Raw genomic sequence first — 56,252 nt, 5'->3', positions numbered from 1 at the left:
TTCCGCAAGCTCGCGATGCAGCCGGGCAAGCCGCAGGGCTTCGGCATGATCGGCCCGGACCGCACGCCGCTGCTCGCGCTGCCGGGGAACCCGGTGTCGTCGTACGTGTCGTTCGAGCTGTTCGTGCGGCCGGCGATCCGGGCGCTGATGGGCGTGGACGATCTGCACCGGCCCCGGGTGCGGGCGGTGCTGAAGGCGGACCGTGCGCTGACCTCGCCGGAGGGCCGCCGCCAGTTCCTGCGCGGCCGGTACGACGCGGAGTCCGGCACGGTCGCGCCGGTGGGCGGGGCCGGCTCGCACCTGATCGCGGCGCTGGCGCACGCGGACGCGCTGCTCGTGGTGCCGGAGGACACGACGTCGCTGGAGCCCGGCGAGGAGCTGGACGTGGTCCTGCTCGGCTGAGGAGTGGTCCGGTCCGGCCTCGTGGGGCATGGTGGCGGTACCGTGTCGTCCCACACAGCGACCGGGAGTGTCACGGCCATGAGCACGCAGCAAGGACTCACCCACATCGACGAGGCGGGCGCGGCCCGCATGGTCGACGTCTCCGCGAAGGAGGTCACCGCGCGCACCGCCCGCGCGAGCGGACGGGTCCTCGTCTCGCCGCGCGTGATCGAGTTGCTGCGCGGCGAGGGCGTCCCGAAGGGCGACGCGCTCGCCACGGCCCGGATCGCCGGGATCATGGGCGCGAAGCGCACCCCGGACCTGATCCCGCTCTGCCACCCGCTGGCGGTCTCCGGCGTGAAGCTGGACCTGACGGTCGCGGACGACGCGGTGGAGATCCTGGCGACGGTGAAGACCACCGACCGCACGGGCGTCGAGATGGAGGCCCTGACGGCGGTGGCGGTGGCGGCGCTGACCGTCGTCGACATGATCAAGGCCGTCGACAAGGGCGCGGTGATCTCCGACGTACGGGTCGAGGAGAAGACCGGCGGCAAGTCGGGCCACTGGACCCGCGAGGAGCCGGCGTCATGACCGCCGGCGGCGCCGCGGCGTACCGCGCCCTCGTCGTCACCGCCTCCAACCGGGCGGCCTCCGGTGTGTACGAGGACAGGGGCGGGCCGCTCCTCGCCGCGGGCCTGGAGGCGTTCGGGTTCGCGGTCGACGGGCCGCAGGTGGTGCCGGACGGCGAGCCCGTCGGCGCGGCGCTGCGCGCGGCCGTCGCGGCCGGGTACGACGTCGTGCTGACCACCGGCGGTACGGGGATCTCGCCCACCGACGCGACCCCCGAGGTCACCCGGGCCGTGCTGGACCACGAGATCCCCGGCATCCCGGAGGCGATCCGGGCGTACGGCCGCGAGAAGGTGCCGACGGCCGCGCTGTCCCGCGGGCTCGCGGGCGTCGCGGGCGGCACGCTGATCGTGAACCTGCCCGGTTCGACGGGCGGGGTACGGGACGGCCTCGCCGTCCTGGAGCCGCTGCTCAAGCACGCCGTGGACCAGCTCCGCGGCGGCGACCACCCGGGGCCGGCGGCGGAAGCGGGCGCGGCGTCATGACGCCGACCTGGCCCGTGGTGCTGCGCGACGGCGACGTCGTCCTGCGTCCGATAAAGCTGCGCGACCACCGGGCCTGGCGCGAGGTGAACCAGCGCAACCGGGACTGGCTGCGCCCCTGGGAGGCGACCGTGCCGCCGCCCCCGCCCGGCGGCCCGGTGGCCCAGCGTCCGACGTACCGTCAGATGGTGCGGCATCTGCGTGCCGAGGCGAACGCGGGACGCATGCTGCCGTTCGTGATCGAGTACCGGGGCAGGCTGGTCGGCCAGCTCACGGTCGCCGGGATCACCTGGGGCTCGATGTGCTCGGGCCATGTCGGCTACTGGGTCGACCGGGACGTGGCGGGCCGCGGGGTCATGCCGACGGCGGTCGCGCTCGCGGTGGACCACTGCTTCCGCGCGGTCGGCCTGCACCGGATGGAAGTCTGCATTCGACCGGAGAACGGGCCCAGCCGCCGGGTCGTGGAGAAATTGGGATTCCGGGAGGAAGGGCTGCGCCCGCGCTATCTCCACATCGACGGTGCGTGGCGTGACCATCTGGTGTTCGCGCTCACCGCGGAGGAGGTGCCGGAGGGGCTGCTGCGACGCTGGCACCAGGCACGACCGACGCCCCCGCGACCCACGAAATAACAAAGGTGTTCGAATTTAATCGGCAGTCGGGCGCCAATCGATCTGAACAATCACAAAAAAGTTCAGTGATATCAGCCAGATCGTGCGACACACCGGCTCAATTGGCCGATGCCTCCAGGCGAACCCCTCTACGGTGTGAGGCGTGAGCAGCAGCGGCCTCATCTACGCAGTCATCGTCGGGGCCTGGGCCGCCTACTTGGTGCCGATGTGGCTCCGCAGGCAGGACGAGCTGAACGAAGCCCGTCCGACGGAACGCTTCAGCACCGCCATCCGGCTGCTGTCCGGACGGGCGGGAATGGAGCGCCGGTACGCCAGGGAGCTGCGTGAGCGCGATGTGGTCGACGGTCCCGAGGCCGACCCGGACGCCGCGACCGAGCATGTGAGCTCGGTCGACGTCCGGGCGTTCTCCGCGCCCGCGGCCAGAACCGAGGCGCGCCTGGAGCTTCCCGAGGAAGCGGTCCCCGCACCCCGCCGGCGCCCCCAGGACGGCCAGGCGGCCGAGCGCGCCCGCCGTTCCAAGGTGCTGGCCCGCCGCCGGCGCACCACGGTGATGCTCTTCCTCGCCTTCACCCTCGGCTCGGTCGTCGCCGCGGTCGGCGGTCTGGCGTTCCTGTGGGCCCCGGCCGTGCCGGCCGTGCTGCTCAGCGCGTACATCGTGCATCTGCGCAAGCAGGAGCGGCGCCGGTTCGTGTACGTCATGGACCGCCGGCGCGCCGAGGCCGCCGCGCAGCGGCTGCGCGAGAGCCGGCCGCGCCGGCAGCCCGCCGCGGAGCCGGCCGACGAGGAGCCCGCGGGCCCCGAACCGGAGCCGAAGGCCGCGGTCTCCCCGCAGGAGGCCGGCCGCCGGGCGCTGGTCGAGCAGACCGACCACGCCGAGTGGGTGGACCAGCAGCGCGAGCGCGGCCCGGCCCGCGGCGACAGCTGGGACCCGGTGCCGGTGCCGCTGCCCACGTACGTGACGGCCCCGGTCGCCCCGCGGGCCGGCGGCGGCGTCGACATCACGGACCCGGAGACCTGGAGCGCCGCCCGCTCCTCCACGGCCGCCGAGCCGACGCCCGCGCCCGCCCCCGCGCCGCGGCAGCGCAGCGCCCCGCAGCGCCGCGGCCGGGACCACGGACGGACCCCGCTGTTCGACCAGTACGCCGACGAGGACCGGCCGCGCGCGGCCAACGAATGACGCCGCGGCGCGGCCGTCGGGGATCGGATTTCCGAGCACCCCGATCGGGATGCTAATGTTTCACACGTCGCAAGGGCCTGTGGCGCAGTCTGGTAGCGCACCTCGTTCGCATCGAGGGGGTCTGGGGTTCAAATCCCCACAGGTCCACAGACACGAAGGATCCCGTCCGATCGGAAGATCGGGCGGGATCCTTCTTTTGTGCTCAGCCCCAACGGGCCAGCAGGGCACCGCAGTACGTGTCGACGCCCATCAGCGGGGCCGGCGGGAGCTCGGGCTGGACGCGGCGGACCTGACGGGGGATCGCGGGGGACCACTGGCGCAGCGGCAGCCAGGCGGCCACGTGGGCCTGCTCGCGGTCCGTGCCGGGGCGGCCCGCGCCGCCGACGTCGTGCCGCAGCCGGGAGCGCAGCCCGCGGCGGTCCAGGGCGTTGCGGGTGAACGTCGCGGCGACGGCGCGCATCTCGTCCGGGGTGAAGACCGGCGGGAGCCGGTCGGTCGCCTGGTACAGGCAGAGGAAGTCCAGGTCGATCAGGGCGTGCGTGACGTCCTCGGGGACGGTGACCGGGGCGTACGAGGGGCGGACCAGGGAGACGTCGGTCTCCGGGGAGCCGGTCGCCGTCCAGCCGCGGTACACCCGGCCGAAGCTCGGCCAGTACGGCCAGCTCGCCACCCCGTCGGTGATCGTCAGGTCGCCGCGCAGCGAGCGGGCCATGGCCTCGGCCCGCTCGGCGTACACCGGCTCCCCGGTGACCACGGCGAGCTGGACGAGCGCCCGGCCCATCGCCAGGAACTCGTTGGTCGGCAGCTCCGCGCCCGCGAAGGAGACCGGCTCGTCCGGCAGCCAGCGGTACGCCCCGCGGCCGTCGTCCGTGGTGACCCACTGCTCGTCGTGCGCGGCGATCGCGCGGACCGTCGCGTCCAGGTAGCCGTCGATCCGGGCGCGGACGGACGCGGGCACGGCGTCGGGGCGCTCCACGGCCAGCCGGGCCAGGCTCGCCAGCGGGTGGACGATCATGCCGGTCTGCGCGGCCAGCGGCACCAGCGCCGGCTTCGCCGCGTACACGCCGGGACGGACCCGGCGCGCGGGGTCCCCGGGCAGCAGACGGGCCGTCAGCCCGTCCCGCTGCGTGTACGCCGCGTACAGCGCCCGGTCCGCGCGCCGCTCGTCCGCCGGGTCCAGGCTCAGCGGCCCGCTCGCGTACGGCTTGCGGCGCGGCGCCTCGGGGATCGTGAAGCCGAAGCTCCCGTCGTCGTACGTCTCCACCGTCAGCCGCGCGAGGTGGGCGCTCGGCGGGCAGACCGTGATCTCCAGGGCCGGGCGGCCCTCCGTGTCGGGGATCACCGCGGTCGCCGCCGTGAACTTGCCCGCGGTGCTCCACACTCCGCGGCTGCGGCCCCGGTGGTCCCGGACCCCGCGCACGTCGTCGCGGGCGGCCAGGACGTCGTCCACGAGCTCGGCGAGACGCTCGGCGTAGGCGGGGTCGCCGGTGCGCTCGGCCATCATCAGATAGCCCTGCATCCGCCAGGACGTGCCCCAGCCGATGACCCCGGCCTCGTTGTCGGCCGGCACGCCGGGGCCGGAGACCCCGGTGAGCCGGCTCTCTATCTCGTGGAAGTAGCGGGTACCCGCCCGGTGCAGTGGTTCGATTCCCCATCTGAGCATCTGGGGCCCCTCCCGGTCGAAGACTGGGGGAGAGTATCGCTCAGATTCAGGACACCTGTGCCCTCTCGTACAGGGCCTTCGCGTCGTTGCCGAAGTACGGGCCGAACATGCGGTTGGGCAGGAAGGTGTAGCCGAAGCTGTTCACCGAGACCTGCAGGCCGGTGCCGGCGGACTCGCTGAAGCCGGTGAACCAGGGGCCGCCGCTGGAGCCGCCGGTCATGTTGCAGCCAAGGCTGTGGTCCTGCGAGAACAGGAAGTCCTTGGAGGAGTTCCCGGAGCAGTGGATCAGCTTGCTGCCGTCGTACGGGGACGCGGCCGGGAAGCCGAAGGCGTACATCGCCTTGTTGTAGCCGCCGTTGAACTGGATGCCCTGCGCGCCGGTGACGGCGGTGAGCTTCTGGCCGTTCAGCGGGGCGACGACGGCCGCGCCGACGTCGTAGTTGATGTCCTCGCTCGCCTCCCACTGCGGGGTGGTCAGCGTCTTCGACGCCGTCCACCGGCCGTACGGGGCACTGCCGTTGTCGTACGCGGGGACGAAGACCCAGTCGGTGTGCCAGCTGCCCTGGTACTTCACGCAGTGCCCGGCGGTGATGACCGTGCTGGCGTTCTGGCTGGTGACGGCGTTGCCGGAGCAGGAGGCGGTCCGGCCCTGGAAGGTGAAGAACACCCGGCCGGAGGTCTTCACGACCGCGCCGCCGCCGGTCCACGGGCCGCCCGCCTGCGGGAAGGCGAGGGTGCCGGCGGAGCCGCCGGGGGCCGTCGTCGGGGCGATCGTGGTGGCCCGGTCGGAGCGGGCGACCTTCTTCGGCGCGCCGGGGGAGGCGGTGAGGTCGAGCGGGGTGGCCGACCGCATCCGGTCGGCGGTCCAGAAGGCCGCCGCCTTCTGCCGGTCGGAGGCGCTGACGGTCCGCGCGGCGGCGTCGGACCCGGCGGCCTGGGCCGTGGCGGTCGTCAGCCCGCCGGTGAGCAGGGAGCCGGCGGCGAGCAGGGTGGCCGCGGCGACGCGATGGCTTCTCACGCATGTCTCCTTCTGCCGGAGCAGGTGGGGGATGGAGCGGTGCGGATCGGCGTTGCGTGAGGAAGCGTGCCAGAGCGGCCGGTGTTTGTCAGGAGCGTGTCAGGTCATTCGTCCGGGACGGCCGATTCCCGGCACCGGACGATTCCGGGATCCGCGCGACCCCGGCGTCGGGCTTTCCCGGTGCCGGAGGCGTCAGGCCAGCGGCTTGGCGTAGCAGCGGCTGAGCGGGGAGTTGCGGTAGTGGCCGAACTTGGCGCAGGGCTGGTAGCCGCTCGACTCGTACAGCGCCATCGCCTCGGGCTGCATGGTGCCCGTCTCCAGCACCATCCGGGTCCGCCCGGCCGCCCGCGCGTCGTCCTCCAGGGCGGCCAGGACACGCCGGGCCAGGCCCAGGCCGCGGGCCTCCTGGACGACGTACATCCGCTTGATCTCCGCGTCGCCGTCCGCGAACCCCTCCGGGTTCGTGTCCTGCCGCCGCCAGCCGCCGCTGGCCACCGGGCGGCCCTGCTCGTCGTACGCGACGAGGTACACGCCGTGCGGCGGGACGAAGTGCTCGGCGTCCATCGGCGTGGCGTCGCCCTCGTCGCCGTAGCGCTCGGCGTACTCGGCCTGCACGGCCTGGTCGAGCTTGACCGCGTCGGGGTGGTCGTACCGCGTCGGCTGTATATCCATGCTGAAGATCGTACATCTATGCGATCTGCCGCTTCGGCAGCGACAGGAGGTGTCGGTATTCTCCCCGGATGCTCACTGTCACGACCGCGAATGTCAACGGACTCAGGGCCGCCGCCAAGAAGGGCTTCACCGAGTGGCTGGCCGGGACCGCCGCCGACGTGATCTGCCTGCAGGAGGTACGGGCGGAGGAGGCGCAGCTGCCCGAGGAGGTACGGGCCCCCGAGGGCTGGTTCACCGCGCACGCCCCGGCCGCCGCCAAGGGACGGGCCGGGGTCTCCCTGTACACCCGGCGCGAGCCGGACGCGGTGCGGACCGGCTTCGGGGTCGCCGAGTTCGACGGCAGCGGCCGGTACATCGAGGCCGACCTGCCCGGCGTCACCGTCGCCAGCCTCTACCTGCCCTCCGGCGAGGTCGGCACCGAGCGGCAGGACGAGAAGTACCGCTTCATGGACGCCTTCCTGCCGTATCTGAAGGGCCTGAAGGAGCGGGCGGCCGCCGACGGCCGCGAGGTCGTGGTCTGCGGCGACTGGAACATCGCCCACCAGGAGGCCGACCTCAAGAACTGGAGGGCCAACCGGAAGAGCTCCGGCTTCCTGCCCGAGGAGCGCGCCTGGCTGAGCCGCGTCTTCGACGAGGCGGCGTACGTCGACGTGGTCCGCGCCCTGCACCCCGACCGGGAAGGCCCGTACTCCTGGTGGTCCTACCGCGGCCGGGCCTTCGACAACGACACCGGCTGGCGCATCGACTACCAGGTCGCCACCCCCGGTCTCGCCGAGCGCGCGGTCAAGGCGTGGGTGGAGCGGGCCGCGACGCACGGCGAGCGGTGGAGCGACCACGCGCCCGTCACGGCGGTCTACGAACTCTGACGGAAGGGCGTCGTTTTCGGCCGGGCGGCCGTATTCCGGCGGAATCCCGAGCGGAATTCCCGGCCGGCTCTGTCATACGCTGCTCGAATTACGCGGACGGAGGGGGAACCGGTGAGTGCGCGCATTCTGGTGGCCGAGGACGACGAGAAACAGTCGCGGCTCGTCCGGATCTATCTGGAACGCGAGGGCCATGCCGTGCAGGTCGTCGCCGACGGGCGGGCCGCGCTGGAAAGGGCGCGGGCCGTGCGCCCGGATCTCGTGGTGCTCGACGTGATGCTGCCGTACGTCGACGGGCTCGACGTCTGCCGGATCCTGCGGACCGAGCCCGGCACCGAGGACGTGCCGATCCTGCTGCTCACCGCGCGCACCACCGAGGAGGACATGCTCCTCGGCCTCGACCTCGGCGCGGACGACTACCTCACCAAGCCGTACAGCCCCCGCGAACTGACCGCGCGGGTACGGGCGCTGCTGCGCCGGGCCCGGAAGTCCACGCTGGCGGAGGCGACGCTGCTGCGGGCCGGGGACGTGGAGCTGGACACCGCGCGGTTCGAGGCGCGGGTCGCGGGGCGGCCGGTGGTGCTGACCTCGAAGGAGTTCGCCATCCTGGAGGCGCTGGCCCGGGAGCCGGGGCGGGTCTTCAGCCGGGCGCAGATCATCGAGCGGGTCTTCGGCTTCGACCGCGACGTCCTGGAACGCACCGTCGACGCGCACGTGATGAACCTGCGGCGGAAGCTGGAGGCGCATCCGGGCAGCCCGCGGCTGCTCGAGACGGTGTACGGGCGGGGGTACCGGCTCGCGGACGGCACGGGCACGCCCGGGGTGCCGGCGTGAGCTTCCGGGTACGGGTCTTCGCGCTGATCCTGCTCGCCGTGGTCGCCGCGACCGCCGCCACCGCCTGGCTGACCCTGCGCCAGGTCACCCGTCAGGTCCAGGAGTCGGCCGCCGCCGACCGGCAGGACGTCACCCGGATCACCGAGGACCTGCGCCGCTACGGGGAGACCCACGGCACCTGGGAGGGCGTCGCCGAGACCGTACGCACCCTGGCCCGCGACACCGGGCAGCGCATCCGGATCACCGACGGGGCCGGGCAGGGGCTGGTCGACTCCGACGCGTTGCTCGGTCGCGATCCGCGCCCCGGTGGGACCGCGCCGCCCCTGCTGGTGGACCCCCGGCCGGAGCCGGTCCTCCCCGACTGGGACTTCTTTCCCTCCCTGGCCAAGGTGACCGCCGGTGCCGTCGGCGAGTACCGCACCGGCGCCGCCTACGCCGCCTGTCTGACCCGGGCCGGCCGCGCCGTGACGATGCGCCCCGGCGACCTGGGCGTCCCGGTCTTCACCGAGGCGGGGAAGGCGGGGGCGGGCACGGGCGCGGGGGCGTCCGCCGGCTGCGCCAGGCGGGAGGCCACGGGCGCCGAGCTGGAGGGCTTCAGGGAGGCGGCCGGCACCTGCGCCCCGTCTCTGGGGCCCGAGCGGATCGCCTGCCTGCACCGCGTCTTCGCCGAACAGACCGCCGGGGTCGCCCCGCAGCCCGTCACCGTGCACCTCGGTGCGCTGGACGACACCGGGCCCACGCTCGCGGTGGGCCCCACGGTGGCCGTCTCGGTCGGCGTCGCCGCCGCGGCCGTCGCCAGTGCGCTGCTGCTCAGCCGGGCGGTGCTGCGGCCGGTACGGGCCCTCACCGGCGCCTCCCGCGACCTCGGCGAGGGCGAACTGGGGCGGCGGGTGCCGGCCCTGGGCAAGGACGAGATCGGCGAGCTCGGCCGCTCGTTCAACCGCATGGCCGACTCGCTCCAGGCCAGCGAGGAGCGGCAGCGCCGGCTCGTCGGGGACATCGCCCACGAACTGCGCACCCCGCTGGCGAATCTGCGGGGCTATCTGGAGGCGCTGCGCGACGGGGTGCTCGAGGCCGACGCCGAGCTGCTGGACTCCCTGCACGAGGAGGTGCTCCTGCAGCAGCGCATCGTCGACGACCTCCAGGATCTGGCGCTGGCCGAGGCGGGGGCGCTGACGTACCACCGCCGGGAGCTCGACGCGCGCGAGCTGATCGAGACGTGCCGGACGGCGCACAGCGCACTCGCCGCGGCGGCGGGGGTACGGATCGAGGTCCCCGCTCCCGGCCTGCGCCGGCCCGTGGGACTGCACGGGGATCCGGGGCGACTGCGTCAGGCGCTGAGCAACCTGGTCGGCAACGCCGTGCGCCACACGCCGGCGGGCGGCACGGTCCGGCTGGAGCTGGCCGAGCGGGACGAGCTGGCCCGGATCACGGTCCGGGACACCGGCAGCGGGATCCCGGCGTCGGATCTGCCGCATCTCTTCGACCGCTTCTGGCGGGCGGACGCGGCGCGCGGGCGGGCCACCGGGGGCAGCGGGCTGGGGCTCTCGATCGCCCGTCAGATCGTGGTCGACCATCAGGGGGCGATCGAGGTCGAGAGCGAGGTGGGGGTGGGCTCGGCCTTCACGATCGTGCTGCCGTGCCGTTGAGGCTGCCCCCTCCCGGACCGGGTGGCCGGGGAGGGGGCGGTCGTGCCGGCCGTCAGGGCCGTGAAGCTGCGGATCAGCAGGCGCGGTTGGCCCCGTAGCCGTCCAGCAGGCTGTCCTTGATCCACCCGGACCGGCCGGTGGTGACGTCCTTGACGTGGGACCAGGTGCCGCCCTCGCCGGAGCGGTAGCAGTCGAGGCGCAGGTTGTGGCTCATCTGGGCCTGCCCGACCGAGGTGCAGTCGGTGGTCGGGCCGGTGCGGATGTTCACGTAGTTCGTGTTCGTGTGGCCGGTGCGCCCGTCCTTCGTGGACCAGGAGGGGTTCGAGCAGGCCAGCGCGCCGCTCTCGGCGGCCACAGCGGCGGTCGTGGGCACGACCAGGCCGCCGGTGGCGGCCACGGCCCCCATGGCGACGGCGGCGAGCTTCGTCCGAAGACGCATCTTTCTCTCCTGTACGCGGTCTGGTCCCGCTCGGGAGCGGGACGGTCGTTTCGGGTACGGGAAGAAGAATTGCCCGGCGGAAACTGTGGATACAAGGTCAGAAAGAATGCTCGACTGCATTTCGATGGTCGGTCGCGGTGAATCATTCCGGACTGTTTCGCGGTGGCGTGGAACGCGTGCGCGGAATTCCGGTCAGGGCGTGATGCGCGCGCGTGCGATGCGCCCTTCAGCGGGCGAAGGCGCGCCGAACTCCCAGCGGATCACTCCGCTCCGTCGGAGGCCGGAATTCCATCGCTTTCCGACACGCAGAAAAGCGGCCAGAGGCACCCCTGGGGCCCTTGGGGCGGACTGACCGCTTTTCGCTCGGGCCGAATCCGGACAGGCCCCTTTCGGTCACGTGCCGGAGAGCGCCTCGGTGGGGGCGAGGCGGCTCGCCCGCACCGCCGGGTACAGGCCGGCGATCATGCCGATGACCACGGTCGATCCGACGCCCGCCGCGCTGGCCCACACGGGAACCACCGTCGGCCAGTCACGGCTGAGCGCGTATCCGGCCGTGATCAGCGTCCCGAGGACCGTTCCGCCGAGGCCGCCGATCAGCGACAGCAGCAGGGACTCCGCCACGAACTGGGTGCGGACCTGCCTCTTCGTCGCCCCCAGGGCCCGCCGCAGGCCGATCTCCGGGCGGCGTTCCAGGACCGAGATGACCATCGTGTTGCCGACGCCGACACCGCCGACCAGGAGCGCCACTCCGCCGAGGCCGAGCAGCAGGCCGGTGAGCGTCGACTCGGTGGCCTCGCGGGCCGCGAGCGCGTCGGAGGGGCGGGAGACCTGCACCTCGCCCGGCTTCTCCGGGTGCGCCGTGGCCGCGAGCACGCCGCGTACGGCGGTGACCTGGCTGTCCTCCGCGCGGACGTACACCGTGGACGGATGGCCGTCGAAGCGCAGGTACGTCCGGGCCGCCGGCCAGCCGACCAGCGCTGCGCCGTCGATCTCCGGCGCGAGCGGTACCGGATCGAGGACGCCGATCAGCGAGAACCAGCGGCCCTCGATCCAGACCCGGGTGCCCGGGGTGTACACGTCGAGCCGCTGCGCGGCGGTGGCGCCCAGGACCACGGCCGGGTACGTCTCCGTCGCGGAGTCCAGCCAGCGGCCCCGGCGGACCTGTCCGCCGACGGCCGGGAGGAGATCGGAGCCGGCCGCGAGGACGACGAGCGACCCGGTCCGGCCGACGGCGATGCGTTCGTTGCGGTAGATGTGCGCCTCGGTGGCGCCGGTGGCGGCGACCTGCTGCACGGGCGGCACGCGCCGGATCATCGCCACGGACTCCTCGGGCAGCTTCGCCCGGCCGCCCTCCATGCTCTTGCCCGGGGAGATCCGCAGCAGGTTCGTCCCGAGGGCTTCGAGCCGGCGGTCCACCTCGGCCTGTCCGGAGCCGGAGATGCCGACCACCGCGATCATGGCGGCGACGCCGATGGCGATGCCGAGGGCGGAGAGGAAGACCCGCAGCGGGCGGGTGCGCAGCCCGGTGCCGCCGAGCCGTACGACGTCCGCGGGGCGGAGCCGGGCGGCGCGCAGCCGGGTCCGCGGCGGTGACGGCTGCCGGGCCGTGTCCGGCGTCACCGGGGCGCCCCGACCGTCGTGCTCTGCGCCGTGTCGGCGACCAGGCGGCCGTCGCGCATCTCGATGCGGCGCGGCAGCTCGGCGGCGATCTCACGGTCGTGGGTGATGACGACGACGGTCGTGCCGGCCGCGTTCAGCTCCCGGAGGAGGGTGAGCACGGCCGCGCCGGACGCCGAGTCGAGGTTGCCGGTCGGCTCGTCGGCCAGCAGCACGGACGGTTCGCCGACCACCGCGCGGGCCACCGCGACGCGTTGCCGCTCGCCGCCGGAGAGCTGGTGCGGCAGGTGGTGGACGCGGTGGCTGAGCCCGACCCGGTCGAGCGCGGCCGCCGCCCTGGCCCGGCGGCGGCGCATCGGCACGCCCGCGTAGAGCAGGCCGTCCGCCACCGAGTCGAGGACGGGGACGCCGACCGCGAGGTGGAACTGCTGGAAGACGAAACCGATCCGGGTGGCCCGCAGGGCGGACACCTCGCTGTCGGACAGCGTCGCCACGTCGTAGCCGTCGACGACCACCCGCCCGGCGGACGGGTGGTCGAGACTGCCCATGAGGTTGAGCATGCTCGACTTGCCCGAGCCCGACGGGCCCACGATGGCGACCAGTTCGCCCCGTCCGATGCTCAGGCTCACCTCGCGGACCGCGGCCACCCCGCCCGGGTAGGTCTTGGAGACCGCGTCGAACTCCACGACCGGTGTCACTCCGGGATCCTCACCTTCATGCCCGCGCGGACCGCGGGACCGCTGACCTGCACGTTCCCGTCGGCGAACAGCCCGGTCCGCACCGCGACGAACCGGCCGTCCTCGGTCTCCAGGCCGTGCCCGCCCTCGGCGAGGGCGACCAGCGCGGAGACGGGCACGCTCAGGACGTCCTTGACCTCGCGTCCCACGTACTCGACCGTGACCGGTCCGCCCTCCAACTGCCCCACGGCCTTCTGGTCCTTGAGGGTGACGGTCACCGGCAGCGTCGCCGCGGCCCCCTGCCCCTGCCCGGTGTCGCCCTCGCCGCCGCCCCCCTCGGGTGCGGTCGCCTGCCTGCCCACCGACGCCACTTCGCCCTTCACCGGGGTGCCGTCGGGCAGCTTCACCGTGACGGCCGCGCCGCGTGTCGCCCAGGCGGCGTCCGAGGCCGAGGCGTTGACGACGACCTTCCGGGCGGTGCCGGTGTACGTGAGGGCGTTCTCGCCGACGGCCGAGCCGGGCCGGACGCCGGGCCGGCCGATGCGTACCGCGCCGGAGGAGTAGATGACGTCGCCCACGCCGACCGTCCCGGTCTGGGGGAGGCGGAGCGACTTCTGCCAGCGCTTGACGGCGGCGGCGGTGCCGGTGGTGAACCGCTCGTCCACCGTGAAGCCGGTGTAGCCCAGGGAGGCGAGGTTGGTCTCGAACTGCAGGACGTCCATGCCCCGCATCTCGCGCGGCGCCTCGGGCCCGCCGGTGTCCCCGCTGGTGTCCCCGCCGGTTCCGGCGCCCCCCGGCGCCGGTGATCCGGTGGGGTCCGGGGTCTTGCCGTTCCCCTCGCCGCGCTGCTCGTCCCGGTCCCGCCCGCCGTCCTGGGCGGTCAGTCCCAGAGGGCGGTACATCGGCAGCGTCCCGTACATGAGGATCACCGGCCGGTCGTCGACCCGGAGCAGCTGGTCGCCGCGGGCGGCCGTGGTGCCCTGTTCGGGCAGCCAGGTCACCGTGCCGGTCGCCTTGACCGGCAGCGGAAGCTCCGGGCCGTACCCCAACTGGCCGTCGACCGAGGTCCGTTCGGTCAGCGTCCGCTTGGTCACCGGCACGGTGGAGCCCGCCCGGGGCGGGGCCTCGGGGCCTTCGCCGCCCCCGCCGCCGAGCCCCAGCGCGCCGACCGCCGCCACCGCCGTGACCACGAGGACGGCGGCGGAGATCAGCAGGGTGCGCCGGTGGCGCCGTACCGGACCGGCGGGTGCGCCGGACCGCCCCGGGCCGGCCGCCGTCCCGGCGGCCCCGGCTTCCGGGTCCGGGTCCGTGGCCGGGTCCGTCACGCTGTGCGTTCCGCTCATGGCTCAGCCCTTGCCCGGGCCCTGCTCGACCGGGTCGCCGATGATCGGGGCGCAGGTGCGGGCCGCCCGCTTGGCGCTCGCGGAGTTCTGGTTCCAGTCGGGCTCACCGGAGTTGTTCGCGGGCTGGTAGCCGTCCGCGTCGGGGTCGGGGAAGTCGGGGGCGCCGTTCTTCTGCATGCAGTCGGCGTACTTCTGCTGGGTCTTGATCTGTTCGGGAGTGAGCTTGGGGCGCAGCTGCTTCTCGACGGCCTCGGGGACGGTGGTGGCGAACTGCGCGCACTTCTCCTGGGCGGGCTGGAACTTCGGGTCCGCCTTCAGCGCGCGGTTGTCGCCCATCTCGACCTGCCCGAGGTTGTTCGGGTCGGGGAGGTCGAACCCGTTCTCGCGCATGCACGCGACCCACTTGCGCTGGTTCTCGACGTACTGCGCGACCTCGTCCTTGCCGCCGCCGCCCGCAGGTGCCGAGGCCGACTTCTCGCCGCCGCCCGCCGTCGGCACCTTCGCGCCGGGGTCGTCGCTGCCGCAGCCGGTCAGCGCGACCGCCAGGACCGACGCCGCCGCGGCCAGCAGTACCCGGTTCGTCCTCATCGGTTCTCCCGCTCCTCCCGCCGGGCCGGCCGCGGGTGCGGCGGGCCAGGGCCTGTCCGGCGGATCAGGCCCTGGCCGACCGTAGGCCGGAGACGATGAAGAACTCTTGAAGAACCTGTCAGGCGGTCATGCGGTCCCGTCGCCCTCCCGGCGGGCCTCCCGCAGCCGCCGGTCGAGGGCCAGCGACAGTTCCGCGTCGACCACGCTCTTGGCGAGCGGGCGGAGGCGCTCGGCGTCCTTCTCGTCGGCGTGGGCGCGGAGCACGTCGGTGAACAGGGCGGCGAGCGCGTCGGCGTGGGAGCGGACGCGGCGGCCCGCCTCCAGGACCGCGGCGAGCGGGACGCCCTCCTTGACCAGGGCCGCCGAGACGTCGAGGAGGCGCCGGCTGATGTGGACGATGTCCTCGCCGTCGGTGGCGAGGTAGCCGAGGTCCATGGCGGCCATGAGGTTCTCGGGGGTGGCCTGACCGGCGAAGTGGTCGGCGAGCTCCTGCGGGGTGAGCCGGACGGGCTCCTCCTCGGTGGGCAGGCCGAGGCCGAGGACCTCGCTGACGTCCCGGCCGGACTCGAAGGCGGTGCTGAGGTCGGCGATGCCGTTGAGGGTGTGACCGCGCTCCAGGAGGCCGGCGATGGTGCGGAGCCGGGCCAGGTGACGGTCGTCGTACCAGGCGATCCGGCCCTCGCGGCGGGGCGGCGGGATCAGCCCGCGCTCGCGGTAGAAGCGCAGGGTGCGCACGGTGATGCCGGCCTCCGTGGCCAGTTCATCCATGCGGTACTCGCGTCCGGCCGCCGGCCCGGTCGCCTGCGGTCCCCGGCCGGTCGCCCGCTCGGTCGTGCGCACGTCCGTTCGATCTCCGTCCCTGTCCGTCACCCCGCCAGCCTATGTCGTACCGCAGGTAACTTTCCTCGGTCCGACCCCTACCCATCGGTAAGGAGGTGCTCTACTCTCCCGGACAGTGCCAGTGATTGCTGGCAGAGTCGAGGTCGGTGGCGCGGGAGGCGGCGGCATGACGAAGCACGAGCACGTACGAGTGGCGGTGATCGGATCCGGATTCGGCGGCCTGGGCGCCGCGGTCCGGCTGCGCCGCGAGGGGATCACCGACTTCGTCGTCCTGGAGCGGGCCGACTCCGTCGGCGGCACCTGGCGCGACAACAGCTACCCCGGCTGCGCCTGCGACGTCCCCTCGCACCTGTACTCCTTCTCCTTCGCGCCCAACCCGGACTGGCCGCGCACCTTCTCCGGCCAGCGCCACATCCGCGCCTACCTGGAGCACGTCGCCGACACCTTCGGCCTCCGCCCGCACCTGCGGCTGAACCGCGAGGTGCTCAGGATGAGCTGGGACGCGGACGAGCTGCGCTGGGACCTCGAGACCAGCGACGGCACCTTCACCGCCGATGTGGTCGTCTCCGCGGCCGGCCCGCTGTCCGACCCGAAGATCCCCGACATCCCGGGGCTCGCGGACTTCCCCGGCAAGGTCTTCCACTCCGCCCAGTGGGACCACGACTACGACCTGCGCGGCAAGCGCGTCGCCGTGGTCGGCACCGGCGCCTCCGCCATCCAGATCGTGCCCGCGATCCAGCCCGAGGTCGGCAGGCTCACCCTCTTCCAGCGCACGCCCCCCTGGGTCATGCCGCGCATGGACCGCGCCATCACCGGCGCCGAGCGCTGGCTGCACCGCGCCGTCCCGGTCACCGGCACCCTGCGCCGCGGCCTGCTCTGGGGCATCCGCGAGCTCCAGGTCAGCGCCTTCACCAAGCGCCCCGGCGAGCTGGGCCTGGTCGAGAACCTGGCCAAGGCCAACATCGGCCGCGCCATCAAGGACCCGGCGCTGCGGGCCAAGCTGACCCCCTCGTACCGCATCGGCTGCAAGCGGATCCTGCTCTCCAACACGTACTATCCGGCGCTCGCCCAGCCGAACGTCGACGTCGTCGCCGGCGGCCTCCGCGAGGTCCGCGGCTCGACCCTGGTCGCCTCCGACGGCACCGAGACCGAGGTCGACGCGATCGTCTTCGGCACCGGCTTCCACGTCACCGACATCCCGATCGCGCACCGGGTCGTCGGCGTCGACGGGGTCTCGCTCGCCGAGACCTGGAAGGACGGCGTGGAGTCGCTGCGCGGCGCGACCGCCGCCGGCTTCCCCAACTTCATGACGATCATCGGCCCCAACACCGGCCTCGGGAACTCCTCGATGATCCTGATGATCGAGTCCCAGCTGAACTACATGGCCGACTACCTGCGCCAGCTGAAGGTCCTCGGCGGACGCGCCGCGCTCGCCGCCCGGCCGTCCGCCGTCGGCACGTGGAACCGGATGCTCCAGAACCGGATGGAGCGGACCGTGTGGAAGTCCGGCGGCTGCGACAGCTGGTACCTCGACGCCAACGGCCGCAACACCACCCTGTGGCCGGGCACCACCTCCGAGTTCCGGCGCGAGACCCGGACCGTCGACCTCGCCGAGTACGAGGTGCTGCGCGCACCGGAGAAGAAGCCCCGGCCCGCCGAGACCGCAGGCGAACGCGCCGGCCGCAAGGCCAAGACGGCGGAGGCCGCCCGATGAGCCGCCTCGCCGGAGGGGGCCCGGTGCGCCCCCAGCCCGTCCGCGAACTGACCGCCGTCTCCGCCGACGGCTCGCGCGTCCACGTCGAGGTGTACGGCCCCGAGGGCGCCCCGGCCGTGGTCCTCGCCCACGGCTGGACCTGCTCCGTCTCCTTCTGGTCGGAGCAGATCCGTGCTCTGTCCGCCGACCACCGGGTCATCGCCTACGACCAGCGCGGCCACGGCCGCAGCCCCGTCCCGGCGGGCCCGTCCGGCTACTCGACGGAGGCGCTCGCCGACGACCTGGAGGCGGTGCTCACCACCGCCCTCGCGCCCGGCGAGAAGGGCGTCGTCGCCGGCCACTCCATGGGCGGCATGACGATCATGGCGGCCGCCTCGCGCCCGGCCTTCGCGGCCCACGCCGCCGCGGCGCTGCTCTGCTCCACCGGCCCGTCGCGGCTCCCCGCCGAGTCCCTCGTCGTCCCGATGCGACCGGGCGGCCTGCGGACCCGGCTGACCACCGCGATCCTCGGCGCCCGGGCGCCCCTCGGGCCGGTCACGCCGGTCTCGAAGAAGATCCTCAAGTACGCGACGATGGGCCCCGGTTCGGCCCCCGACCGGGTCGAGGCCTGCGCCCGCATCGTGCACGCCTGCCCGCGCAAGGCCCGGGTCGGCTGGTCGCACGTGCTGGCCGAGCTCGAACTCGGCGCCGGCGTACGGGCGCTGAGCCTGCCGACCGCGGTCCTCGTCGGCACCGCCGACCGGCTGACCCCGCCGGTCCACTCCCGTCGGCTGGCCGCCGAACTGCCGCAGTGCGTGGGCCTGACCGAACTGGCCGGCATGGGTCACATGACCCCGGTGGAGGCCCCCGAGGCCGTCACCGCCCGGATCCGAGAACTGACCGGCACGTACCTGGGCAGCGGCCTGGGTGTGAAGGAGGACGCATGAGCAGGGTGAGCCTGGAAGGACAGGTGGCGGTCGTCACCGGAGCGGCCCGCGGCGTCGGCGAACTCCTCGCCCGCAAGCTGTCCGCGCGCGGCGCGAAGATCGCGCTGGTCGGCCTGGAGCCGGAGCTCCTGAAGGAGGTCGCCGGCCGGCTGCACACCGAGGCCGACTGGTGGCACGCCGACGTCACGGACCACGTGGCGATGGCGCAGGTCGCGCAGGAGGTCAAGGAGCGCTTCGGCAAGGTCGACATCGTGGTCGCCAACGCCGGTGTGGCGGCGGGCGGTCCGTTCCTGGACTCCGACCCGGACGCCTGGCGGCGGGTCATCGAGGTCAACCTGATCGGCTCCGCGGTCACCGGCCGCGCCTTCCTGCCGGTCCTCATGGAGTCGCGCGGCTACTTCCTGCAGATCGCCTCGCTGGCCGCGATGACCCCGGCGCCGATGATGACCGCGTACTGCGCGTCCAAGTCGGGCGTCGAGGCCTTCGCGCACAGCCTGCGCGCCGAGGTCGCGTACAAGGGGGTGAAGGTCGGCGTCGGCTATCTGTCGTGGACCGACACCGACATGGTGCGCGGCGCGGACCAGGACGACGTGATGAAGGAGCTGCGGCAGCGGCTGCCCTGGCCGTCCAACCGCACCTACCCGCTGGGACCGGCCGTGGACCGGATCGTCGCCGGCATCGAACGGCGCTCGGCGCACGTGTACGCCCAGTGGTGGCTGCGCGGCATGCAGTCCAGCCGGGGCTACCTGCCGGGGATCATCGCGACCGTCGGGCAGCGCGAGATGAAGCGCTTCGAGCCGCGGCTCGGCACCGTCTCCCGCGGCCTGGTGGGCGCGGGCGGCGCGGCCGACGAGCAGGCCCGCACGGCCCCCCGGTGACGGTGCGTGGCTGATCGAAATGCGTGCTGTGTCCGGCCGTGTCAGGGTGGTGGAGGCCCAGGGGCGCCACAAAGCCCCGTATCCCTCACCCCCCACTAGGAGTGGACCACATGGGCATGCAGGACCAGTTCAAGGACAAGGCCGAAGAGCTGAAGCAGCGGGCGCGGCAGGCGAAGAACGAAGCCTCCGAGCGCGCGTCGCAGATGCAGGACCGCCAGCAGCGCGACGAGCAGCCCCGCCGCCAGGAGCACCAGCAGCAGCGGCAGCAGCAGCAGCGTCGCGAGGACGAGAGCGCCTGACGGCGCACGTCGTCCACTGACGAGCTGACGTCGGTCGGAAAGGCGCACCCGGGACGCCGGGTGCGCCTTTCGCATGTCCGCTGCCGTGTCCGGCTTCCGGCAGGGCCTGCCGCTCAGCTCCGCGGCGGGAGCTTCGGCCGGGAGCGGTCGGGGATGTCGGTGTGCCCGGGCGGGGCGGCCGCGGGAGCCTCGTCCAGCAGCTCCACCGCCAGCTCGACCGCGTCCGCCAACTGGGCGTGCCGCCCCTCCGCCCAGTCCAGCGGGGTGCGCAGCACGGACACGTCCGGCTCCACGCCGTAGTTCTCGATCGACCAGCCGTACTCGGGGAACCAGGCCGCGTTCATCGGCACCGTGATCTGCGTGCCGTCGCCCAGCCGGTGGCGTCCCGTCATGCCGACCACGCCGCCCCAGGTCCGCTGGCCGACCACCGGGCCGAGCCCGAGCAGCTTGAACGCGGCGGTGATCATGTCGCCGTCGGAGGAGGTGGCCTCGTCGGCGAGCGCCACCACGGGGCCGCGCGGGGCGTTGGAGGAGTACGAGACGGGCTGGGCGTTGCGGGTGAGGTCCCAGCCGAGGATCCGGCGGGTCAGCTTCTCCACCACCAGCTCGCTGATGTGGCCGCCGGCGTTGCCGCGCACGTCCACGATCAGGGCCGGCCGGGAGACCTCCATCCGCAGATCGCGGTTGAACTGGGCCCAGCCCGAGCCGCCCATGTCGGGGATGTGCAGATAGCCGCACCGTCCGCCGCTGAGCTCGTGGACCACGGCGCGCCGCTTGGTCACCCAGTCCTGGTAGCGCAGCGGCCGTTCGTCGACGAGCGGCACGACGGCGACCCGGCGGGAGGGGCCTTCGCCCGAGAGAAGGGAGGAACTCGAAGAGCCTTCCATGGAAGGGGGGTGGTGGGAGACGGGTGGGAGGAACGTGAGCTCGACCGTGGTGCCGCCCGTACCGGCGAGCAGCGGGTACGGGCCGGCCACCGGGTCCACCGGGCGGCCGTCGACGTGGGTGAGCACGGCGCCCTCGCGGATGCCGGTGCCGGCCAGCGGGGAGCGGGCCTTGGAGTCGGAGGAGTCGCCGGCGAGGATCCGCTTGACCATCCACCCGCCGTCGCGCGGCACGAAGTTGGCGCCGAGCAGCCCCTGCGGCCGCTGGTAGTGCGGCGGGCCCTCGTTGCGGCGGGCGGGGGTGACGTACGCGTGGGAGGTGCCGAGTTCGCCGAGGACCTCGCGCAGCAGATCGGCGAAGTCGTCGGGGGAGGCGACCCGTTCGACCAGCGGCCGGTACTGGTCGAGGACGGCGGTCCAGTCGATCCCGCACATGTCCGGGTCCCAGAAGTAGGCGCGGATGATCCGGCCCGCCTCGTCGAAGGCCCCGCGCCACTCCGCCCCCGGCTCGACGGTGTGCAGGATGCGCCGCAGGTCCAGATAGACCGTGGAGTCGTGGTCGCCGGGCTCGGTCGCCGGGACCGCGCGCAGCTCGCCCTCGTCGACGACGACCAGCCGGGAGCCGTCGCCGCTGACCGCGAACCAGTCGAGGTGGCCGACGAGTTCGGTCTTGCGGGCCCGGGTGAGGTTGAAGTGCTCCAGGGTGGGCCGTCCGGACGTGTCCGCCGGGTTGACGAAGGTCTCGCCGAGCGCGCCGGAGATGGGCCAGCGCAGCCAGACGAGGCCGCCGCCGCTGACCGGGTGCAGCGCCGAGTACTTCGAGGCGGCCACCGGGAACGGCGTGACCCGGCTCTCCAGTCCCTCGACCTCCACCATCACCGCGCCGTCCGCGCCCTCGCCCTCCACCGGGTCGAGCCCGCCCGCGGCCGGCCGGCCCTCCGGGGAGAGCGCGAACGGCGAGGGCGTCGCGGAGGAGAGCGGCACCAGGTACGGGCGGCAGCCCAGGGGGAACGACAGATCGCCGGTGTGCACGTCGTACACCGGGTCGAAGCCGCGCCAGGACAGGAAGGCGAGATAGCGGCCGTCCCGCGTGAAGACCGGGTTCTCGTCCTCGAAGCGGCCGTTGGTGACGTCCACGATGATCCGCTCGCCCGGTCCGGCGATCCGCGCCATCTTGATCGACCGCAGCGAGCGGCCGATGCCCGGGTGCGACCAGGTCAGCCAGGTGCCGTCGGGGGCGAACGCCAGGTCGCGGACCGGGCCGTTGACGGACCGGATCAGCTCGGTGACCTCCCTGTCGGCGTCCTCGGAGGTGTCGAGGAGCAGCAGCCGCCCGTCGTTGGAGGCGATCGCGAGCCGTTCCCCGTCGGGGTCGGCGACCAGCTCCTCCACCCGGCCCAGCTCGCCCGCCGCGAGTCGGCGCGGTGCGCGGTCGCCGCTGGCCCGGGGCAGGTACGCGATCTCGACGGCGTCCTCGCCCTCGGCGTCCGTCACGTACGCCAGCTGGCCGCTGCTGCCCAGCATCTCCGGCAGCCGCACCCGGATGCCCGGGGTGTCGGTGATGGTGCGGGCCGGTCCGTCGCGATGGGTCAGCCAGTACAGGCTGCCGCGCACCCCGACCGCGCTGGCCCGCCCGGTCTCGTCGACGGCGATCGCGTCCACGTGGTGGGCGGCCGGGACCTGGTACGGACGGCGGCCGGCCCGCTGGCCGCCGAGCCGGACCTCCAGCTTCCGCGGGGCGGAGCCGGGGGTCAGCTCGTCGACGATCCACAGTTCGCCGGCGCACTGGTAGACCACCCGCCGCCCGTCGCTGGAGGCGTTGCGGGCGTAGAAGGCGTCGTGGTCGGTGTGCCGGAGCAGGTCGGTGCCGTCGGGCCGGCAGGAGTACAGATTGCCGACGCCCTCGTGGTCGGAGAGGAAGGCGATCCGCCCGGCCACGAACATCGGCGCGTCGAACTGGCCGTCCAGCTGCGGCAGCAGCCGCTCGCCGTGCAGCCAGAGCCGGCCGGTCGCCCCGCCCCGGTACCGCTTCCAGGAGGCCGGCTCGTACGCCGGGCGGCCGGTGAGCAGCAGGGTGCGCCGCTCGCCCTCCATGTCGGCGACGGCGATGTGCGAGGCCGGGCCCCAGGGCAGCCGCAGGCCGGGGGAGCCGTCGGTGGGCACGGTGTAGGCCCAGGAGAAGTGCGCGAAGGGCTGGCCGTGCGAGGCGACGGCGAGGATGTCGCCGTCCGGGCCCCAGCCGCAGACCCGGGTGTCGGTGGTCCCCCAGTGGGTGAGCCGGCGGGCCGGGCCGCCGTCGACCGGGGCGAGATGGATCTCGGGGTCGAGGCTGCGCCAGCTCGTGTACGCGATGTGCGTCCCGTCGGGGGAGAACCGGGGGTGCCCGACCCGGGTCCGGTCGACGGTCAGCCGCCAGGCGCGGCCGGGCCGCTCGCCGGCGGGCGCGAGGGGGGCGATCCAGAGGTCGTCCTCGGCGGCGAAGCACAGCAGGTCGTCGTGGAGGTGCGGGCAGCGGAGATACGCGACGTCGTCACTCACTCGTCAATGCTTTCCGCGCGGAGGGGGTGCGGCAACTCGTACGTGTGGCCGAGGACACGTACGAAACGGTTTCGTTTCGCTCGGGCACGGCGTACCGTCGTGGTGTACGAAACCGTTTCGTTCGGCTCGTTCGGGCGGAGGAGGAGGCCGGTCATGGCAGCACGCAGCAGACTCACCCCCGAGCGGGAGTCCGAGCTGTACGAGGCCGTGCTCGATCTGCTCCGCGAGGCCGGCTACGACGGCCTCACCATGGACGCCGTCGCCTCCCGCACCCACTCCAGCAAGGCCACCCTCTACCGCCAGTGGGGGAGCAAGGCCGAGCTCGTCGCCAAGGCGCTGCGCAGCAACAAGCCCGTCAGTCTCGCCGAGATCGACACCGGCTCCCTGCGCGGGGACTTCCTCACGATGGTGGAGCGCAGCGACACCTGCCAGATGGAGAAGGACTCCGCGCTGATGCGGGGTCTGGCCCATGCCGTCCACGAGAACCCCGACCTCCACCAGGCGCTCCGCGAGCTGCTGATCGAGCCCGAGATGACCGGACTCGACGAGCTGCTGCGCAGGGCGGTGGACCGGGGTGAGGTCCGTGCCGACAACCCGGCGCTGAAGCTCGTTCCCCACATGCTGATCGGTGCGGTGGTCACCCGCCCGCTGATCGACGACCGACCGGTCGACCAGGAGTTCCTGGCGACCTATCTCGACGCCGTCGTGTTCCCCGCACTGGGCGTCTGAGCGCACCTCACGCACCACGCGCACGCAACGCACCACGCGCACGCAACGCACCACGCGCACGCAATGCACCACGCGTGTACGTAACGCACCACGCGCACGCAACGCACCACTCGTACCTCGCGCACCGCCCGTCCCACCTGACGTCGCACCGCTCACGCCGTCGGGCCGGCTCCCCATGCCCTGTTCCTCTCACACCGGGAGTACGCCCCCGTGGCCACGTTCCTCTACAAGCTCGGCCGCGCCGCCTTCCGGCGCCGCCGGCTCGTCGCCCTGATCTGGGTGGCGCTGCTCGCCCTCGCGGGCGTCGGCGCCGCCACCGCGCCCGCCGCGACCTCCGCGTCCTTCTCGATACCCGGCACCGAGGCCCAGCGCGCCTTCGACCTGCTCGAAGAGCGTTTCCCCGGAGCCGGAGCCGACGGAGCGACCGCCCGGGTCGTCTTCAAGGCGCCCGACGGCCAGAAGATGACCGACCCGGCGAACAAGGCCCGGGTCATGGAGGCCGTGGGCGACCTGAAGTCCGGCTCCGGCCAGATCGCCCGGGTCACCGACCCGTACACCGCCCAGGCCGTCTCCCGCGACGGCTCGACCGCGTACGTCTCCGTCAACTACAAGGTCAACGCCATGGAGTTGACCGACGAGACCCGTGAGGCCCTGAAGCAGACCGGACACGACGCCCAGGGCGAAGGGCTGACCGTCGAGATCGGCGGCGACGCCCTGCAGACCATGCCGGACCCCGGCGGGGTCGGCGAGATCGTCGGTGTGATCGTCGCGGGCGTGGTGCTCGTGATCACCTTCGGCTCGCTGGTGGCCGCCGGGCTGCCGCTGCTCACCGCGATCATCGGCGTCGGCATCGGCGTCTCCACGATCACCGCCCTGGCGAGCGCGCTCGACCTCGGCTCCACCACCTCCACGCTCGCGATGATGATCGGCCTCGCGGTCGGCATCGACTACGCGCTGTTCATCGTCTCCCGCTACCGGGCCGAGCTGGCCGAGGGCCGGGACCACGAGGACGCCGCGGGCCGGGCCACCGGCACGGCGGGCTCCGCGGTGGTGTTCGCCGGTCTGACCGTCGTCATCGCGCTGGTCGGCCTGGCCGTCGTCAACATCCCGATGCTGACCAAGATGGGCTTCGCCGCGGCCGGCACGGTCGTGATCGCCGTCCTGATCGCGCTCACCCTGATCCCCGCGCTGCTCGGCTTCGCCGGCGGCAGGGTGGTCGGCCGCAAGCAGCGCAAGGCCGGTGCGGTGCCCCTGGAGAAGCAGGAGCAGGACGGCGGCAAGCCGAACATGGGCACCCGCTGGGCCCGCTTCGTGATCCGCCGCCCGGTGATCGTGCTGCTGGTCGGTGTGCTCGGTCTCGGCGCGATGGCGCTGCCCGCGGCCTCGCTGGAGATGGGCCTGCCGGACGACGGGGTGAAGCCGGTCTCCGCGACCGAGCGCCGCGCGTACGACCTGCTGTCGGACGGCTTCGGCCCCGGCTTCAACGGCCCGCTGCTGGTCGTCGTGGACGGCGACAAGGCCGCCGCGGACGGGACGGTCGCGAAGATCAAAGGCCTGGACGGGGTCGTCGCGGTCACCCCGCCGACGCCGAACAAGACCGGCGACACCTCCGTGATCACCGTGATCCCGAAGGACCGCCCGGCCTCGGTCGAGACCGAGGACCTGGTCCACGACATCCGGGACGCGACCGGCGACGAGGTCCTGGTCACCGGCGCGACCGCGATGAACATCGACTTCTCGCAGAAGATGAACGACGCCCTGCTGCCCTACCTGGCACTCGTCGTCGGCCTCGCCTTCCTGCTCCTGACGGTGGTCTTCCGCTCGATCCTGGTCCCGCTGAAGGCGGCCCTCGGCTTCCTGCTCTCGGTGGTCGCCGCCCTCGGCGCGGTCGTCGCGGTCTTCCAGTGGGGCTGGCTGGGCAGCCTGTTCGGCGTCGAGCAGACCGGCCCGATCATGTCGATGATGCCGATCTTCATGGTGGGCGTGGTCTTCGGCCTGGCGATGGACTACGAGGTCTTCCTCGTGACCCGGATGCGCGAGTCGTACGTCCACGGGGCGCGCCCCGGCGAGGCGATCGTCACCGGCTTCCGGCACGGCGCGCGGGTGGTCACGGCCGCCGCGGTGATCATGATCGCCGTCTTCGCGGGCTTCATCGGCTCCAGCGAGCAGATGGTCAAGATGATCGGCTTCGGCCTGGCGGTGGCGGTGCTGTTCGACGCCTTCGTGGTGCGGATGGCGATCGTGCCGGCGGTGCTCGCGCTGCTCGGTCACAAGGCCTGGTGGCTGCCGAAGTGGCTGGACCGGGCGCTGCCGAACGTGGACGTGGAGGGCGAGGGCCTGGCGAAGGGCTCCGCCGATTCCGACGCGGACTCCGGCTCGGAGTCCGGTGAGCGGGAGCTCGTGAAGGTCTGACGCTCCCCGAGGGGGACGCGTACGCCGTCAGCGCGCCGAGACCGGTGTGCCGGCGGCGTACGTGTGCCGGAGGAAGCGGAGGAGTACCGCGGTGTCGAACTGGACCACCGCGACCCCGTCGGCGGTGTGGAACTCGACGACCGTCTGCACCCGGCCGCACGGCCAGACGCCGACATCGCCGCGGCGGTCGGGGGCGCGCAGCCCGGATTCGAGGAGGGCGCGCGGGAAGGTCCAGGAGACGCCGCCGGGGAAGGCGAAGCGGACGGCCGACGGATCGGATGCCGGATCGTAGAAGAGGGCGACGGGAACGGCCCGGGACAGCGGGGCGTCGGTGACGATCCGGCCCTTGGCGTGGTCCTCGACCGGGGGGTCTTCGGTGGCGGAGCTCATCGCGGACTCCTCACATCCGTCCTTTTTGTCATCTAATCTTCCATGTTCCCTCTCTTTTGCCCCGCAGGGGTGCGGGTCATGCCGATCTCGGGGAAGTGCCGGGAAGAGGGTCGGGGTGAGCCGGGGAGGGCGTCCTGTGATCCATGCGTTCTTGCACATCGTTCGCAACAGGCCGCATCATCGTGTCCGTGCATGTACCTGACGGATTCATCAACGCCCCCATGTCGGCCGCAGCCGGCGTCGTCGCCGCCGGAGCGGTCGCCGTCGGCCTGCGCGGCGCCCGCCGCGAACTCGACGAGCGCACCGCGCCGCTGGCCGGCCTCGTCGCGGCCTTCATCTTCGCCGTGCAGATGCTGAACTTCCCGGTCGCCGCCGGGACCAGCGGACACCTGCTCGGCGGCGCGCTCGCCGCGATCCTCGTCGGGCCCTACACCGGCGTGCTCGTCATCGCCGTCGTCCTGCTGATGCAGGGCGTCCTGTTCGCCGACGGCGGCCTGACCGCGCTGGGCGTCAACATCACCGTCATGGGCGTCGTGACCGTCCTCGTCTCGTACGCCCTCTTCCGCGGCCTGGTGAAGATCCTGCCGCGCACCCGCCGCTCCGTGACCGGCGCCGCCTTCGCCGCCGCGCTCGTCTCCGTACCGGCCTCCGCCGCCGCCTTCACGCTCGTGTACGCGGTCGGCGGCACCACCGACGTGCCCCTCGGCAAGGTGCTGACCGCCATGGTCGGCGTGCACACCCTCATCGGCCTCGGCGAGGCCGCGATCACCATGCTCACCGTCGGCGCGGTCGTCGCCGTCCGCCCCGACCTGGTCTTCGGCGCCCGCGGCCTGCGGGCCCCGCTGAAGCTGCGGGTCGGCGGCGAACTCGTCGACGCCGCCCCGGCGGAGCCGGAACCCACGACGGCCGGCTCCCCGAAGAAGCTCTGGATCGGCGGCCTGGCCACGGCCCTCCTCCTCGCCGGCTTCGTCTCGTTCTACGCCTCCGCCAGCCCCGACGGCCTGGAGAAGGTCGCCGCCGACCAGGGCATCGACAAGAACGTGGAGGAGCACGCCGCGGCGGACTCCCCGCTCGCCGACTACGCCGTCAAGGGCGTGGAGGCCGTCCGCGTCTCCGGCGGTCTCGCCGGGACGATCGGCGTCGGCGCGACCCTCGCGGTCGGCACCGGTGTCTTCTGGGCCGTCCGGCGGCGCCGGGACGCCGAGGCCGGGGCGCGGGCCTGACATGGGAGCGGGCCACGCCCACAAGCTCTACCGGCACGCGCACTCGCCGGTCCACGAACTGCCCCCGCACACCAAGCTGGTCGCCGTCCTCGGCTTCGTCGTGGTCGTGGTCTCCACGCCGCGCGAGGCGATGTGGGCCTTCGCCGCGTACGCGATGCTGCTCGCCGCGGTCGCGGCGGCGGCCCGCGTCCCGGCCGGGTTCCTGCTGCGCCGGCTGGTGATCGAGGTGCCGTTCGTGGCCTTCGCGTTCCTCATGCCGTTCGTCGTCCCCGGCGAGCAGACCACCGTCCTCGGCGTCCCGCTCTCCGTGCCCGGACTGTGGGGCGCGTGGAACGTGCTCGCCAAGGGCACCCTCGGCGTCGCCGCCTCCGTGCTGCTCGCCTCCACCACCGAACTGCGCGAACTGCTCCTCGGACTGCAGCGGCTCAAGCTGCCGCCGCTGCTCGTCCAGATCGCCTCGTTCATGATCCGCTACGGCGACGTGATCACCGACGAGCTGCGCCGGATGTCGATCGCCCGCCGCTCCCGCGGCTTCGAGGCGCGCGGCGTCCGGCACTGGGGGGTGCTCGCCAAGACCGCGGGCGCGCTCTTCATCCGCTCCTACGAGCGCGGCGAACGCGTCCACCTCGCCATGGTCAGCCGCGGCTACACCGGCACCATGCCGGTGATCGACGAGGTGACCGCCACCCGCGCCCAGTGGGCCCGCGCCGTCGCGCTTCCCGCCGCCGCCCTGCTCGTCTGCCTGTTGGGATGGACCACCGTATGACCGCCTCCCTCGACGTACGCGGGCTCGCGTACGCGTACCCCGACGGCCACCAGGCCCTGTTCGGCGTCGACCTGACCGTCGCCCGCGGCGAACGCGTCGCGCTGCTCGGCCCCAACGGCGCCGGCAAGACCACCCTCGTCCTGCACCTCAACGGCATCCTCACCGGCGGCGCGGGCACGGTGACCGTCGCCGGGCTGCCGGTCGCGAAGAAGAACCTGGCCGAGATCCGCCGCCGCGTCGGCATCGTCTTCCAGGACCCGGACGACCAGCTGTTCATGCCGACCGTCCGCGAGGACGTGGCCTTCGGCCCGGCCGCCGCCGGGCTGCGCGGCGCGGAGCTCGACGCCGTGGTGCGGCGCGCGCTGGAGCGCGTCGGCATGGCGGAGTACGCCGACCGGCCCCCGCACCACCTGTCGTTCGGGCAGCGCCGCCGGGTCGCCGTCGCCACCGTGCTGGCGATGGAGCCGGAGATCCTCGTCCTCGACGAGCCGTCCTCCAACCTCGACCCGGCCTCCCGCCGCGAACTCGCCGACATCCTGCGCTCCCTGGACGTCACCGTCCTGATGGTCACCCACGACCTGCCGTACGCCCTGGAGCTCTGCCCGCGCTCGGTGATCCTCAGCGACGGGGTGATCGCCGCCGACGGCGCCACCCAGGACGTGCTCTGCGACGACGCGCTGATGCGCCGGCACCGGCTGGAGCTGCCGTTCGGCTTCGACCCGCGGTCCGTGACAATGGGGTCGTGACCGACGACCGCATGGGCTCCCTGCGCCTGGACGACCAGCTGTGCTTCGCGCTGTACGCGGCCCAGCGGGCCGTCACCACCGCGTACCGCCCGCTGCTCGACGAGCTGGGCCTCACGTACCCGCAGTACCTGGCGATGCTGGTGCTCTGGGAGCGGGACGCGATCCTCGTACGGGAGCTGGGCGCGGCCCTGAAGCTGGACTACGGCACGGTCTCGCCGCTGCTCAAGCGGCTGGAGGCGGCCGGTCTGGTGCGCCGGGAGCGGACGGCGGCCGACGAGCGCGCCGTACGGATCGGGCTCACCGAGCGGGGCGCGGCGCTGCGGGCGCGCGCCGAGGCGGTGCCGGCGGAGCTGGTCGAGCGGACCGGGCTCGCCGGTCCGGACATCGCCCGGCTGCGGGCGGAGCTGCACGACCTGGCGGCGCGCGCGGCGGGCTGATCGGGGCGGGTGGGGCGCGCTGATTCGCACGCCCGCCTACCTGGGGGTAACCGGGTTTCCGTCCTTCCTATACCTTGTGCGCGATGTAGTTGTGCACAGCGCAACCCTGGGGAGGGACCATGAGCGACCGGGCGGACAGCCGGCCCACGAAGATCATGTACGTGGCCGAGGCCACCGCGCACGGCGGCCGGAACGGCTACGTCACCAGCCACGACGGCCGGATCGAGATGCGCCTCGCGATGCCGCCCGCCCTCGGTGGCGACGGGCAGGGCACCAATCCGGAACAGCTCTTCGCGGCCGGCTACAGCTCCTGCTTCCACAACGCGCTCGTGCTCGTCGGCCGCCGGGCCGGCTACGACCTGTCCGGATCGACCGTCGCCGCGAAGGTCGGCATCGGCCCCAACAAGACCCAGGGCTACGGGCTCGCCGTCGCGCTCAGCGTCTCGCTGCCGCTGGTCGACCAGGAGCTCGCGGCCGGACTCGTCGACGCCGCGCACCAGGTCTGCCCGTACTCGAACGCCACCCGGGACAACATCGAGGTCTCGATCGTCCTGAGCTGACCCGCTCCCGCCCGCGGACCACCCCGGAATCGGACCCCGCGCCCCCCGCGTTGCACCATGGGAGCGCACGTACGAGAGGGAGAGTGGGGACGTGGACGTCCAGGGCACGGTGACGGCCGGGTACGAACCGGTCAGGGACGCGTTCCTGCGGAACTTCGAGCAGCGCGGTGAGCGCGGCGCGGCGCTCGCCGTGTACCGCGACGGCGCCAAGGTCGTCGACCTGTGGGCCGGCACGCGGGACGCCGCCGGCAGCGACGCGCCCTGGGCGCTGGACACCGCGCAGGTCGTCCGCTCCGCCACCAAGGGCGTCGCCGCCGCCGTGCCCCTGCTGCTCCACCAGCGGGGGCGGCTCGACCTGGACGCGCCCGTCGGCTCGTACTGGCCCGAGTTCAAGGCCGCAGGCAAGGACCGGGTCACCGTGCGCCAGCTGCTCGCACACCGCGCCGGGCTGCCGGTGCTCGACCGGCCGCTCACCCTGGAGGAGGCCGTCGACCGGGAGGCCGGGTTCGCGGCGGTCGCCGCGCAGGCCCCCGTCTGGGAGCCCGGCACCGCGCACGGCTACCACGCGCACACCTTCAGCTGGCTCGTCGGCGGACTGGTCCACCGGGTCACCGGCCGCACCATCGGCCGCTGGGTCGACGAGGAGATCGCCCGCCCGCTCGGCCTCGACCTGTGGATCGGGCTGCCGGACGAGGAGGCCCACCGGGTCGGCCGGCTCGGCCCGGTCGAGGAGATCGCCCCCACCGACGGCACGGACGGCGGCGCCCTCCGGCTGCGGCCCAAGCGCGCCGTCACCGCCGCCTACGACGACCCCGCCTCGCTGACCCGCCGGGCCTTCGGCGTCATCCGGCCCGCGCCCGACGAGAACAACCCGGTCTACCGGGCCGCCGAACTCCCCGGCTCCGCCGGCATCGCCACCGCCCGCGCGCTGGCCCGCTTCTACGCCGCGACCATCGGCCCGGTCGACGGCCACCGCCTCTTCGCCCCGGCCACCGTGGCCCTGGCCCGTACCGAGGAGTCCGCCGGAGCCGACAAGGTGCTGGTCGTCGGCACCCGCTTCGGCCTCGGCCACATGCTGCACGGACCCGCCTCCCCGCTGCTCGGCCCCGGTTCCTTCGGCCACCCGGGGCGCGGCGGCTCGCTGGGCTTCGCGGACCCGGAGAGCGGCGTCGCGTTCGGGTACGTCACCAACGGGATGCGCAAGACCGTCACCGCCGACCCCCGAGCGCAGGCGCTGATCCGGGCGGTACGTTCGGTGCTGTGACGGATCTGACGGAACGTTTCCAGGGGCACACCGCGCTGGTCACCGGAGCGGCCCGGGGCATCGGCGCGGCCACCGCGCGCCGGCTCGCCGCCGAGGGCGCGACGGTCCTCGTCGCCGACGTGGACGTCGAGGCGGCGGAGGAGACCGCGGCCGGCATCCCCCGCGCGGTCGCGCTGTGCTGCGACGTCGGCGACCGCGCGTCGGTCGAGGCGGCCTTCGGGTACGCGGCCGAACACCACGGCGGCCTGGACGTGCTGGTCAACAACGCGCTGGCGCGGGTCGTCCCGCCCGAGGTCCCCTTCGAGGACGAACCCGACGACCCCTGGACGCTGAACCTCGCCGTCACGCTGATGGGCGCGGTGCGCTGCGCGCGCGCCGCGCTGCCGCTGCTCGCCGCCTCGGGGCGCGGCGCGATCGTCAACATCGGCTCGGTCAACGCCGAGCAGGACTTCGGCGGCCACGCCTACAGCGCCGCCAAGGCCGGGCTCGGCTCCTTCACCCGCACCCTCGCCGGCGAGGCCGCGCCGCGCGGCGTCCGGGTCAACCAGATCAACCCCGGCACCATCGCCACCCGCGCCTGGGAGGGACGCGAGGACCAACTCGAGGCGCTGGGACGCCGCGTCTATCCCCTGGGCCGCGTGGGCCGCCCCGAGGACGTCGCGGCAGCGGTCGCCTTCCTCGCCTCCACGGACGCCTCCTGGATCACCGGCACCACCCTCCGCGTCGACGGCGGCCTCCTCGCGGTGAACACCGCCTTCGGCATGGCCCGCGGCGAACGCTGACCCCGGCCCCGCGCGGCGCGACGAGCCCGTCACCACTTGTCCCGCTCGTACGGCTTCGGCAACGCCTCCAGGGCCCCGGCGGCCCGCAGCTCGCGGTTGACGTCGAGGATGACGTCGATCGAGGGCTCGCGGGTCCCGCCGTAGGTCAGGTCGACGATCAGCCCGCCACGGGCTGTCCGGCTGTACTCCGCGGGCAGCCCTTCGGGGGCCAGAGCGGCGCGGTTGGCGGAGAGGTAGACGGCGCGCCCGCAGCGCGGGGCGGAGTTGTCGAGGTCGAATTCCTCCTTGACCGCCCGGTATTCGGCCCGGCGGTACACCTTGCCGTGGTCGATGTCCCAGGCGTCCGCAAGGATCCGCAGTATTTCGTGCGCGCGGCGAAGGGCCGGCACGGCATCGTCCTGGACGACACGGGAGGAAAAGCTCAACGCGACGTTGCTCCCCACCCATTGCGTCTGGCCTCCGGCGCGGACGGACAGTTCCACCAGAGGCATACCGGCCTGTCTCGTCCGGAGGGACGCCGAGTAGCCGATGTACGGAGCATCGTGCGCGCGGTTCTCCCGCTCCAGGTACTCGGTCAGCGCGGGCGCGGAGACCGGAACGAACTCCCGTGAGGACGCGTGCGACGCCGCGTCGTGGCACCAGCTGCCCAGAATTCCTTCGCCCGTCGATTCCAGCGCGGCGAAGGTCTCTGCCCATTGCGCCGCCACCTGTCGGGGGCCTTCCGGACGTTTGCCCCAGCTGCCGTTGACGACGAAGTCCACCATGTCCCGCCCCTCAGCTCGTCGTCAGCATCAGTCCGATGCCGACCACCATCATGCCCGCCGCGGCGATGCGCGGGCCGCCGAAGCGTTCCTTGAAGAAGAGGGTGCCTATCGCGGCGCCGACGATGATCGAGGACTCGCGGAGGGCGGCGATCGGGGCGAGCGGGGCCTTGGTCTGGGCCCAGAGGACGAGGAGGTACGCGGCGACCGAGAGGACCGCGCCGAGGAGGCCGCGGGCGGCGTGGGGGCGCAGTTGGGGGAGCAGGGCGGCTCCGCGGCGGTACGCGGTGTAGGCGGGGATCGCCGAGCCCTGCAGGAGCATCAGCCAGGCCATGAAGCCGAGCGGGGTGCCCGAGGCGCGGACGCCGACGCCGTCCACGACCGTGTACCCCGCGATCGTCAGGCCCGTGCCGAGCGCCGCGAGCAGGGCCGGCCAGTCCGGACGGCGGCCCGAGCCGCGGATGCCCCACAGGGCGAGGCCGGTCAGGCCCGCGCAGGCCACCGCGACGCCCGCGAGCTGCGGCGTGTCCGGGATCTCGTGCAGGAAGAGCGCCGCGAGGAGAGTCACCACGAGCGGGGCGGTGCCGCGGGCGATCGGGTACATCTGCCCGAAGTCGCCCAGCGTGAACGACCGCATCAGCAGCGCCTGATAGCCGATGTGCAGCGCCGCCGACGCGATCAGGTACGGCCACGCCTCCGCCGCCGGCATCGGTACGAAGAACAGCGCCAGGGCGCCGAGCAGCGCCCCGCCGCCTGAGATCAGCGTGAAGGAGATGAGCTGATCCTTGATGTGATGGGCGATCGCGTTCCAACTGGCATGCGTCACCGCGGCGATCAGGACCGCGGCGACGACCAGAGGCGTCACGCCGTACGCTCGCGGACGTCCGCCAGGGTGGCACCCGCGTGGGCGATCAGCGTCCTGGGCTCCATCGGGAACACCGTGTGCGGGGTGCCCGCCGCCGCCCACACCACGTCGTGGTCGAGCAGGGCGCGGTCGGCCAGGACCCGGGTCCTGGTGCGGTGCCCGAACGGCGGGACGCCGCCGATCGCGTACCCGGTCGTCTCGCGCACGACCGTCGCGTCGGCCCGGGTCACCTTCCCCGCCCCCAACTCCGCCCGCACCCGCTCCAGATCGACCCGCGAGGAGCCGTCCATCAGGACGAGCACCGGAACGCTGTCCGCCGCGAAGATCAGCGACTTGACGATCTCCGAGACGTCGCAGCCGATGGCCGCAGCGGCCTCGGCGGCGGTACGGGTGGCGTCCGGGAAGCGCCGGACCTCGGCCTCGATGCCGAGGTCCTTCAGCGCGGCGGCGAACTGGGGGTGCGCGAGCGAATCGGTCATGGCGTGCACGCTAGCGGTACGTGTAGGGGCCATGCGAGCCCGATTCACCCCCGGCCGCCGGGCTGCCGCTACCGCGCGTTCAGCACCTTCGCCACGACCAGGCCCGCCGAGTCCCCGCCGTGGCCGCCCTCCTGCACGACCGCCGCGGCGGCGAGGTCGTCGGCGTAGCCGGTGAACCAACTGTTGGACGTCGCCTGGTTGTCGACCTCCGCCGAGCCGGTCTTCGCGCCCTTGTTGCCGCCCACGCTCGCCATCGCCTTCGCGGCGGTGCCGCTGGTCGCCGTCCGCCGCATCATCGCGCGCAACTGCTGCGCGACGGAGTCGGGCAGGGAGCGGGAGGCCGTGGCGATCTTCCGGTCGTCGAGATCCCTGGGCACGATGATCGGCTGCTTGAACGTGCCGTTCTTCGCGGTGGCGGTGATGGACGCGATGTTGAGCGCGTTCATCTGGACGGTGCCCTGCCCGATGTACTGCGCCGCCGCGACGCCGCCGGTCTCCTCGGGGATCGAGCCGTCGGACGTGGTGACGCCGGACTGCCAGTCGAGGCCGATGCCGAAGACGTCGGCGGCCTCCTTGCCGAGGGCGGCGTCGTCCTTGACGTCGTCGATGAGCTTGATGAAGGCGGTGTTGCAGGAACGGGAGAAGCTCTCCGCGAAGGTCTTGCCGGTGAGGGCGAAGTGGTCGAGGTTGTGGAAGCTTCTGCCGTAGTACATGGCGTCCTTCGGGCACTCCGCGACCCGGTCCGCGCCCACCAGCCCCTTCTCCAGCAGCAGCGCCGCCGTGACGATCTTCAGCGTGGAGCCGGGGGCCTGCTTGCCCTGGAAGGCGGCGTTGAAGCCGGCCGCCGGGCTGTTGGCGACGGCGCGGATCTCGCCGGTGGTCGGCTTGATCGCGACGACCGACGCCTGGCCGTACTGCTTCACCGCCCGTTCGGCGGCGGCCTGTACGTCCGCGTCGATGGTGGTCTGGAGCTTGCCGGGCTCGCCCTTCACGAGGGTGAGCAGGGTGCTGTCGGGGACGTTCGCCTCGCTCGACTCGAGGACGGTCTCGACACCGGCCCTGCCGCCGGACCTCGCCCCGTACTTGGTGCGCAGCTCGTCGAGGACGGTGCCGAGCGAGGGGTACTTCTCGCGGGTCAGCTCGCGGCCCTTGCGGTCGACGGCCTTGATCTCGGCGGACTTGGCGGCGCCGGTGCGCAGGGTGGTCGTCTTGGTCAGGCGCGGGTGGATGACGGACGGCTGCCAGTCGACGAGCGGGCGGCCGGTGGTCAGTCCGCGGACGACGGTGAGCTGGGAGGTGTACGTCCAGGGCTTCGAGGTCCCCTCGAAGGTCACCGTGGCGTTCACCGTGAACGGCACCTTCGCGCCGACGGGCTTCCCGGGCGTGATGACGGCCTTGGACACCCCCGCCTCGGCCCGGTAGCCGGCGACGACGGGTCCGGCGTCGACCGGGTTGTTCGTCAACTGCCCGGCTGCCTCGGGCGAACCGGAGGCCCAGGCCTCCAGGAACTTCTCCGCGGTCTCGGTGACCTCGTCCGGCGTGACCGGCCCGGACCTGCGCTCCCCGGCGGCGGACGTCCCGCTCACTCCGCCGGACCCGCCTCCGTTGATCCCCTGCCAGAGGTTGTAGCCCCCGTACCCGACCCCACCCGCCACGACGACGAAGACGCCCCCGACGATCGCGACCTTCACTCCACTGCGCATCCCTGCGGTTTCCCCTCCCCAGGAGCTCGCTTGAACACGTTCAAGCGAATGGACAGGAGCACCCTACGTCACACCCGTGACACGAGGGGCTGTTGTTATTCGACCGGGACCGGTCGTGGAAGTCGAACGGACAGCACTCTTGTGGGTGATGGTGGCGGAGACTTTCGAAGTACTTTCAAAGTCATGAGTACTGAGGGCGCCGCCGTGAACTTCTCCGAGCTCGTCAACAAGAACAAGCAGACGCTCGCCAGACTCAAGCACTCACCGCAACTCCTGCTGCACCGCAGAGACGGTGAGGACCTCGTCCTCACCACCGCCGCGCGAGCCGCGCAGGACCGGACCGTCGTGTCGGCTGCCACGCGGATGCTCGCTGCCATGGCGCGCCGAGAGCCCGGCAGCATGGAACTGCTGCTCGACGTGCTGCCGGACGCCTTCCCGTGGGTCCGTTTTCTGCCCGAGCACGACACCCACACGTTCGCACTCGAACTGGTCGAGACCATGCGTGCTGCGGACTCCGTCGGCAACACCGCGTCCGTGGCCCAGATGCTCGTCGCCTGGCAGCACACGGCCGAGGTCCACTCCGACCCCGAGCTGCTGGCCGCGCTGACACGTGACCGCGGTGAGGACTACGGTCCGGTACCCGACCGGCGGGACGTCTCGTGAGCGCGGGCCGGGGGGATCGCGCCGCGCCGCCGGCGCCGGAGGGCCACTGGGAAGTCCGCTTCGCGGACGCCGCGTCCGCCAAGGGCTGGGAGAACCTGGCCCAGCAGGAGAACACCTACCGGGCCTGGATCGTCCTGCGCACGGACCCCCGACCGGCCACGGATACGCCCCGTCGCCACCGCCTCAAGGGCAGCCTGGCGCACGGCGCCCACCGAGGGCGGACCTGCGAGCAGTGGCAGATCGAGGTGACCGGCGGGGGTCGCGTCTGGTACCTCGCCGACACCGGCCGCAGCACCTGCCGGATCACCTTCGCGGGTACCGGACATCCCCGGGCCACCGACCACCGCTGAGCCCCGATCCGCCCCTACACCCACGTGTCCAGCCACATCCGGTTCCGCCAGCCCTCCATCGGGATCGGCTGGCCCGTGTACAGGGGCCAGAAGTAGATGAAGTTCCAGATGATGAGGAGGACCAGGACGCCGGCGCCCACCGCGCCGAACGTGCGGCGGCGTTCCGTGGAGCCCGGGGGGCCGATGACGGCGCCGATCATCATCGTGACCGCGAGGCACAGGAACGGGACGAAGACGACCGCGTAGAAGAGGAAGATCGTGCGCTCCTGGTACAGGAACCAGGGGAGCCAGCCCGCCGCGATGCCGCAGGCGATCGCGCCGGCGCGCCAGTCGCGGCGGAAGAACCAGCGCCACAGCACGTACAGCACCGCGAAGCACGCCGCCCACCACAGCAGCGGGGTACCGAGGGCCAGGACCTCGCGGGCGCACTTCTCCGTCGCGTCGGCCGGGCAGCCGTCCTTGCCGGGCGACGGGTCCTCGTAGAAGTACGAGACCGGGCGGCCCAGGACGATCCAGCTCCACGGGTTCGACTGGTACGTGTGGCCCGACGTCAGGTTGACGTGGAAGTTGTAGACCTCCACCTCGTAGTGCCACAGGCTCCGCAGCCAGTCCGGCATCCACGACCACAGGCCGCCCCCGGTCGCCCTGTCCTGCTCGGCCGCCCAGTTGCGGAAGTAGCCCTTGTCCGAGGCGATCCAGCCCGTCCAGGAGGCCACGTAGGTGACCAGGGCCACCGGGACCAGCGACGTGAACGCCGGCAGCAGGTCCTTCTTCAGCACCGCCGCGTACGTGTGCACCGCGCCCGCCGTCTTGCGCGCGCCCACGTCCCACAGCACCGTCAGCAGGCCGAACGCGGCCATGATGTACAGGCCGTTCCACTTCGTCGCGAACGCCAGGCCCAGCATCACCCCCGCCGCGAGCCGCCACGGCCGCCAGCCGAGCCGCAGGCCCTCCGCCACCGCCGCGTCCGGGCGCAGCACGCCCTCGTCGTCCTCCGGGAGCGCCGCCGCGAGCCGCCGCCGCGCCCAGTCCCGGTCGATCAGCAGACAGCCGAACGCGGCGACCACGAAGAACATCAGGACCTGGTCCAGCAGCGCGGTCCGGCTCATCACGAAGTGCAGGCCGTCCACCGCGAGCAGCGCGCCCGCCAGGCAGCCCAGGAACGTCGAGCGGAACAGCCGCCGCCCGATCCGGCACAGCATCAGGACCGACAGGGTGCCCAGCACCGCGACCATGAAGCGCCAGCCGAACGGCGTGAAGCCGAAGAAGTGCTCGCCCAGGCCGATGACCCACTTGCCGACCGGCGGATGCACCACGTACCCCGGTTCCACAGGCACCGTGACCGCGTCCGGGTTCGCCAGGATCGACTTGTCGATGTCCTTCGGCCAGGAGCCCTCGTACCCCTGGTTGATCAGGGCCCAGGCGTCCTTCGCGTAGTACGTCTCGTCGAATATCACCGCCTTCGGGCTGCCCAGGTTCCAGAACCGCATCAGCCCCGCGACCAGCGCCACCAGCAGCGGGCCGCCCCAGGCCGCCCAGCGCGTCACCCGGTCCACCAGGACCCGCGGCAGCCCGAGCAGCGCCACCGCCCCCGCCGACGGCCGGACGAACGGCGGCACCAGCCGCTCCCGCAGCCCGGTCCGCGCCGGGGGCGCATAGCCGAACCGGCGCAGTCGGCGCTGCCACGACGGCGGCTCCTGCCCGGCGTCCTGACCCTGCTGGGGGTGTGGTGCGGTACTGGTCACCGCGCCATCGTAGGGAACGCGCCTGTGCGAGTCGTCCGTCCGGGCTGCGAGGATGACCCATGTGACAGGAACGCTGGTACTCGCAGGGACCCCCATCGGCGACATCGCGGACGCCCCGCCCCGCCTCGCCGCCGAGCTGGAGCGCGCCGACATCGTCGCCGCCGAGGACACCCGGCGGCTGCGCGGACTGACCCGCGCGCTCGGCGTGCACACCACCGGGCGCGTCGTCTCGTACTTCGAGGGCAACGAGTCAGCCCGTACGCCCGAGCTCGTCGAGGCGCTGGCCGGCGGCGCCCGGGTGCTCCTCGTCACCGACGCCGGCATGCCGTCCGTCTCCGACCCCGGCTACCGCCTGGTCGCCGCCGCCGTCGAGCAGGACATCAAGGTCACCGCCGTGCCCGGCCCGTCCGCGGTCCTCACCGCGCTCGCCCTGTCCGGGCTCCCGGTGGACCGGTTCTGCTTCGAGGGCTTCCTGCCGCGCAAGGCCGGGGAGCGCCTCGGACGCCTCCGTGAGGTGAAGGACGAGCGCCGCACCCTCGTGTACTTCGAGGCGCCGCACCGCCTCGACGACACCCTCGCCGCCATGGCCGAGGTCTTCGGCGAGGACCGCCGCGCCGCCGTCTGCCGCGAGCTGACCAAGACGTACGAGGAGGTCAAGCGCGGCCCGCTGGCCGAGCTGGCCGCCTGGGCGAAGGAGGGCGTGCGCGGCGAGATCACCGTCGTCGTCGAGGGCGCCCCCGAGACCGGACCGGCCGAGCTCGACGCCGAGGAGCTGGTGCGCAGGGTGCGGGTGCGTGAGGAGGCGGGGGAGCGGCGCAAGGAGGCGATCGCCGCCGTCGCCGCGGAGACCGGCCTTCCCAAGCGCGAGGTGTTCGATGCCGTCGTCGCGGCAAAGAACGCGGATCGGCAGGCCCAGGAGCCCGCCAAAGGACTAACCTGAAAAGCAAGGCATCCGCCGCGTCGCGGACCGTTCCGGCAAGGGGCGCCCAAGGGCGTTCCATGCTTTCCCCTCCGCTGATGCGCTCCGGCCGAAATGGGCGTCCACTGGTCAGTGGAGTGGAGAGGAGCTGGCATGAGCGAGATCACCGGCGCATCCGTCGGCCACGAGGAGTACTCCTTCGCCTGCGCACGCTGCGGATACGGCTGGGAGCAGGCCTACGACATCGAGCACCGCCTGGACGCCACCGGCCAGGAGTTCATCGTCTACCGCACCGAGGGCGCCCGCGTCCCCTCGCCGCTGTCCGACCTCGTCTGCCCCAACTGCGAGCGGCGCGGAGCGGTGCGGATCCTGCGGTCCGGGCAGGTGTCCACCGCGCTGCGGATGATGGACACCGAGCACGTGCCCCCCGTCCCCCCGAAGCCGAAGCCGGAGGGGCAGGCGGCGCCCGCCCGTACCGGCGAGGCCCCCGGTCCCGTGCAGGAACACCACCGGCATCTCTCCGACCTGCTCCACCCCTTCCGCGACCGGAAGTGACCCCCGCGCGTTCCGTACGATCGGGGCCATGACCTCCAAGGACGCCCCGCCGCCGCAGCCCGAGCCCCTTCTGGTACCGGTGGCGGACTCGCACACCCACCTGGACATGCAGGCAGGCACCGTCGAGGAGGCCCTGGCCCGGGCCGCCGCCGTCGGCGTGACGACCGTGGTCCAGGTGGGCTGCGACGTGAAGGGCTCGCAGTGGGCCGCCGAGACCGCCGCCGCGCACCGGCAGGTGCACGCGGCCGTCGCGCTGCATCCGAACGAGGCCCCCCGGATCGTTCTCGGCGATCCCGACGGCTGGTCCCGCCAGGGTGCCCGGGAGGCGGGCGGGGACGCGGCGCTCGACGAGGCGCTGGCCGAGATCGACCGGCTCGCCGCGCTGCCCGAGGTCAGGGGCGTCGGCGAGACCGGCCTGGACTACTTCCGCACCGGCCCCGACGGCATGGCCGCCCAGGAGCGCTCCTTCCGCGCCCACATCGAGATCGCCAAGCGCCGCGGCAAGGCCCTGGTCATCCACGACCGCGAGGCGCACGCCGACGTGCTGCGGATCCTCGACGAGGAGGGCGCCCCCGACCGGACCGTCTTCCACTGCTACTCCGGCGACGCCGCGATGGCGGAGATCTGCGCCGCCAAGGGCTACTACATGTCCTTCGCCGGCAACGTCACCTTCAAGAACGCCCAGCCGCTGCGCGACGCCCTCGCCGTCGCCCCGCGCGAGCTGGTCCTGGTCGAGACCGACGCGCCGTTCCTCACCCCCGTCCCGTACCGGGGCCGGCCGAACGCGCCGTACCTGATCCCGCTGACCGTCCGTGCGATGGCCGAGGTCCGGGGCGAGGGCGTGGACGAGCTGTGCGCGGCGCTCGCCGCGAACACCGCTCAGGCCTTCGATTACTGATCATCGCCCTGATCATCACCGATCCATAACTCTTACGTTCCGTAGTCGCGCTGCTTTGGAGAGTGACCGGAGCTCCGCTAGGGTCCCGGCCTCGTGAGCACCTCGCAGGGCAGTCACCGAGCCGTACGCGGAGGCCGCCGCGCCGCGGCCGGCACGGCGGAGGCGCCGTCGGTCCCGCCGCCGGCGTCCCCCTCGATCCACGAGTACGAGACCCAGCCCTACGGCCTCCAGGTCTCGCCCGCCCCGCCGCCCGCCGGCGGCCGGGCCTCCGCGCGCCGCGCCGCCCGCCGCCGCAGGGCCCCCGCCGGGGAGGGGCTGCGCCGGCTCGTCCCGCAGGCACTGGTCGTCGCCTTCCTGGCCGGCGGCACCACGGCCTTCGTCGCCGACGACAAGGCCGTCCGGCTCAGCGTCGACGGCGTCCCGCGCACCCTGCACACCTTCGCCGACGACGTCGAGGAACTGCTCGCCGACGAGGGCCTGGACACCGGCGCCCACGACCTCGTCGCCCCCGGCCCGGGCGCGGCGCTCGCCGACGGCGACGAGGTCGTCGTCCGGTACGGCCGGCCCGTGCGGCTCACCCTCGACGGGCAGCGCCGCCAGGTGTGGACCACCGCCCGCACGGTGGAGGGCGCGCTGCGCCAGCTCGGGGTGCGGGCCGAGGGCGCGTACCTCTCCGTCTCGCGCTCCGCCCCGATCGGGCGGGCCGGTCTCGCGCTCGCGGTGCGCACCGAGCGCACCGTCACCCTGCTCGCCGACGGCCGCGAGCGGACGATCCGCACGAACGCCGCCACGGTCCGCGAGGTCGTCGAGGAGGCCGGGATCACCCTCGCCGGCCAGGACACCACCTCGGTGCCGCCCGAGTCCTTCCCGCGCGACGGCCAGACGGTCACCGTGCTGCGGATCACCGGCTCCCGGGAGGTCCGCGAGGAGACCCTGCCGTACGCGGTCGAGCGGGTCGACGACCCGGAGCTGTACGCCGGGACCGAGGTCGTCGACCGGCAGGGCGTCCAGGGCGTGCTCCGGGTCACGTACACGCTGCGGACCGTCAACGGCGTCCGGCAGAAGCCGCGCCGGATCTCCGCGGAGCTGGTGCGCGAGCCGGTCGCCCAGCGGGTCAAGGTCGGCACGAAACAGCTGCCGGACTCGGTGGCCGGCGCGGACGGGCTGAACTGGGGCGCGCTCGCGCGGTGCGAGTCCGGCGGCCGGCCGGACGCGGTCGACCCCTCCGGGACGTACGGCGGGCTCTACCAGTTCGACCCCGGCACCTGGCGCTCCCTCGGCGGCAGCGGCGTCGCGCAGGACGCGTCCGCGCAGGAGCAGACGTACCGGGCGAAGAAGCTGTACGTGCAGCGGGGCGCGAGCCCGTGGCCGCACTGCGGCAGGAGGCTGTACCGGTGAGCCGGGGCAGGCGACCGTGACCCGTAGGCTGTACCGGTGAGCACCACCGATCCCGCCGACGCCGCCGACGTACTCCTCGGCCCCGCCGACATCCGCGAGCTGGCCGCGGCGCTGGGCGTACGCCCCACGAAGCAGCGCGGCCAGAACTTCGTCATCGACGCCAACACGGTCCGGCGGATCGTCCGCACGGCCGAGGTGCGCCCGGACGACGTGGTCGTGGAGGTGGGTCCCGGGCTCGGGTCGCTCACCCTGGCCCTGCTCGAGGCCGCCGACCGGGTGACGGCCGTCGAGATCGACGACGTGCTCGCCGCGGCGCTGCCGTCGACGATCGCGGCGCGCATCCCGGCGAAGAAGGACCGCTTCGCGCTGGTCCACTCCGACGCCATGCACGTCCAGGAGCTGCCCGGCCCCGCGCCGACGGCGCTGGTGGCGAACCTGCCGTACAACGTGGCCGTGCCGGTGCTGCTGCACATGCTGGACCGCTTCCCGACCATCGAGCGGACCCTCGTGATGGTGCAGGCGGAGGTCGCCGACCGGCTCGCCGCCGGGCCCGGCAACAAGGTGTACGGCGTGCCGTCGGTGAAGGCGAACTGGTACGCCGAGGTGAAGCGGGCGGGCGCGATCGGCCGCAACGTCTTCTGGCCCGCGCCGAACGTGGACTCCGGACTGGTCTCCCTGGTCCGGCGGACCGAGCCGCTCGTGACGACCGCCACCAAGGACGAGGTCTTCAAGGTCGTCGACGCGGCCTTCGCCCAGCGCCGCAAGACGCTGCGGGCCGCACTGGCCGGCTGGGCCGGCTCGCCGGCGGCGGCGGAGGAGGCCCTGGTGAAGGCCGGGATCTCGCCGCAGGCGCGCGGCGAGGCGCTGACCGTCGAGGAGTTCGCGCGGATCGCCGAGAACCGGCCGGGGACGGGGGAGCAGTGACGATGGAGGAGCAGATGCGGAGCGTCACGGTACGCGTCCCCGCGAAGGTCAACGTCCAGCTGGCGGTGGGCGGGGCGCGGCCGGACGGCTTTCACGACCTGGCCAACGTGTTCCTGGCGGTGTCGCTGTTCGACGAGGTGACGGTCAGCCCGTCCGACGGGCTGCGGGTCACCTGCTCGGGCCCCGACGCGGACCAGGTGCCGCTGGACCGGACGAACCTGGCGGCGCGGGCCGCCGAGCTGCTCGCGGCACGGCACGGCATCGCGCCGGACGTGCACATCCACATCGCCAAGGACATCCCGGTCGCCGGCGGCATGGCCGGCGGCAGCGCGGACGGCGCGGGCGCCCTGCTGGCCTGCGACGCGCTGTGGGGCCTGAACTCCTCGCGCGCCGCGCTCCTGGAGATCTGCGCCGAGCTCGGCAGCGACGTGCCGTTCAGCCTCGCCGGCGGGGCGGCGCTCGGCGTCGGCCGCGGGGAGCAGCTGACGGAGCTGCCGGTGGGCGGCACCTTCCACTGGGTGTTCGCGGTCGCCGACGGCGGACTGTCGACCCCGGCGGTGTACCGGGAGTTCGACCGTCTCAACGAGGACGTGCGGGTTCCCGAGCCCGCCGCCTCGCAGGCGCTCCTGCAGGCCCTGCGCACGGGCGACACCACGGCCCTCGCGGCCGCCCTCGCCAACGACCTGCAGCCCGCGGCCCTGTCCCTGCGCCCCTCGCTCGCGGCCACGCTGGAGACCGGCATGGAGGCGGGCGCCCTGGCGGCACTGGTCTCCGGCTCGGGCCCGACGACGGCCTTCCTGACGAAGGACGAGGACGCGGCGCAGACGGTCGCCCGGGCCCTCACCGCCTCCGGCACCTGCCGCACCGCCCGCGTCACGACCTCCCCCGCCCCGGGCGCGACGGTCGTCTAGCGCGCGGCGGCTCCCCGGCCGCCGGGGCGGCCGGGGAGCGCGAACCGGGAGCGCCGCGCACGGCCCCCCGGAGGGACGGAACGGCTAGGGCGCGTTCTGGGCCACGACGAGGCGGTCGATCCAGCCGCCGAGGGACTCCCAGCCGGACCAGCCGTTGTTGGGCGCGGTCTGCCACATGTGCCACACGGCGCCGTCGGATCCGCGGGCGAAGATCTCCATACGGCCGTCGGCGTTGCGGCTGACGTCCAGGTCGTCGATCCAGCCGCCGAGGGACTCCCAGCCGGACCAGCCGTTGTTGGGCGCGGTCTGCCACATGTGCCACACGGCCTGGTCGGACCCGCGGGCGAAGACCTCCAGGCGTCCGTCGGCGTTGCGGCCGAGCGAGATCATGTCGATCCAGCCGCCGAGGGACTCCCAGTGGGACCAGCCGTTGTTCGGGGCCGTCTGCCACATGTGCCACAGCGCCCCGTCGGAGCCGCGGACGAAGACCTCCAGCCGGCCGTCGGCGTTGCGCCCCGTCTCGAGACGGTCGATCCAGCCGCCCAGGGACTCCCAGCCGGACCAGCCGCCTCCCGGGCTGGTCTGCCACTTGTGCCAGAGCGCCTGGTCGCCGCCGCGGGCGAAGACCTCCAGACGCCCGTCGGCGTTGCGGGCGACGTCCAGATCGTCGACCCAGCCGCCGAGCGACTCCCAGTCCGACCAGGTGCCGTTGGGCACGACCTGCCACTTGTGCCACACGGCGCCGTCGGATCCGCGGGCGAAGATCTCCAGGCGGCCGTCGATGTTCTGACCGACCTTGAGGTCGTCGATCCAGCCGCCGAGGGACTCCCAGCCGGACCAGCCGTTGTTCGGCGCGGTCTGCCACATGTGCCACACGGCCTGGTCGGACCCGCGGACGAACATCTCCAGGCGTCCGTCGGCGTTGCGGCCCTGGGCGATCATGTCGATCCAGCCGCCGAGGGAGTCCCAGCCGGACCAGCCGTTGTTGGGCGCGGTCTGCCACATGTGCCAGAGCGCCTGGTCGCCGCCGCGGGCGAAGATCTCCATGCGGCCGGCCGCCTGCTCGGAGGCCTCGCGGACCGCCGCGGCGGCGTTGAGGAACGTGCCGATGTCCTTGCCGGGGTCCGGGGTGACCGCGGTCCCCGTGGCCCTGAGCATGTCGCGCACCTCGGCGTGGCTGAGCCGGGGGTTCGCGGCCAGCATCAGCGCGGCGGTGCCGGCGACCTTGGGTGTGGCCCCCGAGGTGCCGCCGAAGGCGTTGCGGTACGCGGTGTCGGAGCCGCTGTCGCAGGTCACGTCGTGCGAGCCGTCACCGGGTGCGCACACGACGATCCGGGGGCCGTAGTTGCTGAACCACGCGCGCTTGTTGACCGAGGCGTCGTAGGCCGTCGCGCCGACCAGGATCGAACCCGTCTCGGGGATCGGATTGCCGTCGTCGCCGATGCCGGCGTCCCGGTCCCCGTTGCCCGCCGCCACGCAGACGACCACGCCCTCGGCGATCGCCGTCCTGATGGCCGCGTTGACCGAGGGGACGTACTCGTAGTTCCCGTACGCCCCGGTCTGGACCTCCAGGATCACGATCTTGCGCCTGCCGCCGCTGTCGGTGGTACGCACCCAGTCGATGCCGTTGGCCCAGGCGTTGCCCCCGACCGGATTGCCGGGCCCCCAGTCCGACCGCACCGCCCAGAGCGTGGAGTCGTACGCGACGCCCGCCATGCCGGCATGGTTGACCGCGGCGCCGGCCAGCCCCATGACGGCGGTCCCGTGGGACACGTCACCGCCGCTGACGTCGGTGCCGCCGTCGTAGGAGTTGTGGGTCCTGGCGATGCGCCCGGCGAGGTCGTTGTGCCCGGTCCGGTAGCCCCAGTCGACGTCGGCGACCACCACTCCGCTGCCGGTGGACGTGCTCCACGCCTGGTTCACGCCGCAGCGGAAGATGTACCACTGGTTCTCCAGGCCGGTGACGGTGTCCACGACCACCGTTCCGCCCGAACCGACCAGCGGTTCCGCGAGGGGGCCCGCCGGGGCGAGCATCGTCGCGCCTCCGGAGCGTGCCACCGTCGCCGTCGGCGGCAGGGCCGCGGGGACGGCGATGGCCCGCTCCACCTCGGGCAGCGCGTCGAGGCGCTGCGCGATCGCGACGGTGTCCGCCTCGTCGGAGAAGTGCAGGGTGAGGAACCGCGCCAGGTTCGGAGTCTCGTAGCCCCTCGAGGCCGCGCTCGCCTGGAGCGAGGTCGCCTCCTGCGGTGAGATCACGAACGTCGACTCGGCCTTGACGAGGTTGTTGTCCATCAGGATGCGGTTGAACTCGTCGAGCGGTCCTTCGGAGAGGCTGCGGACCTCGGGCGGCGCGCCGTCGGGGGGTTCGGTGACGGCCGGGGTGACGCTCTCGCGGAACTCCACCTCCACGACGCCCGGCTCGTACGAGGGACCGCTCGGCAGGGTGCCGCCGGGCCCGCCGAACCGGGAGACCGGGGAGTCGGCGCCGTTCGGGTACGGCCTGGCGCCGCCGCCCTGCGGGGGCCTGCCGGGAGCCCCTCCCGTCGGTTCCGGCCTGCCGGGCATGCCGCCCTGCGGCACCGGCATTCCTCCGCCGGTGGACGCGGACGGTGCGTTCATCCCGGGCATCGGCATGCCGCCGGGCGCGTCGCCCGCCGACGTCGACCGCATGCCGGGCGTCGGCATCTGCCCTGCCGCGGGGCTCCCGGCCGACGTCTGCATGCCCGGGGTCGGCATCCCGCCCGTACCCGCCGCGGGCCTGGCACCCGCGCCGGGCGTCCCGGGTACGGGCATGCCCGATGCCTTGGGCGGCTGCTTCGCATGCTCGTCGCCGTCGTGTCGATTTCCGTGATGCGTCATGGGTCCTCCGGGGGGATGGGGATGGCTGTGCGGAGTGGGGACCGCGCACGCGGTCACACAGAGTCCGCACAAGTACGCATATCGACACTAAACGTGACGATCTGCTCCCGCTCCCTCACACGGTCGCCGGGATGAAGGCGAGTGCCCCGCGCCGTCTACCCTGGGACGTCGATCGATCCCCCGGTACAGGAGTCAAGGTGGCCGTCAACCTGGTCAATGTCGAGGCAGTCAGCAAGGTGTACGGCACCCGTGCCCTGCTCGACGGCGTGTCCCTCGGCGTCTCCGAAGGGGACCGGATCGGCGTCGTCGGCCGCAACGGCGACGGCAAGACGACCCTGATCCGGATGCTCGCCAAGCTGGAGGAGGCCGACACCGGCCGCGTCACGCACAGCGGCGGGCTGCGCCTCGGGGTGCTCACCCAGCACGACTCCCTCGACCCGAAGGCGACCGTCCGCCACGAGGTCATCGGCGACATGGCCGACCACGAGTGGGCCGGCAGCGCCAAGATCCGCGACGTGCTCACCGGCCTGTTCGGCGGGCTCGACCTGCCGGGGTTCGAGAAGGGCCTCGACACCGTCATCGGCCCGCTCTCCGGCGGCGAGCGCCGCCGCATCGCCCTCGCCAAGCTGCTCATCGAGGACCAGGACCTGATCGTCCTCGACGAGCCCACCAACCACCTCGACGTCGAGGGCATCGCCTGGCTCGCCGAGCATCTGCGCAACCGCCGCTCCGCGCTCGTCTGCGTCACCCACGACCGCTGGTTCCTCGACCAGGTCTGCACCCGCATGTGGGACGTGCAGCGCGGCACCGTGTACGAGTACGAGGGCGGCTACTCCGACTACGTCTTCGCCCGCGCCGAGCGCGAGCGCATCGCGGCCACCGAGGAGGTCAAGCGGCAGAACCTGGTCCGCAAGGAGCTGGCCTGGCTGCGCCGAGGCGCCCCGGCCCGTACCTCCAAGCCGCGCTTCCGCATCGAGGCCGCCAACGCGCTGATCGCCGACGTGCCGGAGCCCCGTGACAAGAGCGAGCTGATGAAGTTCGCCAACGCCCGGCTCGGGAAGACGGTGTTCGACCTGGAGGACGTGAGTGTCACCGCCGGTCCGAAGGAACTGCTCAAGCACCTGACCTGGCAGCTCGGCCCGGGCGACCGCATCGGCCTGGTCGGCGTCAACGGCGCCGGCAAGACCTCGCTGCTGCGCGCCCTCGCCGACGCCGCCGTCACCCAGGGGGACATCCAGCCCGCCGCCGGCCGGATCGTCGTCGGCAAGACCGTACGGCTCGCCTACCTCTCGCAGGACGTCACCGAACTCCCCGCCGAACTGCGGGTCCTGGAGGCCGTGCAGCAGATCCGCGACCGGGTCGACCTCGGCAAGGGCCGGGAGATGACGGCGGGTCAGCTGTGCGAGCAGTTCGGCTTCTCCAAGGAGAAGCAGTGGACGCCGGTCGGCGACCTCTCAGGCGGCGAGCGCCGCCGGCTCCAGCTGCTGCGCCTGCTCATGGACGAGCCGAACGTGCTCTTCCTCGACGAGCCCACCAACGACCTCGACATCGAGACGCTGACCCAGCTGGAGGACCTCCTCGACGGCTGGCCCGGCTCGATGGTCGTGATCTCCCACGACCGGTTCTTCATCGAGCGCACCACCGACCGCACCTTCGCCCTGCTCGGCGACCGGACCCTGCGGATGCTGCCGCGCGGCATCGACGAGTACCTGGAGCGGCGGCAGAGGATGGTCGAGGCCGCCGCGCCCGCCCCGGCGGCCGCCGCCCCGGTCAAGGAGAAGTCCGCCGCCGACGCACGCGCCGCGAAGAAGGAGCTGCAGAAGGTCGAGCGGCAGCTCGACAAGCTCTCCGAGAAGGAGAGCAAGCTGCACGCCCAGATCGCCGAAAACGCCACGGACTTCGAGAAGGTGGCGAAACTGGATGCCGACCTCCGGGAACTGGCGGCCGAGCGCCAGGAGTTGGAGCTGCGCTGGCTCGAGCTCGCCGAGGACGCCTAGCAGTCGGCCCGGCCGGGGCGCGTAGAGAAGGCGTGCAGACCCGGTAACAAGGGCATCACGGGCCGGTCCTCCCTTGGGAACAGGGGCGGACCGGTCACTTTTGCGCCACCCTCCGGGTGGTAGAAAGAAAGCCCGCTCGACTCACAGCACTGTGCGCCATCCATGTCCGATTCGCTCCTTTCCGGTGGAAGTTGACCGCCGGAATCGCGGGGGAGGCCGACCGGGCACCGGACCGCACGAAGGGGGAAGCGCTGATGACTCAGCCGCCCAGCAACCAGCCGCAGGGCGGCTTCGGCGCACCGCAGGACGTGCCGCCGGCCCAGCCGCCCGCGCAGCCGCCGGCGCCGCCGGCCCAGCCGCCCACCGCGCCCGCGCAGCCGTCGGTTCCGCCGACGGCGCCTCAGCAGGGCGCGCCGCAGGCCGGTTACGGCTACCCGCAGCAGTCGCAGGCCGGTTACGGGTATCCGCAGCAGCCGGGCCCGTACGCCCAGCAGCCCGGTCCCTACGGCCAGCCGCAGCCCGGCCCTTACGGCCAGCAGCCGGGCCCGTACGGCCAGCCGCAGCCGGGTCCCTACGGCGGCTACCCGACGCAGCCCCAGTACCCCGGTCCGGGCACGCCCGGCCAGCCGCCGTCCGGCAACAACCCCTTCAAGGGCAAGCCCGGCGTGATCGTCGCCGCCGCGGCGGCCGCGCTCCTGGTCATCGGCGGCATCTCCTGGTTCGCCCTCAGCGGCGACGAAGAGCCCGGGCCGATCGCCAAGCCGACCGGCTCCCCGAGCGCCTCCGCCTCCGTCGACCAGGGCGACGGCAGCGGTGACGGCGGTGGCGGCCGCGACTCCGGCGACGACCTCAACGCCGGCCGCAAGCCCGGCGAGGCGAAGGTCAACTGGCTGCTCAAGAACACCGTCGACCTGCCGCGCAACGGCGGCGACGTGCACGGCCCATGGATCGTGGGCGACACGGTCGTCAAGGGCATGTACAAGAGCGTCGTCGGCTACGGCCTGTCCGACGGCAAGGAGAAGTGGAACGTTCCGCTTCCCTTCGAGATGTGCGCCGCGCCCCAGCAGGTCTCGTCGACCGGTCAGATCGTCATCGGCGTCAACGACAAGGCCGGCGACCGTGCCGACTGCCTGGTGCTCCAGCAGATCGACCTGAAGACCGGCAAGCCGGGCTGGAAGAAGACCCTGCAGAAGGGCACCGGCTTCGCCTCGCTGTCCGACATCACCCTCGCCATCAGCGGCAACACCGTCACCGCGGCCGGCACCAGCAACTCCTGGGGCTTCTCGGTCAGTGACGGCCGCCAGCTGTTCACCAGGGAGTCCGGCAACTGCAAGCCGTACGCCTACGCCGGCGGCAGCAAGCTGATCGCCGCCTACAGCTGCCGCACCAGCAACTACGACATCAAGCAGGAACAGCTCAGCGAGGTCGACCCCACCACGGGCAAGCCCAAGTGGACGTACAAGCTGAAGCCCGACTGGGAGGTCGACAAGGTCTACTCGGTCGACCCGCTGGTCGTCTCCGCGAAGCAGGACTCCGACGACGACACGCAGGACAAGTGGGGCATCCAGGCGTTCAACGCCAACGGCACCCCGCGCGCCATGCTCAACGGCGGCGCCAACAAGTTCGCCCCGAACTGCAGCAGCAAGTTCGTCATCTTCGGCAAGAACCTGCAGGGCTGCACCGGCATGGCCGCCGACGCCAACACCTTCTACATGGCGACGGCCGACAACACGAGCGGTCTGGCCCGCACCAACTCCGTGGTCGCCTTCGACCTCAACACGGGCAAGATCAAGTGGACCGCGCCCGCGCCCGCCGAGCGGACCGTGACCCCGCTGCAGATGCAGGGCGGCAACGTGCTGCTCTACATGGACGCGAAGTACGACAAGGGCGGCGCGCTCGCGACCCTCTCCCCGTCCGGCGGTACGCCGAAGGTCATTCAGCAGCACCCGGCGTCCACGTCGGAGATCGAGAACGACTTCTACAGCCCGCACTACGCGTACGCGAACGGCACGTTCGTGATCGCGAGCGGCCGCGTCAGCGCTCCCAATGACGCGGAGGAGAAGGAGACCAAGACGATGATGGCGTTCAGCAAGTGAGGCTCGCAGACCGATGACTCAGCCACCTCCCCCGCCGAACCAGCCTCCGGGTCCCCCGCAGGGCGGCTTCGGCGCTCCGCAGGATCCCCCGCCGGGCGGCTTCGGCGCGCCCCAGCAGCCGCCGGCCCAGCCGCAGTACGGCTACCCGCAGCAGCCGCAGGGCCAGCCGCCCATGCAGCCGCCGACGCAGCCGCAGTACGGCTACCCGCAGCAGCCGGACCCGGCCGCCGGGCAGCCGCAGTACGGCTACCCGCAGCAGCCGCCGACGCAGCCGCAGGGCCAGCCGCAGTACGGCTACCCGACGCAGCCGCAGCAGCAGTACGGGTACCAGCCCACCCCGCCGGGCGGCGGCAAGAAGCTGACCACCCAGATGCAGATCGTCATCGCCGCCGCGGTCGCGGTCGTCCTGATCATCGGCGGCGGCGTCTGGTACGCCGCGTCCGGCGACGACGAGCCCGGCGGCAACCAGGGCAAGGGCGGCGGCCAGACCCAGGGTCAGGGCGGCGGCGGGCAGGCCAAGGCCGCCCCCGACGGCCCCGGCAAGGAGAAGGTCCCCGCCAACACCCAGGCGAAGGTCGCCTTCCAACTGCCGCACCCGAAGGTCGCCGACATCACCGATGTGGCCGGCTCCTGGCTCACCGACAAGGCGTACGTGAAGACGGGCGTCAACTCGATCGTCGGCTACGACCTCGCCAAGGGCACTCCGGTGTGGACGCTGCCGCTGCCCGGCCAGGTCTGCGCCACGTCCCGGCACACCACCGCGGACAACAAGACCGCGATCGTGTACGAGGCCGCGAAGCGCGTCCCGCCGCGCAACTACCAGCCCTGCACCGAGGTCGCGGTCGTGGACCTGGTCACGGGCAAGCTGGTGTGGACGAAGTCGGTCACCGGCGTCAGGTCCGGCGACGACAAGGTGAAGTTCAGCGAGGTCACGCTGAGCGGCCTCACGGTCGCGGCCGGAGGCACCGACGGCGGCGCCGCGTTCGATCTCACCAACGGCAACGTGCGCTGGAAGCCGGAGGCGAACGAGCAGGACTGCTACGACATGGGCTACGGCGGTGGCGGCGGCCTGGTCGCGGTCCGCCGCTGCGGTTCGTACGACACCTCCACCGTCGTCATCCAACCCATGAAGCCGGGGACGGGCGAGCCGATCTCGGAGTTCAAGATGCCGGCCGGCGTGAAGTACGCGTCGATCGTCTCCACCAAGCCGCTGGTCGTCGCGGCCGACGTCGGCGACACCGCCGGCGACGGCAGCGGCATCTCGGACTTCTTCTCCATCGACGAGGCCACCGGCAAGCTCAAGGTGAAGATCGCCGCGGACGCGGACCGGTTCGCCGCCCGCTGCCGCTCCACCGAGGTGGAGACCTGCTCCAAGGTCGTGGTCGGCAACAACCGGATCTACCTGCCGACCGAGGACCACGAGGTCACCAGCGGCGAGTACGGCAACACCAACGAGATCGTGTCCTTCGACCTCACCACGGGCAAGCCGACCAGCGACAAGGCCGACGCCGGCGACCGGTACTCGATGTTCCCGCTGCGCATGGACGGCGGAAACCTGATCGCGTACAAGACGCCGCCGTACGACAAGGGCGGCCAGATCGTCTCGATCGACGGCGCGACCTTCCAGCAGACGGTCCTGCTCGAGAACCCGGGCGACAAGGCCATCCGGGCCGCCGAGTCCAGCTTCTCCTCGGACTACGCGGAGATCCTGTACGGGAACGGGCGGATGTTCATCTCCGAGACGATGGTCTCCGAGCCGCGCAAGTCGTCCTTCGACGACAAGGAGTACCTGCTCGTCGGGTACGCCACGACCGGCTGACGGCCGGCGGGGCACCCCGGCGCGGAGCGCCACGGCCCGGCGCATCGGTTCACACCGGTGCGCCGGGCCGTTTGCGCGGGGGCGGGAAGGCGCAGAATTCGGCAGTCTGGGGGGCTTCTGGCACGTAAGGGGCACGCAAGGTCGAACAAGCGTGTAGCTTGCCGGGTCAGGAGCGGCCGGGGGGCCGGCTCCAGGGGGGAGTGGGGGTTGTGGCGATGGGCGTTCGGCTCATGGTGGTCGACGACCACCGACTTCTGGCGGAGGCGCTGGCCTCCGCCCTGAAACTGCGCGGGCACCGGGTGCTCGCGGCGGCGGCGCCCGCGGCGGGCGCCGCCGAACTGGTGGTGGCCCGGGCGCCCGAGGTGTGCCTGCTGGGCACCGCCGCGCCCGCGGAGCCGGGCGCGTTCGAGCCGATCGTGCGGATCAAGCGGGAGCGGCCGCAGGTGGCCGTGGTGGTGCTCGGCCCGGTGCCGTCGCCGCGCGGGATCGCGGCCGCGTTCGCGGCCGGCGCCTCCGGCTACGTGCGGCACGACGAGCGCATCGAGGGCGTGGAGCGGGCGCTGCTCAAGGCCAGGGCGGGGGAGTCGGCGATCGCGCCGCAGCTGCTGCAGGGGGCGTTCGCGGAGCTGCTGAACCCGTCGGAGCAGCCGGACGACGAGGGGCAGCGGCTGCTGCGGATGCTCACGCCGCGCGAGGTCGAGGTGCTGGTCCGGGTCGCGGAGGGGGAGGACACCCGGCTGATCGCCCGGGGCATGGCGATCGCCCCGAGCACGGCCCGGACGCATGTGCAGCGGGTGCTGATGAAGCTGGGGGTCGGCTCGCGTCTGGAGGCGGCCGCCCTGGCGGCGCGCAGCGGCCTGCTCGACCGGGCGCCGCGGCCGCGCGGGCCCGAGGAGGACTGAGGGCGGCCGGGGAGGACTCGGGACGGCCGGTGAAGGCCGAGAAGGGCAGTCCTTACATCGGTGACCGAAGGGCGGAATGCAGGGGTTCGGGAGTCTCCCGGACCCCTTTCTGTTGACGTATGTTGTTTGAACATGCTTCTTTGTGTGTGGTCCTGTGCGATCCTTCGGAGGCCTTTCCGTGAAGAAGACCGTGACCACGCTCGCCGACGGGCGTGAGCTCATCTACTACGACAGCGCGGACGACGCCGTCCGCGACGCCGTCGACGAGCGCCCCCTCGACCCGCCCGCGGCCGCCTCCGGGCTCCGTGTCGACCCCCTGCTCGGCGACACCGTCGCCGTCGCCTCGCACCGCCAGGCCCGCACCTACCACCCCCCGGCCGACGCGTGCCCGCTCTGCCCCTCCCGCGACGGCCGGCCCAGCGAGATCCCGGAGCGCGACTACGAGGTCGCCGTCTTCGAGAACCGCTTCCCCTCCCTCGCCGGGCCCACCGGCCGCTGCGAGGTCGTCTGCTTCACCGCCGACCACGACGCCTCCTTCGCCGACCTCACCGAGGAGCGCGCCGCCCTCGTCCTCGACGCCTGGACCGACCGCACCGCCGAACTCGCCGCACTCCCGCAGGTCCGCCAGGTGTACTGCTTCGAGAACCGGGGCGCCGAGATCGGCGTCACCCTCGGCCACCCCCACGGCCAGATCTACGCCCTGCCCTTCACCGCCCCCCGCACCGCCCTCATGCAGCAGCGCGCCGCCGGGCACCGCGCCGCCACCGGGCGCAACCTCTTCGACGACGTCCTGGCCCGCGAGCGCGCCGGGGACCGCGTGGTCCTGGCCGGCGAGCACTGGACCGCCTTCGTCCCGTACGCCGCCCACTGGCCGTACGAGGCGCACCTGTACCCGAACCGCCGGGTGCCCGACCTGCTCGCCCTCGACGACGCGGCCCGCACAGAGTTCCCACAGCTCTATCTGGAACTCTTGAGGCGCTTCGACCGGATCTTCGGCCCGGACGAGCCGCCGACGCCGTACATCGCCGCCTGGCACCAGGCGCCGTTCGACGACGCCGCGCGGGACGAGTTCGGGCTCCATCTCGAGCTTTTCACCGTCCGCCGTGCGTCCGGCAAGCTGAAGTACCTCGCCGGTACAGAGTCCGGCATGAGCGTTTTCGTCAACGACGTGCCCCCGGAGGCGGCGGCCCGTCGACTGCGAGAGGTGGCGAGCAAGTGAGCAAGGCGAAGTACCTGGTGACGGGCGGCGCGGGCTACGTGGGCGGAGTCGTCGCCGCACACCTCCTGGAGGCCGGGCACGCGGTCACCGTCCTGGACGACCTCTCGACGGGCTTCGCCGGGAGCGTCCCGGCCGGCGCCGCGTTCATCGAGGGCCGCGTCCACGACGCCGCCCGCTGGCTCGACGACTCCTACGACGCGGTCCTGCACTTCGCCGCGTTCTCCCAGGTCGGCGAGTCCGTGGAGCAGCCGGAGAAGTACGCCGAGAACAACGTGGCCGGCTCCGAGGCGCTGCTCGCCGCGATGCGCGACGCGGGCGTGCGCCGGCTGGTGTTCTCCTCCACCGCCGCCGTCTACGGCGAGCCGGCCGTCACCCCCATCACGGAGTCCGCGCCCACCGTGCCCGGCAACCCGTACGGCACCACCAAGCTCGCCGTCGACCGGCTGATCGCCGCGGAGGCCGAGGCGCACGGCCTGGCCGCCTGCTCGCTGCGGTACTTCAACGTGGCCGGCGCCTACGGGGCGCAGGGCGAGCGCCACGACCCCGAGTCCCACCTGATCCCGCTGGTCCTCCAGGTCGCCCTCGGCCGCCGGGAGTCGATCTCCGTGTACGGCGACGACTACCCGACCCCCGACGGCACCTGCGTCCGCGACTACATCCACGTCGCCGACCTCGCCGAGGCCCATCTGCTCGCCCTCGGCGCGCTCACCCCCGGCGAGCACCTCGTCTGCAACCTCGGCAACGGCAACGGCTTCTCCGTCCGCGAGGTCGTGGAGACCGTCCGCAAGGTCACCGGCCACCCGATTCCCGAGGCCGCCGCCCCGCGCCGGCCCGGCGACCCGGCCGTCCTCGTCGCCTCGTCGGAGGCCGCCCGCGAGCGGCTCGGCTGGGTCCCGTCCCGTCCCGACCTCGCCGACATCGTCTCCGACGCCTGGGAGTTCGCCCGCCGGCGCGCACAGGACGACGTGTGACGGCCGCGACCGCGCGGCGGGTCGCCGAGGAGTTCGCCGGACTGTACGGGGCCGCGCCGGACGGCGTCTGGGCGGCCCCCGGCCGGGTCAACCTGATCGGCGAGTACACCGACTTCAACGACGGCTTCGTCCTCCCGCTGGCGCTGCCGCACACCGCCGTCGCCGCCGTCT

At 73.0% G+C, this 56,252-nt stretch carries 53 protein-coding genes and 1 tRNA gene (2 of these 54 running past the window's edge); 37 read left to right on the top strand and 17 right to left on the bottom strand.

The window, feature by feature from the left end:
* The 6 genes from glp to ABZO31_RS13565 all read left to right on the top strand — a co-directional run.
* A protein-coding gene (gene glp / locus ABZO31_RS13590; protein ID WP_406861435.1) for a gephyrin-like molybdotransferase Glp crosses the window boundary here: on the top strand, window positions 1-402 show its 3' end. 900 nt of this gene lie to the left of the window's left edge; 402 of the gene's 1,302 nt are visible here — the last part of the coding sequence; the start codon falls outside the window, past its left edge; the stop codon is at window positions 400-402.
* 78 nt (window positions 403-480) lie between these two features.
* On the top strand, window positions 481-972 hold the full coding sequence (gene moaC / locus ABZO31_RS13585; RefSeq protein WP_406861434.1) for a cyclic pyranopterin monophosphate synthase MoaC: 492 nt from the start codon (window positions 481-483) through the stop codon (window positions 970-972).
* Complete coding sequence (locus ABZO31_RS13580) at window positions 969-1,493, top strand: MogA/MoaB family molybdenum cofactor biosynthesis protein (protein WP_406861433.1); 525 nt, start codon at window positions 969-971, stop codon at window positions 1,491-1,493. The genes moaC and ABZO31_RS13580 overlap by 4 nt, the downstream gene beginning before the upstream one ends.
* Window positions 1,490-2,119 carry a GNAT family N-acetyltransferase gene (locus tag ABZO31_RS13575; RefSeq protein ID WP_406861432.1) on the top strand — a complete coding sequence of 210 codons (630 nt, stop codon included), beginning with the start codon at window positions 1,490-1,492 and terminating at the stop codon, window positions 2,117-2,119. The genes ABZO31_RS13580 and ABZO31_RS13575 overlap by 4 nt, the downstream gene beginning before the upstream one ends.
* A 142-nt stretch (window positions 2,120-2,261) precedes the next feature.
* Complete coding sequence (glpR, locus tag ABZO31_RS13570; protein ID WP_406861431.1) at window positions 2,262-3,296, top strand: gephyrin-like molybdotransferase receptor GlpR; 1,035 nt, start codon at window positions 2,262-2,264, stop codon at window positions 3,294-3,296.
* 73 nt (window positions 3,297-3,369) lie between these two features.
* A tRNA-Ala gene (locus ABZO31_RS13565) sits at window positions 3,370-3,443 on the top strand.
* Window positions 3,444-3,498: 55 nt separating this feature from the next.
* Here ABZO31_RS13565 and ABZO31_RS13560 read toward each other — a convergent pair.
* The 3 genes from ABZO31_RS13560 to ABZO31_RS13550 form a co-directional block, all read right to left on the bottom strand.
* Entirely contained in the window at window positions 3,499-4,959 is a 1,461-nt protein-coding gene (locus ABZO31_RS13560) for a hypothetical protein (RefSeq protein WP_406861430.1), read from the bottom strand.
* A gap of 46 nt (window positions 4,960-5,005) precedes the next feature.
* The gene (locus ABZO31_RS13555; RefSeq protein ID WP_406861429.1) at window positions 5,006-5,977 is read right to left on the bottom strand and encodes a trypsin-like serine peptidase; all 972 of its coding nucleotides are present in this window, start codon (window positions 5,975-5,977) and stop codon (window positions 5,006-5,008) included.
* 192 nt (window positions 5,978-6,169) lie between these two features.
* Window positions 6,170-6,649: a GNAT family N-acetyltransferase gene (locus tag ABZO31_RS13550; protein WP_406861428.1), complete on the bottom strand. Its 480-nt coding sequence runs from the start codon at window positions 6,647-6,649 to the stop codon at window positions 6,170-6,172.
* Between the two features lie 68 nt (window positions 6,650-6,717).
* Here ABZO31_RS13550 and ABZO31_RS13545 point away from each other — a divergent pair, with 68 nt between their 5' ends.
* The 3 genes from ABZO31_RS13545 to ABZO31_RS13535 all read left to right on the top strand — a co-directional run bounded on the left by ABZO31_RS13545 (window position 6,718) and on the right by ABZO31_RS13535 (window position 9,995).
* Entirely contained in the window at window positions 6,718-7,515 is a 798-nt protein-coding gene (locus ABZO31_RS13545) for an exodeoxyribonuclease III (RefSeq protein WP_406861427.1), read from the top strand.
* 111 nt (window positions 7,516-7,626) lie between these two features.
* The gene (locus ABZO31_RS13540; protein WP_406861426.1) at window positions 7,627-8,346 is read left to right on the top strand and encodes a response regulator transcription factor; all 720 of its coding nucleotides are present in this window, start codon (window positions 7,627-7,629) and stop codon (window positions 8,344-8,346) included.
* Window positions 8,343-9,995, top strand: a complete 1,653-nt coding sequence (locus ABZO31_RS13535) for a sensor histidine kinase (RefSeq protein ID WP_406861425.1) — start codon at window positions 8,343-8,345, stop codon at window positions 9,993-9,995. Before ABZO31_RS13540 ends, ABZO31_RS13535 begins: the two co-directional genes overlap by 4 nt.
* Before the next feature lie 73 nt (window positions 9,996-10,068).
* Here ABZO31_RS13535 and ABZO31_RS13530 read toward each other — a convergent pair whose 3' ends face one another.
* From ABZO31_RS13530 to ABZO31_RS13505, 6 genes are all read right to left on the bottom strand, one after another.
* On the bottom strand, window positions 10,069-10,434 hold the full coding sequence (locus ABZO31_RS13530) for a hypothetical protein (protein ID WP_406861424.1): 366 nt from the start codon (window positions 10,432-10,434) through the stop codon (window positions 10,069-10,071).
* Between the two features lie 393 nt (window positions 10,435-10,827).
* The gene (locus ABZO31_RS13525; RefSeq protein ID WP_406861423.1) at window positions 10,828-12,054 is read right to left on the bottom strand and encodes an ABC transporter permease; all 1,227 of its coding nucleotides are present in this window, start codon (window positions 12,052-12,054) and stop codon (window positions 10,828-10,830) included.
* On the bottom strand, window positions 12,051-12,749 hold the full coding sequence (locus ABZO31_RS13520; protein WP_406861422.1) for an ABC transporter ATP-binding protein: 699 nt from the start codon (window positions 12,747-12,749) through the stop codon (window positions 12,051-12,053). The genes ABZO31_RS13525 and ABZO31_RS13520 overlap by 4 nt, the downstream gene beginning before the upstream one ends.
* Window positions 12,746-14,071, bottom strand: coding sequence for a peptidoglycan-binding protein (locus ABZO31_RS13515; protein WP_406861421.1), 1,326 nt, complete (start codon window positions 14,069-14,071; stop codon window positions 12,746-12,748). The genes ABZO31_RS13520 and ABZO31_RS13515 overlap by 4 nt, the downstream gene beginning before the upstream one ends.
* Before the next feature lie 3 nt (window positions 14,072-14,074).
* Complete coding sequence (locus ABZO31_RS13510; protein ID WP_406861420.1) at window positions 14,075-14,659, bottom strand: hypothetical protein; 585 nt, start codon at window positions 14,657-14,659, stop codon at window positions 14,075-14,077.
* Window positions 14,660-14,785: 126 nt separating this feature from the next.
* Complete coding sequence (locus tag ABZO31_RS13505) at window positions 14,786-15,427, bottom strand: MerR family transcriptional regulator (protein ID WP_406865347.1); 642 nt, start codon at window positions 15,425-15,427, stop codon at window positions 14,786-14,788.
* 238 nt (window positions 15,428-15,665) lie between these two features.
* Here ABZO31_RS13505 and ABZO31_RS13500 point away from each other — a divergent pair, with 238 nt between their 5' ends.
* The 4 genes from ABZO31_RS13500 (at window position 15,666) to ABZO31_RS13485 (ending at window position 19,316) form a co-directional block, all read left to right on the top strand.
* Window positions 15,666-17,213, top strand: coding sequence for a flavin-containing monooxygenase (locus ABZO31_RS13500; RefSeq protein ID WP_406861419.1), 1,548 nt, complete (start codon window positions 15,666-15,668; stop codon window positions 17,211-17,213).
* Complete coding sequence (locus ABZO31_RS13495; protein ID WP_406861418.1) at window positions 17,210-18,139, top strand: alpha/beta fold hydrolase; 930 nt, start codon at window positions 17,210-17,212, stop codon at window positions 18,137-18,139. The genes ABZO31_RS13500 and ABZO31_RS13495 overlap by 4 nt, the downstream gene beginning before the upstream one ends.
* Complete coding sequence (locus tag ABZO31_RS13490; protein ID WP_406861417.1) at window positions 18,136-19,017, top strand: SDR family oxidoreductase; 882 nt, start codon at window positions 18,136-18,138, stop codon at window positions 19,015-19,017. Before ABZO31_RS13495 ends, ABZO31_RS13490 begins: the two co-directional genes overlap by 4 nt.
* 110 nt (window positions 19,018-19,127) lie before the next feature.
* A complete protein-coding gene (locus ABZO31_RS13485) occupies window positions 19,128-19,316 on the top strand; it encodes a hypothetical protein (RefSeq protein WP_406861416.1) in 189 nt (62 codons plus the stop codon).
* A gap of 113 nt (window positions 19,317-19,429) precedes the next feature.
* On the opposite strand, the gene ABZO31_RS13480 is transcribed toward ABZO31_RS13485, so the two are convergent.
* Entirely contained in the window at window positions 19,430-22,738 is a 3,309-nt protein-coding gene (locus ABZO31_RS13480; protein ID WP_406861415.1) for a S41 family peptidase, read from the bottom strand.
* Between the two features lie 153 nt (window positions 22,739-22,891).
* Here ABZO31_RS13480 and ABZO31_RS13475 point away from each other — a divergent pair, with 153 nt between their 5' ends.
* Together ABZO31_RS13475 and ABZO31_RS13470 are read left to right on the top strand one after the other, a co-directional pair.
* Window positions 22,892-23,467 (top strand): TetR/AcrR family transcriptional regulator, encoded by a 576-nt coding sequence (locus ABZO31_RS13475; RefSeq protein WP_406861414.1) that lies wholly within the window; start codon window positions 22,892-22,894, stop codon window positions 23,465-23,467.
* Window positions 23,468-23,677: 210 nt separating this feature from the next.
* Entirely contained in the window at window positions 23,678-25,879 is a 2,202-nt protein-coding gene (locus ABZO31_RS13470) for an MMPL family transporter (protein WP_406861413.1), read from the top strand.
* Window positions 25,880-25,906: 27 nt separating this feature from the next.
* Here the strand turns inward: ABZO31_RS13470 and ABZO31_RS13465 are convergent, their stop codons facing one another.
* Window positions 25,907-26,269 carry an SsgA family sporulation/cell division regulator gene (locus tag ABZO31_RS13465; protein WP_406861412.1) on the bottom strand — a complete coding sequence of 121 codons (363 nt, stop codon included), beginning with the start codon at window positions 26,267-26,269 and terminating at the stop codon, window positions 25,907-25,909.
* A 188-nt stretch (window positions 26,270-26,457) separates the two neighbouring features.
* Between ABZO31_RS13465 and ABZO31_RS13460 the strand changes: the two genes are divergently transcribed.
* From ABZO31_RS13460 to ABZO31_RS13430, 7 genes are all read left to right on the top strand, one after another.
* Window positions 26,458-27,492 carry an energy-coupling factor ABC transporter permease gene (locus ABZO31_RS13460; RefSeq protein WP_406861411.1) on the top strand — a complete coding sequence of 345 codons (1,035 nt, stop codon included), beginning with the start codon at window positions 26,458-26,460 and terminating at the stop codon, window positions 27,490-27,492.
* A 1-nt stretch (window position 27,493) separates the two neighbouring features.
* Window positions 27,494-28,258: a cobalt ECF transporter T component CbiQ gene (gene cbiQ / locus ABZO31_RS13455; protein ID WP_406861410.1), complete on the top strand. Its 765-nt coding sequence runs from the start codon at window positions 27,494-27,496 to the stop codon at window positions 28,256-28,258.
* Complete coding sequence (locus ABZO31_RS13450) at window positions 28,255-29,004, top strand: energy-coupling factor ABC transporter ATP-binding protein (RefSeq protein ID WP_406861409.1); 750 nt, start codon at window positions 28,255-28,257, stop codon at window positions 29,002-29,004. Before cbiQ ends, ABZO31_RS13450 begins: the two co-directional genes overlap by 4 nt.
* Before the next feature lie 11 nt (window positions 29,005-29,015).
* A complete protein-coding gene (locus tag ABZO31_RS13445; protein WP_406865346.1) occupies window positions 29,016-29,441 on the top strand; it encodes a MarR family winged helix-turn-helix transcriptional regulator in 426 nt (141 codons plus the stop codon).
* 119 nt (window positions 29,442-29,560) lie between these two features.
* The gene (locus tag ABZO31_RS13440) at window positions 29,561-30,001 is read left to right on the top strand and encodes an organic hydroperoxide resistance protein (RefSeq protein WP_406861408.1); all 441 of its coding nucleotides are present in this window, start codon (window positions 29,561-29,563) and stop codon (window positions 29,999-30,001) included.
* A gap of 91 nt (window positions 30,002-30,092) precedes the next feature.
* Entirely contained in the window at window positions 30,093-31,265 is a 1,173-nt protein-coding gene (locus ABZO31_RS13435) for a serine hydrolase domain-containing protein (protein WP_406861407.1), read from the top strand.
* Window positions 31,262-32,047, top strand: a complete 786-nt coding sequence (locus ABZO31_RS13430; protein ID WP_406861406.1) for an SDR family NAD(P)-dependent oxidoreductase — start codon at window positions 31,262-31,264, stop codon at window positions 32,045-32,047. The genes ABZO31_RS13435 and ABZO31_RS13430 overlap by 4 nt, the downstream gene beginning before the upstream one ends.
* Window positions 32,048-32,076: 29 nt before the next feature.
* On the opposite strand, the gene ABZO31_RS13425 is transcribed toward ABZO31_RS13430, so the two are convergent.
* The 4 genes from ABZO31_RS13425 to ABZO31_RS13410 are packed head-to-tail and all read right to left on the bottom strand — an operon-like array spanning window position 32,077 to window position 35,855.
* Complete coding sequence (locus tag ABZO31_RS13425; protein ID WP_406861405.1) at window positions 32,077-32,811, bottom strand: hypothetical protein; 735 nt, start codon at window positions 32,809-32,811, stop codon at window positions 32,077-32,079.
* Window positions 32,812-32,821: 10 nt separating this feature from the next.
* Window positions 32,822-33,673, bottom strand: coding sequence for an EamA family transporter (locus ABZO31_RS13420; protein ID WP_406861404.1), 852 nt, complete (start codon window positions 33,671-33,673; stop codon window positions 32,822-32,824).
* The gene (locus tag ABZO31_RS13415; protein WP_406861403.1) at window positions 33,670-34,185 is read right to left on the bottom strand and encodes a YbaK/EbsC family protein; all 516 of its coding nucleotides are present in this window, start codon (window positions 34,183-34,185) and stop codon (window positions 33,670-33,672) included. The genes ABZO31_RS13420 and ABZO31_RS13415 overlap by 4 nt, the downstream gene beginning before the upstream one ends.
* Window positions 34,186-34,220: 35 nt before the next feature.
* Window positions 34,221-35,855 (bottom strand): penicillin-binding transpeptidase domain-containing protein, encoded by a 1,635-nt coding sequence (locus ABZO31_RS13410; RefSeq protein WP_406861402.1) that lies wholly within the window; start codon window positions 35,853-35,855, stop codon window positions 34,221-34,223.
* Between the two features lie 183 nt (window positions 35,856-36,038).
* Here ABZO31_RS13410 and ABZO31_RS13405 point away from each other — a divergent pair, with 183 nt between their 5' ends.
* The gene (locus ABZO31_RS13405; RefSeq protein WP_406861401.1) at window positions 36,039-36,518 is read left to right on the top strand and encodes a hypothetical protein; all 480 of its coding nucleotides are present in this window, start codon (window positions 36,039-36,041) and stop codon (window positions 36,516-36,518) included.
* Window positions 36,515-36,868: a hypothetical protein gene (locus ABZO31_RS13400; protein WP_406861400.1), complete on the top strand. Its 354-nt coding sequence runs from the start codon at window positions 36,515-36,517 to the stop codon at window positions 36,866-36,868. Before ABZO31_RS13405 ends, ABZO31_RS13400 begins: the two co-directional genes overlap by 4 nt.
* Before the next feature lie 14 nt (window positions 36,869-36,882).
* Here ABZO31_RS13400 and ABZO31_RS13395 read toward each other — a convergent pair whose 3' ends face one another.
* Window positions 36,883-38,613, bottom strand: a complete 1,731-nt coding sequence (locus tag ABZO31_RS13395; protein WP_406861399.1) for a dolichyl-phosphate-mannose--protein mannosyltransferase — start codon at window positions 38,611-38,613, stop codon at window positions 36,883-36,885.
* A 52-nt stretch (window positions 38,614-38,665) separates the two neighbouring features.
* On the opposite strand from ABZO31_RS13395, the gene rsmI reads away from it, so the two are divergent.
* The 6 genes from rsmI (at window position 38,666) to ABZO31_RS13365 (ending at window position 44,218) form a co-directional block, all read left to right on the top strand.
* Window positions 38,666-39,553, top strand: coding sequence for a 16S rRNA (cytidine(1402)-2'-O)-methyltransferase (gene rsmI / locus ABZO31_RS13390; protein ID WP_406861398.1), 888 nt, complete (start codon window positions 38,666-38,668; stop codon window positions 39,551-39,553).
* A 132-nt stretch (window positions 39,554-39,685) separates the two neighbouring features.
* Entirely contained in the window at window positions 39,686-40,087 is a 402-nt protein-coding gene (locus tag ABZO31_RS13385) for a hypothetical protein (RefSeq protein WP_406861397.1), read from the top strand.
* Window positions 40,088-40,115: 28 nt separating this feature from the next.
* The gene (locus ABZO31_RS13380) at window positions 40,116-40,985 is read left to right on the top strand and encodes a TatD family hydrolase (RefSeq protein WP_406861396.1); all 870 of its coding nucleotides are present in this window, start codon (window positions 40,116-40,118) and stop codon (window positions 40,983-40,985) included.
* 93 nt (window positions 40,986-41,078) lie between these two features.
* Entirely contained in the window at window positions 41,079-42,383 is a 1,305-nt protein-coding gene (locus ABZO31_RS13375; protein ID WP_406861395.1) for a ubiquitin-like domain-containing protein, read from the top strand.
* Between the two features lie 36 nt (window positions 42,384-42,419).
* Window positions 42,420-43,307 carry a 16S rRNA (adenine(1518)-N(6)/adenine(1519)-N(6))-dimethyltransferase RsmA gene (gene rsmA, locus ABZO31_RS13370; RefSeq protein ID WP_406861394.1) on the top strand — a complete coding sequence of 296 codons (888 nt, stop codon included), beginning with the start codon at window positions 42,420-42,422 and terminating at the stop codon, window positions 43,305-43,307.
* A gap of 2 nt (window positions 43,308-43,309) precedes the next feature.
* Window positions 43,310-44,218: a 4-(cytidine 5'-diphospho)-2-C-methyl-D-erythritol kinase gene (locus ABZO31_RS13365; RefSeq protein WP_406861393.1), complete on the top strand. Its 909-nt coding sequence runs from the start codon at window positions 43,310-43,312 to the stop codon at window positions 44,216-44,218.
* Window positions 44,219-44,302: 84 nt separating this feature from the next.
* Here the strand turns inward: ABZO31_RS13365 and ABZO31_RS13360 are convergent, their stop codons facing one another.
* The gene (locus ABZO31_RS13360) at window positions 44,303-47,077 is read right to left on the bottom strand and encodes a S8 family serine peptidase (protein ID WP_406861392.1); all 2,775 of its coding nucleotides are present in this window, start codon (window positions 47,075-47,077) and stop codon (window positions 44,303-44,305) included.
* 197 nt (window positions 47,078-47,274) lie between these two features.
* Here ABZO31_RS13360 and ABZO31_RS13355 point away from each other — a divergent pair, with 197 nt between their 5' ends.
* The 7 genes from ABZO31_RS13355 to galK form a co-directional block, all read left to right on the top strand.
* Window positions 47,275-49,074 carry an ABC-F family ATP-binding cassette domain-containing protein gene (locus tag ABZO31_RS13355; protein ID WP_406861391.1) on the top strand — a complete coding sequence of 600 codons (1,800 nt, stop codon included), beginning with the start codon at window positions 47,275-47,277 and terminating at the stop codon, window positions 49,072-49,074.
* Between the two features lie 254 nt (window positions 49,075-49,328).
* Window positions 49,329-51,170 carry a PQQ-binding-like beta-propeller repeat protein gene (locus ABZO31_RS13350; protein WP_406861390.1) on the top strand — a complete coding sequence of 614 codons (1,842 nt, stop codon included), beginning with the start codon at window positions 49,329-49,331 and terminating at the stop codon, window positions 51,168-51,170.
* Between the two features lie 13 nt (window positions 51,171-51,183).
* The gene (locus ABZO31_RS13345) at window positions 51,184-52,989 is read left to right on the top strand and encodes a PQQ-binding-like beta-propeller repeat protein (protein ID WP_406861389.1); all 1,806 of its coding nucleotides are present in this window, start codon (window positions 51,184-51,186) and stop codon (window positions 52,987-52,989) included.
* A 215-nt stretch (window positions 52,990-53,204) separates the two neighbouring features.
* Window positions 53,205-53,891, top strand: a complete 687-nt coding sequence (locus ABZO31_RS13340; RefSeq protein ID WP_406865345.1) for a response regulator transcription factor — start codon at window positions 53,205-53,207, stop codon at window positions 53,889-53,891.
* Between the two features lie 178 nt (window positions 53,892-54,069).
* Window positions 54,070-55,110, top strand: a complete 1,041-nt coding sequence (gene galT, locus ABZO31_RS13335; RefSeq protein ID WP_406861388.1) for a galactose-1-phosphate uridylyltransferase — start codon at window positions 54,070-54,072, stop codon at window positions 55,108-55,110.
* Window positions 55,107-56,081 (top strand): UDP-glucose 4-epimerase GalE, encoded by a 975-nt coding sequence (gene galE, locus ABZO31_RS13330; protein ID WP_406861387.1) that lies wholly within the window; start codon window positions 55,107-55,109, stop codon window positions 56,079-56,081. Before galT ends, galE begins: the two co-directional genes overlap by 4 nt.
* On the top strand, window positions 56,078-56,252 hold the beginning of the coding sequence (galK, locus tag ABZO31_RS13325) for a galactokinase (protein WP_406861386.1). The gene runs 995 nt beyond the window's last position; the window shows 175 of its 1,170 coding nt (coding positions 1-175); its start codon is at window positions 56,078-56,080; the stop codon falls past the right edge of the window. Before galE ends, galK begins: the two co-directional genes overlap by 4 nt.

The sequence above is a fragment of the Streptomyces solicamelliae genome, from assembly GCF_045348655.1.
Classification (GTDB): domain Bacteria; phylum Actinomycetota; class Actinomycetes; order Streptomycetales; family Streptomycetaceae; genus Streptomyces; species Streptomyces solicamelliae.
This window is presented reverse-complemented; position numbering and strand designations above follow the sequence as displayed.

What these genes read in the sequence shown, in the direction of transcription:
- moaC (WP_406861434.1), top strand. Translation starts at nt 481, where the DNA reads ATGAGCACGCAGCAAGGACTCACCCACATCGACGAGGCGGGCGCGGCC.
- ABZO31_RS13580 (WP_406861433.1), top strand. Translation starts at nt 969, where the DNA reads ATGACCGCCGGCGGCGCCGCGGCGTACCGCGCCCTCGTCGTCACCGCC.
- ABZO31_RS13575 (WP_406861432.1), top strand. Translation starts at nt 1,490, where the DNA reads ATGACGCCGACCTGGCCCGTGGTGCTGCGCGACGGCGACGTCGTCCTG.
- ABZO31_RS13560 (WP_406861430.1), bottom strand. Translation starts at nt 4,959, where the DNA reads ATGCTCAGATGGGGAATCGAACCACTGCACCGGGCGGGTACCCGCTAC.
- ABZO31_RS13550 (WP_406861428.1), bottom strand. Translation starts at nt 6,649, where the DNA reads ATGGATATACAGCCGACGCGGTACGACCACCCCGACGCGGTCAAGCTC.
- ABZO31_RS13545 (WP_406861427.1), top strand. Translation starts at nt 6,718, where the DNA reads ATGCTCACTGTCACGACCGCGAATGTCAACGGACTCAGGGCCGCCGCC.
- ABZO31_RS13530 (WP_406861424.1), bottom strand. Translation starts at nt 10,434, where the DNA reads ATGCGTCTTCGGACGAAGCTCGCCGCCGTCGCCATGGGGGCCGTGGCC.
- ABZO31_RS13515 (WP_406861421.1), bottom strand. Translation starts at nt 14,071, where the DNA reads ATGAGCGGAACGCACAGCGTGACGGACCCGGCCACGGACCCGGACCCG.
- ABZO31_RS13510 (WP_406861420.1), bottom strand. Translation starts at nt 14,659, where the DNA reads ATGAGGACGAACCGGGTACTGCTGGCCGCGGCGGCGTCGGTCCTGGCG.
- ABZO31_RS13505 (WP_406865347.1), bottom strand. Translation starts at nt 15,427, where the DNA reads ATGGATGAACTGGCCACGGAGGCCGGCATCACCGTGCGCACCCTGCGC.
- ABZO31_RS13500 (WP_406861419.1), top strand. Translation starts at nt 15,666, where the DNA reads ATGACGAAGCACGAGCACGTACGAGTGGCGGTGATCGGATCCGGATTC.
- ABZO31_RS13495 (WP_406861418.1), top strand. Translation starts at nt 17,210, where the DNA reads ATGAGCCGCCTCGCCGGAGGGGGCCCGGTGCGCCCCCAGCCCGTCCGC.
- ABZO31_RS13490 (WP_406861417.1), top strand. Translation starts at nt 18,136, where the DNA reads ATGAGCAGGGTGAGCCTGGAAGGACAGGTGGCGGTCGTCACCGGAGCG.
- ABZO31_RS13485 (WP_406861416.1), top strand. Translation starts at nt 19,128, where the DNA reads ATGGGCATGCAGGACCAGTTCAAGGACAAGGCCGAAGAGCTGAAGCAG.
- ABZO31_RS13475 (WP_406861414.1), top strand. Translation starts at nt 22,892, where the DNA reads ATGGCAGCACGCAGCAGACTCACCCCCGAGCGGGAGTCCGAGCTGTAC.
- ABZO31_RS13465 (WP_406861412.1), bottom strand. Translation starts at nt 26,269, where the DNA reads ATGAGCTCCGCCACCGAAGACCCCCCGGTCGAGGACCACGCCAAGGGC.
- cbiQ (WP_406861410.1), top strand. Translation starts at nt 27,494, where the DNA reads ATGGGAGCGGGCCACGCCCACAAGCTCTACCGGCACGCGCACTCGCCG.
- ABZO31_RS13450 (WP_406861409.1), top strand. Translation starts at nt 28,255, where the DNA reads ATGACCGCCTCCCTCGACGTACGCGGGCTCGCGTACGCGTACCCCGAC.
- ABZO31_RS13445 (WP_406865346.1), top strand. Translation starts at nt 29,016, where the DNA reads ATGGGCTCCCTGCGCCTGGACGACCAGCTGTGCTTCGCGCTGTACGCG.
- ABZO31_RS13440 (WP_406861408.1), top strand. Translation starts at nt 29,561, where the DNA reads ATGAGCGACCGGGCGGACAGCCGGCCCACGAAGATCATGTACGTGGCC.
- ABZO31_RS13425 (WP_406861405.1), bottom strand. Translation starts at nt 32,811, where the DNA reads ATGGTGGACTTCGTCGTCAACGGCAGCTGGGGCAAACGTCCGGAAGGC.
- ABZO31_RS13415 (WP_406861403.1), bottom strand. Translation starts at nt 34,185, where the DNA reads ATGGCCCCTACACGTACCGCTAGCGTGCACGCCATGACCGATTCGCTC.
- ABZO31_RS13410 (WP_406861402.1), bottom strand. Translation starts at nt 35,855, where the DNA reads ATGCGCAGTGGAGTGAAGGTCGCGATCGTCGGGGGCGTCTTCGTCGTC.
- ABZO31_RS13405 (WP_406861401.1), top strand. Translation starts at nt 36,039, where the DNA reads ATGAGTACTGAGGGCGCCGCCGTGAACTTCTCCGAGCTCGTCAACAAG.
- rsmI (WP_406861398.1), top strand. Translation starts at nt 38,666, where the DNA reads ATGACCCATGTGACAGGAACGCTGGTACTCGCAGGGACCCCCATCGGC.
- ABZO31_RS13385 (WP_406861397.1), top strand. Translation starts at nt 39,686, where the DNA reads ATGAGCGAGATCACCGGCGCATCCGTCGGCCACGAGGAGTACTCCTTC.
- ABZO31_RS13380 (WP_406861396.1), top strand. Translation starts at nt 40,116, where the DNA reads ATGACCTCCAAGGACGCCCCGCCGCCGCAGCCCGAGCCCCTTCTGGTA.
- ABZO31_RS13365 (WP_406861393.1), top strand. Translation starts at nt 43,310, where the DNA reads ATGGAGGAGCAGATGCGGAGCGTCACGGTACGCGTCCCCGCGAAGGTC.
- ABZO31_RS13360 (WP_406861392.1), bottom strand. Translation starts at nt 47,077, where the DNA reads ATGACGCATCACGGAAATCGACACGACGGCGACGAGCATGCGAAGCAG.
- ABZO31_RS13350 (WP_406861390.1), top strand. Translation starts at nt 49,329, where the DNA reads ATGACTCAGCCGCCCAGCAACCAGCCGCAGGGCGGCTTCGGCGCACCG.
- ABZO31_RS13345 (WP_406861389.1), top strand. Translation starts at nt 51,184, where the DNA reads ATGACTCAGCCACCTCCCCCGCCGAACCAGCCTCCGGGTCCCCCGCAG.
- ABZO31_RS13340 (WP_406865345.1), top strand. Translation starts at nt 53,205, where the DNA reads ATGGGCGTTCGGCTCATGGTGGTCGACGACCACCGACTTCTGGCGGAG.